General features: G+C 72.7%; 39 protein-coding genes and 1 pseudogene. 20 read left to right on the forward strand and 20 right to left on the reverse strand.

What is annotated here, in order from left to right; translation table 11 throughout:
* Together RIN80_RS08970 and RIN80_RS08975 are read left to right on the forward strand one after the other, a co-directional pair.
* Window positions 1–455, forward strand: a pseudogene (locus RIN80_RS08970) (hypothetical protein); the annotation flags it as partial.
* Between the two features lie 114 nt (window positions 456–569).
* The gene (locus RIN80_RS08975) at window positions 570–767 is read left to right on the forward strand and encodes a hypothetical protein (protein WP_309094990.1); all 198 of its coding nucleotides are present in this window, start codon (window positions 570–572) and stop codon (window positions 765–767) included.
* Window positions 768–804: 37 nt separating this feature from the next.
* Here the strand turns inward: RIN80_RS08975 and RIN80_RS08980 are convergent, their stop codons facing one another.
* From RIN80_RS08980 to RIN80_RS08990, 3 genes are all read right to left on the reverse strand, one after another.
* The gene (locus tag RIN80_RS08980; RefSeq protein ID WP_375141650.1) at window positions 805–2,202 is read right to left on the reverse strand and encodes a DUF2252 domain-containing protein; all 1,398 of its coding nucleotides are present in this window, start codon (window positions 2,200–2,202) and stop codon (window positions 805–807) included.
* Window positions 2,203–2,204: 2 nt separating this feature from the next.
* The gene (locus RIN80_RS08985) at window positions 2,205–2,672 is read right to left on the reverse strand and encodes a potassium channel family protein (RefSeq protein ID WP_309094992.1); all 468 of its coding nucleotides are present in this window, start codon (window positions 2,670–2,672) and stop codon (window positions 2,205–2,207) included.
* 468 nt (window positions 2,673–3,140) lie between these two features.
* The gene (locus tag RIN80_RS08990; protein ID WP_309094993.1) at window positions 3,141–5,186 is read right to left on the reverse strand and encodes a SpoIIE family protein phosphatase; all 2,046 of its coding nucleotides are present in this window, start codon (window positions 5,184–5,186) and stop codon (window positions 3,141–3,143) included.
* 144 nt (window positions 5,187–5,330) lie between these two features.
* On the opposite strand from RIN80_RS08990, the gene RIN80_RS08995 reads away from it, so the two are divergent.
* Together RIN80_RS08995 and RIN80_RS09000 are read left to right on the forward strand one after the other, a co-directional pair.
* Window positions 5,331–6,161, forward strand: coding sequence for an alpha/beta hydrolase (locus RIN80_RS08995; protein ID WP_309094994.1), 831 nt, complete (start codon window positions 5,331–5,333; stop codon window positions 6,159–6,161).
* Window positions 6,162–6,387: 226 nt separating this feature from the next.
* A complete protein-coding gene (locus RIN80_RS09000; protein WP_309094995.1) occupies window positions 6,388–10,296 on the forward strand; it encodes a glycoside hydrolase family 2 TIM barrel-domain containing protein in 3,909 nt (1,302 codons plus the stop codon).
* 27 nt (window positions 10,297–10,323) lie between these two features.
* Here RIN80_RS09000 and RIN80_RS09005 read toward each other — a convergent pair whose 3' ends face one another.
* Window positions 10,324–10,686, reverse strand: a complete 363-nt coding sequence (locus RIN80_RS09005) for a metalloregulator ArsR/SmtB family transcription factor (protein ID WP_309094996.1) — start codon at window positions 10,684–10,686, stop codon at window positions 10,324–10,326.
* 131 nt (window positions 10,687–10,817) lie between these two features.
* Here RIN80_RS09005 and RIN80_RS09010 point away from each other — a divergent pair, with 131 nt between their 5' ends.
* A complete protein-coding gene (locus RIN80_RS09010) occupies window positions 10,818–12,299 on the forward strand; it encodes an AlkA N-terminal domain-containing protein (RefSeq protein ID WP_309094997.1) in 1,482 nt (493 codons plus the stop codon).
* Window positions 12,300–12,307: 8 nt separating this feature from the next.
* Complete coding sequence (locus RIN80_RS09015) at window positions 12,308–12,790, forward strand: methylated-DNA--[protein]-cysteine S-methyltransferase (protein ID WP_309094998.1); 483 nt, start codon at window positions 12,308–12,310, stop codon at window positions 12,788–12,790.
* A gap of 162 nt (window positions 12,791–12,952) precedes the next feature.
* Here the strand turns inward: RIN80_RS09015 and RIN80_RS09020 are convergent, their stop codons facing one another.
* A complete protein-coding gene (locus RIN80_RS09020) occupies window positions 12,953–13,447 on the reverse strand; it encodes an NUDIX hydrolase (RefSeq protein WP_309094999.1) in 495 nt (164 codons plus the stop codon).
* 44 nt (window positions 13,448–13,491) lie between these two features.
* Window positions 13,492–14,565 (reverse strand): ADP-ribosylglycohydrolase family protein, encoded by a 1,074-nt coding sequence (locus RIN80_RS09025; protein ID WP_309095000.1) that lies wholly within the window; start codon window positions 14,563–14,565, stop codon window positions 13,492–13,494.
* A gap of 187 nt (window positions 14,566–14,752) precedes the next feature.
* On the opposite strand from RIN80_RS09025, the gene RIN80_RS09030 reads away from it, so the two are divergent.
* Window positions 14,753–15,871 carry a glycerate kinase gene (locus RIN80_RS09030; protein WP_309095023.1) on the forward strand — a complete coding sequence of 373 codons (1,119 nt, stop codon included), beginning with the start codon at window positions 14,753–14,755 and terminating at the stop codon, window positions 15,869–15,871.
* A 101-nt stretch (window positions 15,872–15,972) separates the two neighbouring features.
* Here the strand turns inward: RIN80_RS09030 and pssA are convergent, their stop codons facing one another.
* From pssA to RIN80_RS09075, 9 genes are all read right to left on the reverse strand, one after another.
* Window positions 15,973–16,755 carry a CDP-diacylglycerol--serine O-phosphatidyltransferase gene (gene pssA / locus RIN80_RS09035; RefSeq protein ID WP_050810223.1) on the reverse strand — a complete coding sequence of 261 codons (783 nt, stop codon included), beginning with the start codon at window positions 16,753–16,755 and terminating at the stop codon, window positions 15,973–15,975.
* A gap of 58 nt (window positions 16,756–16,813) precedes the next feature.
* Window positions 16,814–17,470: a phosphatidylserine decarboxylase gene (locus RIN80_RS09040; RefSeq protein WP_003994082.1), complete on the reverse strand. Its 657-nt coding sequence runs from the start codon at window positions 17,468–17,470 to the stop codon at window positions 16,814–16,816.
* Between the two features lie 170 nt (window positions 17,471–17,640).
* Window positions 17,641–18,846: an acyl-CoA dehydrogenase family protein gene (locus tag RIN80_RS09045; RefSeq protein WP_309095001.1), complete on the reverse strand. Its 1,206-nt coding sequence runs from the start codon at window positions 18,844–18,846 to the stop codon at window positions 17,641–17,643.
* 2 nt (window positions 18,847–18,848) lie between these two features.
* The gene (locus RIN80_RS09050; protein ID WP_309095002.1) at window positions 18,849–19,361 is read right to left on the reverse strand and encodes a MaoC family dehydratase; all 513 of its coding nucleotides are present in this window, start codon (window positions 19,359–19,361) and stop codon (window positions 18,849–18,851) included.
* Between the two features lie 5 nt (window positions 19,362–19,366).
* Window positions 19,367–20,329, reverse strand: coding sequence for a CoA ester lyase (locus RIN80_RS09055; protein WP_309095003.1), 963 nt, complete (start codon window positions 20,327–20,329; stop codon window positions 19,367–19,369).
* Entirely contained in the window at window positions 20,326–22,407 is a 2,082-nt protein-coding gene (locus RIN80_RS09060; RefSeq protein ID WP_309095004.1) for a protein meaA, read from the reverse strand. Before RIN80_RS09060 ends, RIN80_RS09055 begins: the two co-directional genes overlap by 4 nt.
* A gap of 17 nt (window positions 22,408–22,424) precedes the next feature.
* Complete coding sequence (gene ccrA, locus RIN80_RS09065; protein ID WP_309095005.1) at window positions 22,425–23,768, reverse strand: crotonyl-CoA carboxylase/reductase; 1,344 nt, start codon at window positions 23,766–23,768, stop codon at window positions 22,425–22,427.
* 393 nt (window positions 23,769–24,161) lie between these two features.
* Window positions 24,162–24,971, reverse strand: coding sequence for a TetR family transcriptional regulator (locus tag RIN80_RS09070; protein ID WP_309095006.1), 810 nt, complete (start codon window positions 24,969–24,971; stop codon window positions 24,162–24,164).
* Window positions 24,972–25,107: 136 nt separating this feature from the next.
* Window positions 25,108–26,913: a 3-hydroxybutyryl-CoA dehydrogenase gene (locus tag RIN80_RS09075; RefSeq protein ID WP_309095007.1), complete on the reverse strand. Its 1,806-nt coding sequence runs from the start codon at window positions 26,911–26,913 to the stop codon at window positions 25,108–25,110.
* A gap of 424 nt (window positions 26,914–27,337) precedes the next feature.
* On the opposite strand from RIN80_RS09075, the gene RIN80_RS09080 reads away from it, so the two are divergent.
* Complete coding sequence (locus RIN80_RS09080) at window positions 27,338–27,913, forward strand: adenylosuccinate lyase (RefSeq protein ID WP_309095008.1); 576 nt, start codon at window positions 27,338–27,340, stop codon at window positions 27,911–27,913.
* Between the two features lie 39 nt (window positions 27,914–27,952).
* Here RIN80_RS09080 and RIN80_RS09085 read toward each other — a convergent pair whose 3' ends face one another.
* From RIN80_RS09085 to RIN80_RS09100, 4 genes are all read right to left on the reverse strand, one after another.
* A complete protein-coding gene (locus RIN80_RS09085) occupies window positions 27,953–28,450 on the reverse strand; it encodes a GNAT family N-acetyltransferase (RefSeq protein ID WP_309095024.1) in 498 nt (165 codons plus the stop codon).
* Between the two features lie 20 nt (window positions 28,451–28,470).
* The gene (locus RIN80_RS09090; RefSeq protein WP_309095009.1) at window positions 28,471–28,869 is read right to left on the reverse strand and encodes a RidA family protein; all 399 of its coding nucleotides are present in this window, start codon (window positions 28,867–28,869) and stop codon (window positions 28,471–28,473) included.
* A 61-nt stretch (window positions 28,870–28,930) separates the two neighbouring features.
* The gene (locus RIN80_RS09095; protein WP_309095010.1) at window positions 28,931–30,523 is read right to left on the reverse strand and encodes an alpha/beta hydrolase; all 1,593 of its coding nucleotides are present in this window, start codon (window positions 30,521–30,523) and stop codon (window positions 28,931–28,933) included.
* 137 nt (window positions 30,524–30,660) lie between these two features.
* Complete coding sequence (locus RIN80_RS09100; protein WP_309095011.1) at window positions 30,661–31,701, reverse strand: Rv2578c family radical SAM protein; 1,041 nt, start codon at window positions 31,699–31,701, stop codon at window positions 30,661–30,663.
* Window positions 31,702–31,871: 170 nt separating this feature from the next.
* On the opposite strand from RIN80_RS09100, the gene RIN80_RS09105 reads away from it, so the two are divergent.
* The 11 genes from RIN80_RS09105 to RIN80_RS09155 all read left to right on the forward strand — a co-directional run bounded on the left by RIN80_RS09105 (window position 31,872) and on the right by RIN80_RS09155 (window position 47,198).
* Window positions 31,872–32,315 (forward strand): SRPBCC family protein, encoded by a 444-nt coding sequence (locus tag RIN80_RS09105; RefSeq protein ID WP_309095012.1) that lies wholly within the window; start codon window positions 31,872–31,874, stop codon window positions 32,313–32,315.
* A 162-nt stretch (window positions 32,316–32,477) separates the two neighbouring features.
* Window positions 32,478–34,862 carry an MFS transporter gene (locus RIN80_RS09110; protein ID WP_309095013.1) on the forward strand — a complete coding sequence of 795 codons (2,385 nt, stop codon included), beginning with the start codon at window positions 32,478–32,480 and terminating at the stop codon, window positions 34,860–34,862.
* Window positions 34,863–35,005: 143 nt separating this feature from the next.
* A complete protein-coding gene (locus RIN80_RS09115) occupies window positions 35,006–37,465 on the forward strand; it encodes a SpoIIE family protein phosphatase (RefSeq protein ID WP_309095014.1) in 2,460 nt (819 codons plus the stop codon).
* Window positions 37,466–37,577: 112 nt separating this feature from the next.
* Window positions 37,578–38,303 carry a methyltransferase domain-containing protein gene (locus tag RIN80_RS09120; protein ID WP_309095015.1) on the forward strand — a complete coding sequence of 242 codons (726 nt, stop codon included), beginning with the start codon at window positions 37,578–37,580 and terminating at the stop codon, window positions 38,301–38,303.
* Window positions 38,304–38,415: 112 nt separating this feature from the next.
* Complete coding sequence (locus RIN80_RS09125) at window positions 38,416–39,510, forward strand: SGNH/GDSL hydrolase family protein (protein ID WP_309095016.1); 1,095 nt, start codon at window positions 38,416–38,418, stop codon at window positions 39,508–39,510.
* A 74-nt stretch (window positions 39,511–39,584) separates the two neighbouring features.
* Window positions 39,585–40,418 carry a M55 family metallopeptidase gene (locus RIN80_RS09130; RefSeq protein ID WP_309095017.1) on the forward strand — a complete coding sequence of 278 codons (834 nt, stop codon included), beginning with the start codon at window positions 39,585–39,587 and terminating at the stop codon, window positions 40,416–40,418.
* The gene (locus tag RIN80_RS09135) at window positions 40,411–41,724 is read left to right on the forward strand and encodes a M20/M25/M40 family metallo-hydrolase (RefSeq protein WP_309095018.1); all 1,314 of its coding nucleotides are present in this window, start codon (window positions 40,411–40,413) and stop codon (window positions 41,722–41,724) included. The genes RIN80_RS09130 and RIN80_RS09135 overlap by 8 nt, the downstream gene beginning before the upstream one ends.
* A gap of 17 nt (window positions 41,725–41,741) precedes the next feature.
* On the forward strand, window positions 41,742–43,694 hold the full coding sequence (locus RIN80_RS09140) for a prolyl oligopeptidase family serine peptidase (protein WP_309095019.1): 1,953 nt from the start codon (window positions 41,742–41,744) through the stop codon (window positions 43,692–43,694).
* On the forward strand, window positions 43,691–44,623 hold the full coding sequence (locus tag RIN80_RS09145) for an LD-carboxypeptidase (protein ID WP_309095020.1): 933 nt from the start codon (window positions 43,691–43,693) through the stop codon (window positions 44,621–44,623). Before RIN80_RS09140 ends, RIN80_RS09145 begins: the two co-directional genes overlap by 4 nt.
* A 185-nt stretch (window positions 44,624–44,808) precedes the next feature.
* Window positions 44,809–46,593 (forward strand): CocE/NonD family hydrolase, encoded by a 1,785-nt coding sequence (locus tag RIN80_RS09150; protein ID WP_309095021.1) that lies wholly within the window; start codon window positions 44,809–44,811, stop codon window positions 46,591–46,593.
* A 44-nt stretch (window positions 46,594–46,637) separates the two neighbouring features.
* Window positions 46,638–47,198: a GNAT family N-acetyltransferase gene (locus RIN80_RS09155; RefSeq protein WP_309095022.1), complete on the forward strand. Its 561-nt coding sequence runs from the start codon at window positions 46,638–46,640 to the stop codon at window positions 47,196–47,198.
* An 18-nt stretch (window positions 47,199–47,216) separates the two neighbouring features.
* On the opposite strand, the gene RIN80_RS09160 is transcribed toward RIN80_RS09155, so the two are convergent.
* Window positions 47,217–47,564 carry a VOC family protein gene (locus RIN80_RS09160; protein WP_309095025.1) on the reverse strand — a complete coding sequence of 116 codons (348 nt, stop codon included), beginning with the start codon at window positions 47,562–47,564 and terminating at the stop codon, window positions 47,217–47,219.
* Between RIN80_RS09160 and RIN80_RS09165 the strand changes: the two genes are divergently transcribed.
* Window positions 47,448–47,902 (forward strand): phage holin family protein (locus RIN80_RS09165; RefSeq protein ID WP_309095026.1); only part of this gene is annotated, 455 nt, incomplete at its 3' end. The genes RIN80_RS09160 and RIN80_RS09165 overlap by 117 nt on opposite strands.

Consider the following 47,902-nt stretch of genomic DNA (forward strand, 5'->3'; position numbering starts at 1 on the left):
GCCCGCCACACCGGACACCGCGCCCGCGGTTCCGAGCGCCGCGCCCACGCCGACTACACCGGCGGCGTCTACGGCTCCATGCTCGCCGCCTCCGCGGTGGTCGGCGCCGGTCATCTCGGAGAACTGCCCCGCGTGGAGCCGGTGCTGCTGCTCCTGCTGACCGGGGCGGTGTTCTGGACGGCGCAGGTGCACGCCCGGCTGTTCGGGGCCCGCCTGGCGCAGCAGAGCGTGGACCGCGGGGTCCTGGTGCACGTCTGCCGTGACGAGTGGCCGATCCCGAGCCGATCCCGAAGGCCGCCGTGCCGCCCGCCGTCGCCGTGGCCGGACAGGTGGGCCGGCCGCCGGCCGCGGCGGTGCGCGCCGGGGCCTGCCGACGGCAGCCGGCCCTGTCCGCGGCGGTCAACCTGCCGCTGGGGGTGCTGGTCATCACGCTGAAGATGGTCCTGAGGACGTGACGCGGCCACCGGGGCCGCGTTCACCTGCCCCGGGTGAGGGCACCCCGTCCCCGGAGGCGGACGATCGCAGGACAGGGCGCACCGCACACCCCACACCGCCCGGGAGAGCAGCACATGCGCTACGAGATCCGCATCGACGGGCAGATGTCGGAGACCCTGGCCAAGGTCTTCCCGGAACTGGACCACGTCATGATGGCCGGACAGACCGTGCTGTTCGGGCCCGTCGTCGACGCGGCCCACCTGTACGGGCTGTTGAGCCGCTTCCAGTCGCTGGGGCTCAGGGTCGTGGAGATGCGCCAGCTGCCGGAGTGAGCGGCGGGCCGGAGGGAGCCGAAGGCCGGGCGGGCGGTCACAGGGCGGCGGTGGGGATCCTGCCGGAGCGGCCGGCGGCGCCGAGGGCTTCGAAGTCCCGGTCGTTGCGGTCGGCGTAGGCCTGGGCGAACAGCGTGAGGGCGCGGTCGAATCGGTCGCCGCCGCCCAGGTAGCCGGCGATGGCGATCGGGTCGCCTGAGCGGGCGTGGGCCCGGGCCAGACTCGCCCCGCACAGCCGCGCGAACAGCCGGAGCATGCCGGGATCCATGGTCTCCGGCCGGGCGATCCCCTTCCAGTCGCGCAACTGCCGCACATAGAAGTCCCGCTCCCGGCCGTCGAGGCCCACGGCGTGCGTCCAGCCCAGCAGGATGTCGCTGGTCGTCTGGATCAGCCGCTGCCCCGCCACGACACGGCGGCCCTCGTTGTCGTAGCGGACGCCCCCGGTATGGGCGGCGAGCACCGACTCCTGGGCCTCCTTGGCCTGGAGCAGCAGTGGATCGTCGTCGTCGCGGCCGAGCAGCAGCACGATCCAGCAGCGGGTGCCGACACTGCCGACGCCCACCACCTTGCGGGCGATGTCCACCAGCCGGAAGCGGCGCAGCAGGTGCCGCCGCTCGGACGACAGCGTGCGGACGTACCCCTCGAGGACCGTGCGCAGCTCCTGCTCCTGCGCGGCGGAACCGGTGGCCAGGTCGCGCAGCGGAGTGATCAACGGCGGATCCGCCGCGACCCGCCGCCCCTCGGGGGTGGCGACGGTGAGCCGTGCGAAGGCCTGCAGATGCGTGCGGGTGCGGGCCTTCGCCGTCGCCTCGTCGGTGCGGCGCCTGGCCCGCTTGGTCATCGAGGCGGCCGTCAGCTCCCGCAGGCGGTCGGCGTCGTCCTGCGCGTACCAGATGTCCAGGGTGCGCATGCCGGCGAAGTCCCGCATCCGCCGCCGGTAGGCCGCCACGCACGCCCGTACCGCGCCGTCCTGCTCTTCGGCCTCGAACCCGTTGGCCCGGGCCGCGATGGCGAAGCTGGCCGCGAGACGCTTGACGTCCCACTCGAAGGGGCCGGCCAGGGTCTCGTCGAAGTCGTTGATGTCGAAGACCAGATGGCGCTCCGGTGTGGCGAGCAAACGGAAGTTCAGCAGATGGGCGTCGCCGCACAGCTGCACCCGCAGCCCGGTGTCGGCGGTGGACCCGAGGTCCGCGGCCATGATCGCCGCGGCGCCGCGGTAGAAGCGGAACGGTGATTCGAGCATGCGGCCGTAGCGGACCGGAACCAACTCCGGTACACGTGTGGCGGACTGGCGCTCCACCACCTCCACCGGGTCGAACCGTCCGGGGTCCCTGGCGAACCGGCCGTGCGACGAACGCGGCGAGCGGCGCCGCGCGGCGCGGCCCTGGGCGGCCCGCTCCGCGGGTGACAGGAAGGCGGCAGTGGTGCCGGGCATGGTCATCGCTGGTTCCTCCGGCCGTGCGGGAAGTCGTCCCCCAAATCCCGGTCCCGCCGGCGCAGCCCCGCCTGCACCGCGCCCGCGAGGATCTTCGCGGCCACCCCCACCAGCAGCAGACCGCCCAGCATCTGGCACATCGCCAGGACCCGTCCGGGCTGGGAACGAGCCGTGATGTCGCCGTAGCCGACGGTCGTGAACGTGGTGAGCGTGAAGTACAGGGAGTCCGTCTTGGTGAGCGGCTCGCTGAACGAGCCGGGTGCGGTGTGCTCCAGCAGGAAGTAGGCGCCCGCGAAGAGCAGCAGGAACAACGCCAGCGTGGTGGCCAGGGCCTCCAGCGCCTTCAGCCGCGGCCAGGGCGAGTCCACGATGGCCCGCACCTCCCACCAGAAGACCACCACGACCAGCGCCAGTCCGCAGACGAGCACCGCCGAGGCACCGGCCGTCAGACGGCCGTCCAGGGGGAGCACGTAGTAGACGGTGACCAGCCCCGTCGCGATGAGGACCGCGCGCCCGAGCGCCGCGCCGGACGCCCGCCGCCGACGCGACGTCCGTCCCCGCGGCTCCTGTGCCGGTGGCTCCCGTCCCTGCGTGTCGCGAGTCCGCGGCTCCCGTCCGCGCGGCTCCCGCTCGGGCGGAGGCCGGACGGCACCGGTCCGGGCGGTCGGTCGGTCCTTCATCGCTGTCTCCCGCTCCTGTGCCCGGCACCGCGGGCGGCCGGTCCGCCATCCCCCAAGCCTCACCACAGGTACGGCGCGGACGGGTCACCCGCCGGGGGTGACCCGGTGCCGTGGCGGCGCGCACCCGCCGGCCGCCGGGGCGTTCCGGGTCCGTCGAGACGGTCCAGACGTTCGCCCCGCCGCCGCACGATCACCCTCCCCGGGTGAGGCACCCGGGCATCCGCGCCCACACGCCGGAACGGCTATGGGCCCGCGCGCTCAGCCGCGCCGGCGCACCAGCAGCAGCGCCACGTCGTCGTCCGGCTCCGGGCGCAGCGCCCCGAGCAGGTGGTCGCCGGTCCGCTGCAGGTTCGGCGTCGCGCTTTCCAGCAGACGGGTCAGCGTCTGAAGGCCGGTGTCGATCGACTCACCGCGGGTCTCCACCAGCCCGTCGGTGTACAGCGCGAGCAGGGCGCCCGGGGCGAGCTCCACCTCCACCGTGCCGAACTCCACGCCGCCCACCCCGAGCGGCACCCCACCGGGCACCTCGACGAGGCGGGCGGTTCCGTCCGGGCCTGCGAGCACGGGCGGCAGGTGGCCGGCGCTGGACAGCTCGCAGACGCCGCGCTCCAGGTCGCAGACGGCGTACACGCAGGTGGCGATCGTGTCGCCGAGCGAGCCCGTGATGTCGTCGAGGTGCCGCAGCAGCTCGGCGGGCGGCAGGTCGAGCCGGGCCAGAGCCCGGGTCGCCGTGCTCAGCTGACCCATGATCGCCGCGGCCTGGACGCCCTTGCCCATCACGTCCCCGACGACCAGCCCGGTGCGCCCCGGCCCCAGCCGCAGCACGTCGTACCAGTCACCGCCCACCTCACTGAGGGCCGGACGGTAGCGGGCGGCGATGTCGAGCCCCTCCTGCGCCGCGGGCGCCGCCGGGAGCAGACTGCGCTGGAGGGTCAGCGCGGTGCCGCGCTCCCGTCCGTAGAGGCGGGCGTTGTCGATGCAGATGGCCGCGCGGGCGGCGAGTTCGGAGGCGAGCAGCTGGTCCCGGGCGTCGAAGGGGCGCTCGTTGACCGTGCGGTACAAAGAGAGCGTGCCGAGCACCTTGCCCCGGGCCACCAGCGGCAGCGCCAGGTAGGAGTGGGCGCCGGCCTCCTGCAGGGCCTGGGCGGCGTGCGCGTCCCGGGCGAGGCGCCGCAGCATCCGGGAGTCCACGTGCTCGACCAGCACCGGGCGGGCGCTGCGCACGCACCGCGTGATCATCCGCGACGAGCCGTAGGTGGCCACCTCGCCCACCGGGTCGGCCGCGTGGATGGCGTCGGTGCGGTACGCGGCCGCGACGGCCAGCGCCCGGAACTCGGCCGGAGCGCCGCCTGTCACGGGCACGATGGTGCCGTGGGCGACCACCGACTCCAGCACGTCCACGGCGGCCAGGTCCGCGAGCTGCGGCACGACCACGTCGGCCAGCTCCCGGGCGGTCTGCCGCAGGTCCAGCGTGGTGCCGATCCGCATCCCCGCATCGGCGATCACCGACAGGTGCTGGCGTGCCTGCGCGACCTCGGCCGCGGCCTGCTGGCGCTCGGTGACGTCCAGCACGGCCATGGCGAGGCCCAGCACCCGCCCGTCGATGTCCTCGATGCGGTGGTACGACTCCGAGTAGGCCCGGTACCGCGCGTCCCCGGCCGTGCGGCCGACGGTCTGCTGGTCCAGCAGCGGGCTGCCGGTCCGCAGCACGTGCCGCATCCGGGTCTCGATGGCCGCCGTGTCCAGGCCGGTCAGCACCTCGCCGATCCGGCGCCCCAGCACGGCCTCCTCGGGCACGCCGTTGATCCGCTCCAGCGCCGGGTTGATCCCCACCCAGCGCAGGTCGTTGTCGAAGACGGCGATGCCGAGCGGGGTCTGGTTGACGAGGCTGTGCGAGAGGGCGAGGTCCCGCTCCACCTTCCGTACCGTCGTCGCGTCCGTGGCGAGTCCCAGCAGATGGGGCTGTCCCTCGGGGTCGAGGAGGCGCATCGTGCGGAACTCCACGGCGCGTGCCGTACCGTCGCGGTGGCGCAGCGGGAAGACACCGGCCCAGCGCCCGCCCGCACTGACCTGGGCGAACAGTTCCCGCCCCCGGGCCCGGTCCGCGGGCGCGACCAGCAGGGTGTCGGCGCGCTGCCGCAGCGCCTCCTCGGCGCTCCAGCCCAGCAGCTGCTCGATCTCGGGGCTCCACAGGGCGATGTGCCCGGACGCGTCCAGGACGACGGCGGCGACCTTCAGCAGGTCCAGCAGCGCGCCGGGGGCGCCCGCGACGGCGTCGGGGTCCGAGGTCGCATAGCCGCTCATGCGAGCCGCTCCTTCCGGCGCGGCAAGAGGTACCGCCGAGATCCGTTTCAGGCCGTCCGATGAGGTCACAGTACGGTCGGCGGAGCGACACTGTCGCGCCGAAATGACAAAAAACCGTCGTCATGAGAGCGAGAGGACGCCGTCTTGAGGGACTGGACGTTACGCGAGGAGCTGGCCACCGCTTCGGGCACCGTCCGCTGGGACCGGTTCGGGGACCCCGGTGGCGAACCGGTCGTGCTGCTGCACGGCACGCCCTTCTCCTCGTACGTGTGGCACGAGGTCGCTCCCGCGCTCGCCGCCGCCGGGCACCTGGTGCACGTGTGGGACATGCCGGGCTACGGCAGCTCCGAGATGCGGTCCGGCCAGGACGTCTCACTGGCCGTCCAGGGCCGGATCCTCACCGAGCTGCTCGCCCACTGGGGCCTGGAGGAGCCGTCCGTCGTGGCGCACGACTTCGGCGGCTGCGTGGCGCTGCGCGCCCACCTGCTGCACGGCGCCCGCTACCGGCGGCTCGCGCTGGTCGACGCGGTGGCCCTCAGGCCCTGGGGCACCGCCTTCTTCCGGCTCGTCGGGGGGCACGGCCACGTCTTCGAGCAGCTCCCGGCGGCGCTGCACCGGGCCCTGGTGCGGGAGTACGTCGCCTCCGCGAGCCACCTCGGTCTGCGCCCCGCCACGCTGGACGCGCTGGTGTGGCCGTGGACGGGGGAGAGGGGCCAGGCCGCCTTCTACCGCCAGATCGCGCAGGCCGACCAGCGCCACACCGACGAGATCCAGCCGCTGTATCCGACGCTCGACCTGCCCGTCACGGTCTGCTGGGGCGCCGAGGACACCTGGGTCCCCCTCGCCAAGGGGGAGGAGCTGGCCGGCCTGATCCCCGGTGCCCGGCTGGTGCGCGTCCCGCAGGCCGGGCACCTCGTGCCCTTGGACGCGCCCGCCCGGCTCACGAGTGAGCTGCTCGCCTTCCTCCGGAGCTGAACCGCAGGCGCACAGGGCGCAATCATCAGGACCGCACAAAGTCCGACGCGGTCATTGCTTCGGTTGTGTTCGGGTCCTAGGGTGTGCCTGCTCAGCAGTTGCTCCGTCACCGTCAGTTACCCACGCCCCGACAGAAACACCCATCGCGGGTGCGCTGTTGAGGAACGCGTCTGACGTGCCCTCAGTCCGTGCAGCACCACCCTGTCGAACCGAGGAAGGCCACGGTATGCCGCACCCGCACCCGTCTCCCGCCGACCGGCCCGCCCACCCCGAGCGGCCGGTCGTCAGCCGTCGCCGTCTGCTGGAGGGAGGAGCCGCCGTGCTGGGGGCGCTGGCGCTGTCCGCGTCGCCCGTCGCGGCCCACGCGGCCGGCCGGCGCCCGGCGGCGGACGGCTCCCCGGAGTGGAACGACGGCCTGTCGGTGTACCGCGTGGGCACCGAGCCGCCGCACACCACGCTCATGCCCTACGCCGACCTCGGCCAGGCGCTGAGGGCCGACCGCGAGCGCTCGCCGTACCGGCTGAGCCTGGACGGCACCTGGAGGTTCGCCTACGCGGACCGCCCCGACGACCGGGACCCCGACTTCCACCGCACCGACGTCGACGACTCCGGCTGGGACACCATCCCGGTGCCCTCCGCCTGGCAGCTGCACGGCTACGACTTCCCGATCTACGTCAACATCACCTACCCCTGGTGGGGCCCCAACGGCGGTGGCGAGAACGCCCAGCCGCCGGCCGCCCCCACCCGCTACAACCCCGTCGGCCAGTACCGCCGCACCTTCACCGTCCCGCGCGGCTGGCAGGGCCGGCGCACCTTCCTGCACTTCGAGGGCGTCAAGTCCGCCCACTACGTGTGGATCAACGGTGAACTGGTGGGCTACCACGAGGACTCCTACACCTCCGCCGAGTACGACATCACCCGCCACCTCAAGCCGGGCACCAACCAGATCGCCGTCGAGGTGTACCGCTACTCCGACGCGGAGTGGCTGGAGGACCAGGACATGATCCGGCTGAGCGGCATCTTCCGCTCGGTCCACCTCTACTCCACGCCGAACGTGCACCTGCGCGACTTCAAGCTGGACACCCCGCTCGGCGACGGCTACACCTCCGCCGAGCTCGAGGTCACCGCGCACGTGCGTGACTACGGCGGCGAGGGCGCGGGCCGCTACACCGTCGAGACCCAGCTGTACGACGCCCGCGGCCACGCGGTCTGGTCCCGGCCCCTGAGCCGCCCCGTCGACGTCCCCGACGGCGAGGAGGCCATCGCCGAGGCGTCCCGGTCCGTCCCCTCACCGAAGCTCTGGTCTGCCGAGCACCCGAACCTCTACACCGCCGTGCTGCGCCTGCGCGACCCCTCCGGCGACGTGATCGAGACCCTCTCCCACCGGGTCGGCTTCCGCGAGTTCGCGCTCAAGGACGGCCTGATGCGCATCAACGGCAAGCCCGTCTCCTTCCGCGGCACCAACCGGCACGAGATGCACCCCGCCACCGGCTCGGCGCTGACCCGCGCGCAGATGGTCGAGGACATCGGCATCATCAAGCGGCTCAACATCAACAGCGTCCGCACCTCGCACTACCCCAACAGCCCGCTGTGGCTCGAACTCGCCGACGAGTACGGCCTCTACCTCGTCGACGAGACCAACCTCGAAACCCACGGCATCCGTGACAGGTACCCCGGCAGCGGTCACCCCGAGTGGACCGAGGCGTGCGTGGTGCGCGCCCGGAACATGGTCCACCGGGACAAGAACCACGCCTCGGTGGTCATCTGGTCCCTCGGCAACGAGGCGGGCGGCGGCACCACCTTCAACGCCATGTACGACTGGATCCGCTCCTACGACCCCACCCGCGTCATCCAGTACGAGGGCGACGACCGCCCGGGCATCAGCGACATCCGCTCCGAGATGTACGACAGCCCGCAGCGGGTCGAGCAGCGTGCGAAGGACACGTCCGACACCCGCCCGTACGTGATGATCGAGTACTCCCACGGCATGGGGAACTCCAACGGCAACTTCAAGAAGTACTGGGACGTCGTCCGCCGCCACGACGTCCTCCAGGGCGGCTGGATCTGGGACTTCGCCGACCAGGCCCTCAGCTGGCCCACCCCTTCCCGCAAGCTGCTGACCGAGTCGGGCCCGGGTGCGCTGCGCGGCGAGATCATGGCGCCCGCAGGCACCTTCGACCGCGCCAACGGCGTCTTCGGCGGCACCGTCTTCGCGCGCGACCCCCGCCTCGACATCACCGGCTCCCTCACCCTGGAGGCCTGGGTCACCCCGCACGTCACCGGCGGCCACCAGCCCCTCCTCGCCAAGGGCGACACGCAGTACGCCCTCAAGCAGACCGAGCGGACCCTGGAGTTCTTCATCCACGGCGGCGGCCAGTGGGTCACCGCGAGCTGGGCCCTGCCCGAGGACTGGACCGGCAGGGAGCACCACATCGCGGGCGTCTACGACGCGGACGCGGGCACGCTCACCCTCCACGTCGACGGCCAGGTGCGCGGCACCCGCACCACCACCCGGCGCCCCGGCGTGAACACGGCGTCCCTGTCGCTCGCCACCGACATCGACAACCCGACCCGGGAGTTCAGCGGCACCATCCGCCGGGCCCGTGTCTACGCCCGCGCCCTCGGCGCCGCCGAGCTCGCCTCCGGCACCCGCGGCCCGGACGACGAGGGCGTGCGCTTCTGGTTCGACGCGGCCACCGCCGGCTTCACCGAGAAGCGCCCGCGCGACAGGACGTTCCACGCCTACGGCGGCGACTGGGGCGACAACCCCAACGACGGCGCCTTCTCCGGCGACGGCATCGTCACCGCCGACCGCGGCCTCACCGGCAAGTCCGCCGAGGTCAAGCAGATCTACCAGGCGATCAACGCCGCCCCGGCCTCCGGCGGCCCCGGCGCCGTGACCCTCACCAACGAGTACCTCTTCACCAACCTCCGCCAGTTCGACGGCCGTTGGTCCCTGGTCGCCGACGGCAAGGTCGTCCAGCGCGGCCGGCTGACCCGCGAGCAGCTGGACGTCGCGCCGCTCTCGAGCAAGGACATCAAGGTGCCGGTGCGCCTGCCGGCCCAGCCCGCGCCCGGCACCGAGTGCTTCCTCCAGCTGTCCTTCACCACCAAGGAGCCCGCACCCTGGGCGAAGGCGGGTTTCGAGGTGGCCAAGCAGCAGCTCGCCCTCGACGCGGGCGCCCCGGCCGTCAAGCCGGCCCCGCTGCGCAGCGTCCCCGCCCTGCGTCACACCGACGGGGCGAAGACCGTCACGGTGGAGGGCGAGGGCTTCGCGCTCACCGTCGACAAGGCGACCGGAACCCTCACCTCCTTCGAGGCGGGCGGCGAGCGGCTCGTCACCTCCGGCCCCGTCCCGAACTTCTGGCGGGCGCCCACCGACAACGACCGGGGCAACGGCCACCACACCCGCAACCAGGTCTGGCGCGACGCCGGGGCGCGGCGGACCGTGGCGGACGTCCGGGTCCGGCCGCTGGACGACCGGGCGGTGGAGATCACGTTCACCGGCACCCTGCCGACCGGCACGGCGTCGACGTTCAGCACGACGTACACGGTCTTCGGCAACGGCGAGATCAAGGTCGACCACACCCTGCGCCCCGGCGCGGCCGGCCTGCCGTACATCCCCGAGGTCGGCACCCTGCTGTTCCTGCCGCGCCGCCTGGACCGGCTGCACTACTACGGCCGCGGCCCCGAGGAGAACATGTGGGACCGCAACAACGCCACCGATGTGGGCCTGTACTCCGGGAAGGTCTCCGAGCAGTGGACCCCCTATCTGCGCCCCCAGGAGAACGGCAACAAGACCGACGTCCGCTGGGCCGCGCTGACCGACGGGCGGGGGCGCGGACTGCTCGTCTGCGGTGAGCCCCTGCTGGAGGTCAACGCCTCGCACTTCACCCCGGAGGACCTGTCGGTGGGAGCCCGCCACGACTACCAGCTGACCCCCCGGGACGCGGTCGTGCTGCGCCTCAACCACCGTCAGATGGGCGTGGGCGGCGACAACAGCTGGGGCGCCCACACGCACGACGAGTTCAAGCTGTTCGCCGACCGCGACTACGCCTACACCTACCGGCTGCGCCCGCTGACGCGCGTGAGCGAGGCGATGCGGGTCTCGCGACGGCCGACCGCCACCGAATAGCGCGGGCGAGGGGACGGCGGCGCCGCGTCAGTCGGCGGCGTCGCTGATCCCCAGGCGCAGGTGCTCCACGTGGTACACCGCCTGGTCGAGCAACGCGGCGACATGGTGGTCGTGCAGCGCGTAGACGACCGAACGGCCCCGGCGCTCGCCCACCACCAGGCCCAGATTGCGCAGCAGCCGCAGCTGGTGCGAGCAGGCCGACTGCTCCATGCCCACCTCGGCCGCCAGCTCCGTGGCGGGCAGCGGCCCCTCGCGCAGGCGCGCCAGGATCAGCAGCCGGGAGGGTGTGGACAGGGCCTGGAGCGTGGTGGCCACCTTCGCGGCGTTCTCCGCGTCCAGGCGTACGCGCCGCGCGGCGTCCTGCGCGGGGATGACGGCTCCATGACCCATGGCGTCATCGTACCGGGCGGGGACGAACATATGAATGAATCTTCATCTGTCCCGGTGCGCGGTGTCCTGCCGTGAGGTCCATGTCGGATTCTCGCCAGACCCCGGCCGTCCCCGTGCCCGATGCTGGAGGCATGCAGATGGGGATGCACACCGACACCGAGCGCTGCGTGCGTGCCGTGAGGTCCAAGGACGCGCGGTTCGACGGATGGTTCTTCACGGCCGTCCTGACCACCGGCATCTACTGCCGTCCCAGTTGCCCGGTGGTGCCTCCCAAGCCGGAGAACATGGTCTTCCACCCCAGCGCGGCGGCCTGCCAGCAGGCCGGGTTCCGGGCCTGCAAGCGCTGCCGGCCCGACACCAGCCCCGGCTCCCCGGAGTGGAACCAGCGCGCCGACCTGGTGGCCCGGGCCATGCGGCTGATCGCCGACGGCGTCGTGGACCGCGAGGGCGTCCCCGGGCTCGCCGCCCGGCTCGGCTACAGCACCCGGCAGGTCGAACGCCAGCTCCTCGCCGAGCTGGGCGCCGGCCCCCTCGCGCTCGCCCGCGCCCAGCGCGCCCAGACGGCCCGGCTGCTCATCGAGACGACGGCCCTGCCGATGGCGCAGATCGCCTTCGCCGCGGGCTTCGCCTCGATCCGCACCTTCAACGACACGGTCCGCGAGGTCTTCGCCCTCTCCCCGGGCGAGCTGCGCACCCGCGCCCCGAAACGGCAGGGCCCGAGCACCCCCGGAGCGCTCTCCCTGCGGCTGCCGTTCCGCGCCCCGCTCAACCCCGACAACCTCTTCGGCCACCTCGCCGCGACGGCCGTACCCGGCGTGGAGGAGTGGCGGGAGGGCTCCTACCGGCGCACCCTGCGCCTGCCGTACGGCCACGGCATCGTCTCCCTCACCCCCCGCCCCGACCACATCGCCTGCCGCCTCACCCTCGGCGACCTGCGCGACCTGACCGTCGCCATCAGCCGCTGCCGGCGCCTGCTCGACCTGGACGCCGACCCCGTCGCCATCGACGACCAGCTGCGCACCGACCCCGTCCTCGCGCCGCTGGTGGACAAGGCGCCCGGGCGGCGCGTCCCGCGCACGGTGGACGAGGCGGAGTTCGCCGTGCGGGCCGTGCTCGGCCAGCAGGTCTCCACCGCCGCCGCCCGCACCCACGCGGCCCGCCTGGTCACCGCGCACGGCGAACCGGCCGACGACCCCGAGGGCGGCCTCACCCACCTCTTCCCGGCCCCCGAGGCGCTCGCGGCGCTCGACCCGGACACCCTGGCGCTGCCCCGCACCCGCCGCACCACCTTCACCACCCTGGTCCGCCGGCTCGCCGACGGCGACCTCCAGCTCGGTGTGGAGAGCGACTGGCCGCGCACCCGCGCCCAGCTCCTCGGCCTGCCCGGCTTCGGCCCCTGGACGGCCGACGTCATCGCCATGCGGGCCCTCGGCGACCCCGACGCCTTCCTCCCCACCGACCTCGGCATCCGCCGCGCCGCCCGGGACCTGGGCCTGCCCTCCACGCCCGCGGCGCTCACGGCACGCGCGGCGGCCTGGCGCCCCTGGCGGGCCTACGCGGTCCAGTACCTGTGGGCGACCGACAGCCACCCCATCAACTTCCTTCCGGCATAGGGACATCGATGAAGCAGCACACCGTGACCGACAGCCCCTACGGCCCCCTCACCCTCGTCGCCGACGACGGTGTCCTGTGCGGCCTGTACATGGAAGGCCAGCGCCACCGCCCGCCGGAGGAGACCTTCGGCCCCCGCGACGACACCCTCTTCGCGGCAGTGGAGGAGCAGCTGAAGGCGTACTTCGCGGGCGAGCTGCGGGAGTTCACCGTCCCGCTGCGCCTGACCGGCACCCCGTTCCAGCGCCTGGTCTGGGAGGAACTGCGCCGCATCCCCTACGGCGAGACCCTCACCTACGGCCGGCTCGCCGACGCCCTCGGCAGCCCCACCGCCTCCCGCGCGGTCGGCCTCGCCAACGGGCGCAACCCGATCGGCGTCATCGTCCCCTGCCACCGCGTCATCGGAGCCAACGGCAGCCTCACCGGCTACGGCGGCGGCCTGGAACGCAAGCAGCGCCTCCTGGACTTCGAGCGCGGAGCGGCCCTCTTCTGAGGGACCCCCAGCCCGGGGTCCGGTACGGCGGTTCCTGGTGACCGAGCCGGGCGGCAACTGCCTTTCTCCGTCCGGGCCCTGCACCACGCGTCCCTGCCTGGCGGACGCCCAGGGGGACCGGGCGGCGGCCGTGAAGGCCGTGGACCGGGTCCAGGCGGGTGGTCAGCCGGCCCGGTGGCCGTTTTCCAGCTCCGCCGTGCCCGAGCCGTCCGCCAGGACGTCCAGGCCCGCCAGGACGCGGCGGCCGAGGGCGCCCGGCAGGTACTGGGTCAGCTCCTCGCGCGGGACCAGCCGCCAGGACAGCAGTTCCTCCTCCTGCAGGCGGATCGCCTTCAGGTCGTCCTCGCCGAGCACCCCGCCGTCGTACAGGTACGCCACCAGCGGCGGGCGGCCCGTGCCGTGCACCCAGTCCACCGCCAGCAGCCGGCCGAGCTCACGGTCCAGGCCGATCTCCTCGGCCGTCTCGCGCCGCGCGCCCTGCCGCGGGGTCTCCCCGTCGTCGGACTCGACGGTGCCGCCCGGCAGCGCCCAGCCCTCCCGGTAGCTGGGCTCCACGAGCAGGACCCGCCCCTCACCGTCCCGGAACAGCGCGGCGGCGCCGGCCAGGACGCGGGGCAGGGAGGCGATGTAGGCGGCGTAGTCGGCAGAAGCGCTCATGAGGGGGAGAGTAGCCACCGGCCGCCCGCCCCAAGCCTCCCGGCTCAGATCTCCGGCTCCGCCAGCCGCGCCGTCCGCTCCGCCAGCTCGCTGATCCGTACGCCGTCGAAGCCGAACACCGCGCTGCGGACCGTGTCCTGAAGCGGGACCTTCCACTGGTCCGGGATGGCCGCGGCCCCGCCGAACACGCCCGCCACCGAGCCGGCCGTCGCGCCGTTGGAGTCGGTGTCCAGGCCGCCGCGGACGGTCAGCGTGATGGTGCGGGTGAAGTCGCCGTCGCCGTACAGCAGGCCCGCCGTGATGACGGCGGCGTTCGGGACGGTGTGGATCCAGCCCATCCCCACGGTCTCCTCGGAGACCGTGGTGAGCGTGTCCTCCCAGGACATCCGCGTGTCGTGCAGGGAGGCCACGCGGCGCACCGTGCGGGCGAGCCGGCTGCTCGCCGGGATCACGGTCAGGGCCTCGTCGACGGCGTGCCGCACGGTGGGCGCCGTGAACGCCGACGAGATCAGCGCCGCCGCCCACATCGCGCCGTACACGCCGTTGCCGGTGTGCGAGAGCACGGCGTCCCGCCGGGCCAGCGAGGCGGCGCGGCGCGGCAGGCCCGGAGAGGTCCAGCCGTAGACGTCGGCGCGGATGAGGGCGCCGATCCACTCCTGGTACGGGTTGTCGTACGTCGCCGTCAGCGGTGGCTTGAGCCCGTTGGCGAGGTTGCGGTAGGCGGCCCGCTCGGCCGTGAAGGTCTGCAGGTACGGCAGCCGCAGCAGCCACAGGTCGCCGACCTGCTCGGTGCTGAAGCCGAAGCCGTGCGTCTCCAGCAGGTGCAGGCCGAGGATCGCGTAGTCGACGTCGTCGTCGCGGCAGCTGCCGTGGATGCGGCCGCGGACGCACTGGCGCCATTCCGGGCGCAGCTCGAAGCCGTCGTGCTCGCTGACCGGCTCGGGCAGGTAGTCGGTGAGGGGGAGGGCGGCGGCCTGCCGGAGGTAGCGGTCGATGCGGTCGCGGGTCCACACCGCGCCCTGCTCGACCGGCTTGCCGAGCATGTTGCCCGCGATGCGGCCCTGCCAGCCGCCGAGGATGCGGTTCGCCAGGTCTGTCTCGGTGCGTGCGGGGGTCATGGTTACGGTCTACCCGTTTCGGCGCGCGGTCCGAGGGCTGGGCAGAAGCTGACGGCCGGGTCGTCCTCCGGTTAAGGTCGCAGCGGCGCGACTGGCCCTGACGTGCGTGAGGGCCCGGAGAGCAAGGGGAGTGCAAGTGGCGGACGCTGCAGTGAGCGGCACCCGAAGGACACAGCGGACACAGCGGGTGCTCGTCGCCGCGGACAAGTTCAAGGGGTCCCTGACGGCCGTGGAGGTCGCCGAGCGGGTGACGGCCGGGCTGCGCCGGGCGGTGCCGGGCCTTGAGGTCGAGGCGCTGCCCGTGGCCGACGGCGGCGACGGGACCGTGGCCGCGGCGGTGGCGGCCGGGTTCGAGCGCCGGGAGGTACGCGTCGCCGGTCCCCTCGGCGACGAGGTGACGGCGGCGTTCGCGCTGCGCGAGGGCACCGCCGTCGTGGAGATGGCCGAGGCCAGCGGGCTGCAGCGGCTGCCGGCCGGGGTGTTCGCCCCGCTGACGGCGTCGACGTACGGCTCCGGCGAGGTGCTCCGGGCCGCCCTGGACGCGGGGGCCCGCACGATCGTCTTCGGGGTCGGCGGCAGCGCCACCACCGACGGCGGCGCCGGGATGCTGTCGGCGCTGGGCGCCCGGTTCCTGGACGCGGACGGAGAGCCGGTGCCCCCGGGCGGCGGTGGCCTCACCGAGCTGGCCACGGCGGACCTGTCGGGCCTCGACCCGCGCCTCGCCGAGGTCGAACTGGTCCTCGCCAGCGACGTCGACAACCCGCTGACCGGCCCGGAGGGCGCGCCCGCGGTCTACGGGCCGCAGAAGGGCGCCTCACCGGACGACGTCGAGGCCCTGGACGCGGCCCTCGCCCACTTCGCGAAGGTCCTGGAGGGCCCGGCCGGCCCCAGGGCCGCCGAGTACGCCGCCGCGCCGGGCGCGGGAGCCGCCGGTGGTATCGGCTACGGCGCGCTGCTGCTCGGCGCCCGCTTCCGTCCCGGCATCGAGGTCATGCTCGACGTGCTGGGTTTCGCCCCCGCGCTGGACCGCGCCGATCTGGTGATCACCGGCGAGGGCTCGCTCGACGAGCAGACCCTGCACGGCAAGGCCCCGGCGGGCGTGGCCGCCGCGGCCCGGGCGGCGGGCAAGGACGTCGTGGCGGTCTGCGGCCGCCTGGCCCTGCCCCCGGAGGTCCTGGGCCGCTCCGGCTTCCGCCGCGCCTACCCCCTGACGGACGCCGAGCCGGACGTGGCCACGTGCATCGCGCAGGCCGGCCCGATCCTGGAACGCGTCGCGGAACGCATCGGCCGGGACTTCCTGACCTGACCGGTGGTTCCCAGTCCGGCCGGGCCGCGGGGCGGACCGGCCGAGCACGCGGCGAGGGCCCCGAGCAGCATGCTCGGGGCCCTCGCCGTGGTCGCCTCGCGTCAGGGCAGCTGCGCCGCCCGTGCCTCACGTCGGTTGTCGCGGAAGTTGTTCACCCGCCGGGCCGTCGCGAACAGCGGGATCACCGCGCCCATGACCAGCTGCAGCGCGCAGCCCGTCTGCAGCAGCAGCTGTCCGCTCGGCGCGTCGAACGCCCACGCCGCCAGCAGCCCCATGCTGAGCACGATCCAGGACAGCATCGCCACCGCGAGCCGGCCCCGGGGTTTGGGGTATTCCACCCGGGACACCATCAACCAGGCGGTCCCCAGAATCGCCAGCAGCGTCGCCACGAAGGGCAGCTCCAGCAGCACGATGGACACGACGGTCAGCGCGCCGAACGGCGACGGCATGCCCTGGAAGGTGCCGTCCTTGACCGTGACGCACGAGAAGCGCGCAAGCCGGAGCACCACCGCCAGCAGGACCACGATCGCCCCGACCGCCGCCACCCGCTGGTGCGCGTCGTCCGCGACCATGCCGTACACCAGCACGAAGTACGCCGGCGCCAGCCCGAAGCTGATCAGGTCGGAGAGGTTGTCCAGCTCCGCGCCCATCGGCGAGGAGCGCAGCTTGCGCGCCACCAGGCCGTCGAAGAGGTCGAAGACCGCCGCGCAGAGCATCAGGATGACCGCCGTGGCCGCGCTGTGGCGGGCCATGCCGGTCTCCTGGCTGCCCGTGAGGTGCGGGATCAGGATTCCGGTGGTGGTGAAGTACACCGCCATGAAGCCGCACGTGGCGTTGCCGAGTGTCAGGGTGTCCGCTATCGACAGGCGCAGGGAGAGGGGCATTTCCTCCTCTTCGTCGACCTCGTCGGCCTCCGGGACCCAGCCGGCCTTGGTGTCAGGATCAATCACGGTCAATGCGAGTCACCCCAGCCACGGTCTTCTGCCCCACCTCGACCGCGACCTCCACGCCCTCGGGCAGGTAGAGGTCGACACGCGAGCCGAAGCGGATCAGGCCGATCCGCTCGCCCTGCTCGACCTTGGTGCCCTGGGGCACGTAGGGGACGATGCGGCGGGCGACCGCGCCGGCGATCTGGATCATCTCGATGTCGCCGAGCTCGGTGTCGAAGTGCCAGACGACGCGCTCGTTGTTCTCGCTCTCCTTGTTGAAGGCGGGAACGAAGCCACCGGGGATGTGCTCGACGGACGTCACCGTGCCGGCCAGCGGGGCGCGGTTCACGTGGACGTTCAGCGGGCTCATGAAGATCGCGACGCGGGTGCGGCCGTCCTTCCACGGCATGATGCTCTGCACCACACCGTCGGCGGGCGAGATGACCCGGCCCTGGGTGATCTCGCGCTCGGGGTCGCGGAAGAACCACAGCATCCCCGCCGCGAGCGCGGTGGCGGGAACGGCGACGGCCTTGGCCGCGCCGGAGCGGCGGGCGCGGGCCAGGCTGAGGGCTGCGGTGGCGACGGTCGGAAGGAGCCACGGCGATGCTCCGCGCGCGAGGCGTACGCCGGCCCGGCTGTCGCGAGGTGCAGAGGTTTGGCTGTGGGGCATGGATGACCTTCGTAGCGGATGATGCCGCACTCTGACGGGGGACGGCGGCTTTCCGGCGATCGTAGCGGCTCGGGGCCGTAACTGGGTAAGCCAGGCAGCCGAGTCGGCGGCCGAAGAGTGCGGACGGGGTGTGATCTTCTTCTCCAAGAAAACACCCCGTATCCGGGCATTCAGCCCTGGAATCGATACTCCTCGAGCAGGCGCCTGCCGATGATCATTTTCTGGATCTCGGCGGTGCCTTCACCGATCAGCAGCATCGGCGCCTCGCGGTAGAGACGTTCGATCTCGTACTCCTTGGAGAAGCCGTAGCCGCCGTGGATCCGGAAGGCGTCTTCCACGACCTCCTTGCAGTATTCGGAAGCGAGATACTTCGCCATACCGGCTTCAAGGTCGTTTCGTTCCCCGGAGTCCTTTTTGCGTGCAGCGTTCACCATCATCGCATGGGCGGCCTCAACCTTGGTAGCCATCTCCGCCAGCTTGAACTGGATCGCCTGGTGCTGGGCGATCGGCTTCCCGAAGGTGTGGCGCTGCTGCGCGTACCGCACGCCCAGTTCGAACGCACGCTGAGCGACGCCACAGCCACGCGCCGCGACGTTCACGCGGCCCACCTCGACGCCGTCCATCATCTGGTAGAAACCACGGCCGGTGACCCCGCCGAGCACGCGATCCGCAGGAATCCGCAGGCCATCCATGATGAGTTCGGTGGTGTCCACCCCCTTGTAGCCCATCTTGTCGATCTTGCCGGGGATGGTGAGGCCGGGCCGCACCTCGCCGAAGCCGGGCTCCTTCTCGATGAGGAAGGTGGTCATCGACTTGTGGGGCGCGGTGCCCTCGGGGTGACCTTCGTCACTTCGCACCAGAACGGCCACCAGAGACGACGTACCGCCGTTCGTGAGCCACATCTTCTGGCCGTTCAGGACGTACTCGTCACCGTCCCGCACCGCCTTCGACGTGATCGCCGACACGTCCGAGCCGAGGCCCGGCTCCGACATCGAGAAGGCACCCCGGATGTCGCCGGCCGCCATCCGCGGCAGGAAGTGGTCCTTCTGCTCCTGCGTGCCGTGCTGCTTGAGCATGTACGCCACGATGAAGTGGGTGTTGATGATGCCGGACACCGACATCCACCCGCGGGCGATCTCCTCCACGCACAGCGCGTAGGTCAGGAGCGACTCGCCCAGCCCCCCGTACTCCTCGGGGATCATCAGGCCGAACAGGCCCAACTCCTTCAGCCCGTCGACGATCGCCTGCGGGTACTCGTCGCGGTGCTCCAGCTCCGTGGCGACCGGAAGGATCTCCTTGTCCACGAAGTCCCGGACGGTGGACAGGATCTCCTGCTGGACGTCCGTCAGACCGGCGGTCTGGGCGAGTCGCGCCATGACTACTTCTCCTGCTCCCTGAGCTCGGGGCGGCCGGGCTGCTCGCCGCCGCGCTCCTTGATGTACGTCTCGGTCGGCACCATCACCTTGCGGCGGAACACGCAGACCAGCGTGCCGTCCTGCTTGTAGCCCCTGGTCTCGACGTAGACGATGCCGCGGTCGTCCTTCGACTTCGACGGCCACTTGTCGAGCACCGTCGTCTGGCCGTAGACCGTGTCGCCGTGGAAGGTCGGCGCCACGTGCTTCAGCGACTCGATCTCCAGGTTGGCGATGGCCTTGCCGGAGACGTCCGGCACGGACATGCCGAGCAGCAGCGAGTAGATGTAGTTGCCCACGACGACGTTCTTGCCGAAGTCGGTCGTCTTCTCCGCATAGTTCGCGTCCATGTGGAGCGGGTGGTGGTTCATGGTGAGGAGACAGAACAGGTGGTCGTCGTACTCCGTGACCGTCTTGCCCGGCCAGTGCTTGTACGTCGCGCCGACCTCGAACTCCTCGTAGGTGCGTCCGAACTGCATGGCCGTCACGCCTCCGGGATCTCGAACGTGCTGGTGCGCCGCATGCCGGCGGCGCGTCCCTTGCCGGCGATGACCAGGGCCATCTTGCGGCTGGCCTCGTCGATCATCTCGTCGCCGAGCATCGCCGAGCCCTTCTTGCCGCCCGCCTCGGACGTGTAGTACTCGTACGCGTCCAGGATCAGCTCGGCGTGGTCGTAGTCCTCCTGGGAGGGCGAGAAGATCTCGTTGGACGCCTCGACCTGACCCGGGTGCAGCACCCACTTGCCGTCGAAGCCGAGCGCGGCGGCGCGCCGGGCGACCTCGCGGTAGCCGTCGACGTTGCGGATCTGCAGGTAGGGGCCGTCGATCGCCTGGAGGTTGTTGGCGCGGGCGGCCATCAGGATCTTCATCAGGATGTAGTGGTAGGCGTCCGCCGGGTAGCCGGGCGGCTGCTCGCCCACGACCAGCGACTTCATGTTGATGGAGGCCATGAAGTCGGCCGGGCCGAAGATGATCGTCTCCACGCGCGGGGAGGCCTGCGCGATCTCGTTGACGTTGTTCAGGCCCCGGGCGTTCTCGATCTGCGCCTCGATGCCGATGCGGCCGACCTCGAAGCCCATGGTCTTCTCGATCTGCGTCAGGAGCAGGTCGAGGGCGACGATCTGCTGGGCGTCCTGGACCTTCGGCAGCATGATGCAGTCGAGGTTGGGGCCGGCGCCCTCGACGACCGTGACGACGTCGCGGTACGTCCACTCGGTCGTCCAGTCGTTGACCCGGACCACGCGTGTCTTGCCCGTCCAGTCGCCCTCGTTGAGGAACTTCACGATGGTGTGCCGCGCCTCGGGCTTGGCCAGCGGGGCGCAGGCGTCCTCCAGGTCGAGGAAGACCTGGTCCGCCGGGAGGCCCTGGGCCTTCTCCAGGAAGCGCGGGTTCGAGCCCGGCACCGCCAGGCAGGAACGCCGCGGGCGAAGGCGGTTGACGGTCGTCATGCGGGGACCTCCAGGGGGTCGAGCTTGTTCGCTTTCCGGATCTCGTCGACGATGCGGCCGATGATTCCGGTGATGTCGAAGTCCTTCGGGGTGAAGACCGCGGCCACTCCGGCTGCCCTGAGCTGCTCGGCATCACCGCTCGGGATGATGCCACCGGCGATCACCGGTATATCTGTGGCACCGGCCACACGCAGCCGTTCGAGGACGTCCGGCACCAGCTGGGCGTGCGATCCGGACAGGATGGACAGGCCGACCGCGTGCACGTCCTCGGCCACGGCCGCGTCCACGATCTGCTCGGGCGTGAGCCGGATGCCCTGGTAGACCACCTCGAATCCGGCGTCCCGGGCGCGGACCGCGATCTGCTCGGCGCCGTTGGAGTGCCCGTCCAGGCCCGGCTTGCCGACCAGGAAGCGCAGCTTGCCCACACCCAGGTCCTTGGCCGTCAGCTCCACCTTGCGGCGCACCAGGGCCAGGGCGCTGCCCTCCTCCACGGGCACGGCCACCGGCGCCGAGGAGACGCCCGTGGGCGCCCGGAACTCGCCGAACACCTCGCGCAGGGCCCCGGCCCACTCGCCGGTCGTCGCGCCGGCGCGGGCGCACTCCAGCGTGGCCTCCATGAGGTTCTCCGTGCCGCGGGCCGCCTCCTTCAGCCGCTCCAGGGCCTTGCAGGGCCGCGGGTGGTTGAAGGGCGGCTGGTACCGGGTGTCGCGCCACTGCTGGAGCGCGGCGATGACCCGGGCCTCGACGGCCGGGTCCACCGTCTGGATCGCGGTGTCCAGGTCGGCGGTGAGCGGGTTGGGCTCGGTGCCCTCGAAGACGTTGACGCCGACGATCTTCTCCTGGCCGGACTCGATCCGGCCCCGGCGCTCGGCGTGCGAGGCGACCAGCTGCGACTTGAGGTAGCCGGACTCGACGGCCGCCATCGCGCCGCCCATCGCCTCGATGCGGTCCATCTCGGCGAGCGCCGCCTCGACCAGGCCCGTGACCTTCTCCTCGATCACCTTCGAGCCCTCGAAGATGTCGTCGTACTCCAGCAGGTCGCTCTCGTAGGCCAGCACCTGCTGGATGCGCAGCGACCACTGCTGGTCCCAGGGGCGCGGCAGGCCGAGGGCCTCGTTCCAGGCGGGCAGCTGCACGGCACGCGCGCGGGCGTCCTTGGAGAGGGTGACGGCCAGCATCTCCAGCACGATCCGCTGGACGTTGTTCTCCGGCTGCGCCTCGGTCAGACCGAGCGAGTTGACCTGGACGCCGTAGCGGAAGCGGCGGTGCTTGGGGTTCTCGATGCCGTACCGCTCACGGGTGATCTTGTCCCAGATACGGCCGAACGCGCGCATCTTGCACATCTCCTCGATGAAGCGGACGCCCGCGTTCACGAAGAACGAGATGCGGCCGACGACATCGCCCATGCGCTCCCGCGGCACCTGGCCGGAGTCGCGCACGGCGTCGAGGACGGCGATCGCGGTGGACATCGCGTACGCGATCTCCTGGACCGGCGTGGCGCCCGCCTCCTGCAGGTGGTAGCTGCAGATGTTGATCGGGTTCCACTTCGGCAGGTGGGAGACCGTGTACGCGATCATGTCCGTCGTCAGACGGAGGGAGGGCCCCGGGGGGAAGACGTGCGTCCCCCGGGACAGGTACTCCTTGACGATGTCGTTCTGGGTCGTGCCCTGGAGCTTGGTGATGTCGGCGCCCTGCTCCTCGGCGACGACCTGGTAGAGCGCCAGCAGCCACATGGCCGTGGCGTTGATGGTCATCGAGGTGTTCATCTGCTCCAGGGGGATGTCCTGGAACAGCCGGCGCATGTCACCGACGTGCGCGATCGGCACGCCGACCCGGCCCACCTCGCCGCGGGCGAGGACGTGGTCGGAGTCGTAGCCGGTCTGCGTCGGCAGGTCGAACGCCACCGACAGACCCGTCTGGCCCTTGGCGAGGTTGCGCCGGTACAGCTCGTTGGACGCCTCGGCCGTGGAGTGACCGGCGTAGGTCCGCATGAGCCACGGCCGGTCCCTTTCCTTTCGCGCCTGTGCCCGAGGGCGCTCTGTGCCCGTGGGCACAGGCGCGGTCTGACGCTCAGTCATCTATGACCCCGGGTGTCTCAGATGTTGCGGAAGCGGTTGATGGCGTCGATGTGCTGGGCGCGCTTGGCGTGGTCGCGCACGCCCAGGCCCTCCTCGGGGGCCATGCACAGCACGCCGACCTTGCCCTGGTGCAGGTTGCGGTGCACGTCGTAGGCCGCCTGGCCGGTGTCCTCCAGGGAGTACACCTTGGACAGGGTCGGGTGGATCTTGCCCTTCGCGATGAGCCGGTTGGCCTCCCAGGCCTCGCGGTAGTTGGCGAAGTGCGAGCCGATGATCCGCTTCAGCGACATCCACAGGTAGCGGTTGTCGTACTCGTGCATGTAGCCCGAGGTCGAGGCGCAGGTGGTGATGGTGCCGCCCTTGCGGGTGACGAAGACGGACGCGCCGAAGGTCTCGCGGCCGGGGTGCTCGAAGACGATGTCGATGTCCTCGCCGCCGGTGAGCTCGCGGATGCGCTTGCCGAAGCGCTTCCACTCCTTGGGGTCCTGGGTGTTCTCGTCCTTCCAGAACCTGTAGCCCTCGGCGTTGCGGTCGATGATCGCCTCGGCGCCCATCGCCCGGCAGATCTCCGCCTTCTGCGGCGAGGAGACCACGCAGATCGGGTTGGCGCCGCCGGCCAGCGCGAACTGGGTGGCGTAACTGCCGAGTCCGCCGCTCGCGCCCCAGATGAGCACGTTGTCGCCCTGCTTCATGGCGGCGCCGTTGCGGGAGACCAGCTGCCGGTAGGCGGTGGAGTTGACCAGGCCGGGGGCGGCGGCCTCCTCCCAGCTGAGGTGGTCCGGCTTGGGCATCAGCTGGTTGGACTTCACCAGCGCGATCTCGGCAAGGCCGCCGAAGTTGGTCTCGAAGCCCCAGATGCGCTGCTCCGGGTCGAGCATCGTGTCGTTGTGGCCGTCGCTGGACTCCAGCTCGACGGACAGGCAGTGCGCGACGACCTCGTCGCCGGGGCGCCAGGCGTTGACGCCCGGGCCGGTGCGCAGCACGACGCCGGCGAGGTCGGAGCCGATGATGTGGTACGGCAGGTCGTGGCGCTTGGCCAGCTCGCTGGTGCGGCCGTAGCGCTCCAGGAAGCCGAAGGTGGACAGCGGCTCGAAGATCGACGTCCACACCGAGTTGTAGTTGACCGAGGAGGCCATGACGGCCACCAGGGCCTCGCCCGGGCCCAGCTCGGGCAGCGGCACCTCGTCCAGGTGGATCGACTTGCGGGGGTCCTTGTCGCGCGTGGCGAGTCCGGCGAACATCTCCGTCTCGTCCTTGTGCACGGTGATCGCGCGGTACGACTCGGGCAGCGGGAGGGCGGCGAAGTCCTCCGACGTGGAGTCGGTCGACTGGATCGCGGCCAGGATGTCCTTCACGGTCACGGTGTTGCCTCCGGCGGTGAGCGCCCTGAGGGAGGGGCGCCGATGGTTACGTCGGTGCTGCTGAGGGTTCGAGGGTGTGCCGTCGGTTCGGCGGTGGTGCTGTTCGGCAGCGCTGGTGGCGCGGGAGGTTGCCTGTGACGCAGGCGCCCGGGGCGGACGGGCACGAGGCCCGCTGGGACGCCGCCCGGACCTCTTCAACGTATGACACCGCGTGTCACCCCGCAAGGCACTGAGTGCCAGAAATTGCTCTCAGATGAAATCTTTGCGTAACACATGAGCGATGATCGATCGAACGGCCGCGCCGAAGGCCTGCAAAACGGGCCCTGACATGCCAAAACGGCCACCCCGGCGGGGTGGCCGTCATCACAGCGGCGAGAGCGTGGCGGGAGCCGCTCAGCGCTCCTTGAGTGCCTGCTCGATCGTCCGCATGACCTCGTCGAGCGGGGCGTCGGTGCGGGCGACCGTGACCAGCACCTCGCCCTGCGCCGAGGCCGTCGCCGCGGCCGGCTGCGGCTGCGCCGAGCGCCCGGCGCCGATCCCGGTGCCGAACGTCCGGCGCACGATCGCGAAGGCGTGGTCCAGCTGCGCCTCCACGTCCCCCTGCCCGCCGGCCCTCAGCCAGCGCCGCAGCACGTGGTTGTGGGCGGTGACGACCGCGGACGCGGCGACCTCCGCCAGCAGCGGGTCGTCGTTGGCGTCGTCGGCGTGCGCGCGCTCGTCGAAGTGGCCGAGGAGATAGCGGGTGAACAGGCGCTCGTAGCGGGCCACCGACGCGATCTCCGCCTCGCGCAGGGTGGGCACCTCGCGCGTCAGCTTGTAGCGGGCGACCGAGATCTCCGGCCGGGCCGCGTACATCCGCATGACTTCCTTGATGCCGCGGCACACCGTGTCGAGCGGATGCTCGTGCGCGGGCGCGGCGTTGAGCACCGCCTCGGCGCGGATCAGGGTGTCGTCGTGGTCGGGGAAGATCGCTTCTTCCTTGGAGCGGAAGTGGCGGAAGAAGGTGCGGCGGGCGACCCCGGCCTGGGCCGCGATCTCGTCGACGGTGGTCGCCTCGTACCCCTTGGTCGCGAACAGCTCCATCGCGGCGGCCGCCAGTTCCCGGCGCATCTTGAGCCGCTGGGCGGCGGCACGGGAGCCTGCGGCGGTTTCCGGCGCGTCGGCCGTAGCTGGTGTACGTGCGGACTTGGCGGGCTGGGACATGCCCTGAACGTACTGCATGTGCGCAGCTCGGTGCGCATGAGCCGGTCCTCCGCCCCCGCCGCGGGGAGGCGGGAACCGGTCCGGGCCGAGCAGGCCGCCCCACTCGGAACCGGACCGGAACCAGTCGCCGGGACGCTCAGCGCTTGGCATATTCGCGGAAGCCACGGCCGGTCTTGCGGCCGAGGCAGCCCGCGGCCACCAGGTGCTCCAGCAGCGGCGCCGGGGCGAGGCCCGGGTCGCGGAACTCGCGGTGCAGGACCTTCTCGATGGCGAGCGAGACGTCGAGCCCGACGACGTCCAGCAGTTCGAACGGGCCCATCGGGTAGCCGCCGCCCAGCTTCATCGCCGCGTCGATGTCGTCGAGCGAGGCGTAGTGCTCCTGGACCATCTTGATCGCGTTGTTGAGGTACGGGAACAGCAGCGCGTTCACGATGAAACCGGCGCGGTCCCCGCAGTCGACGGCGTGCTTCCCGATCCTGCCGCAGACCTCGCGGACCGTGGCGTGGACGTCGTCGGCGGTCAGCACCGTGCGGACGACCTCGACCAGCTTCATGGCCGGTGCCGGGTTGAAGAAGTGCATGCCGATCACGTCCTGCGGGCGCGAGGTGGCCCGGGCACAGGCGACGACCGGCAGGGACGAGGTGGTGGTGGCCAGGACCGCGCCGGGCTTGCAGACCTTGTCCAGCGCGGCGAACAGCTGCCGCTTGACCTCCAGGTCCTCGGCGACCGCCTCGACGGCCAGGTCGACACCGGCGAAGTCGTCGTACGTGCCCGTGGCCGTGATGCGGTCCAGGGTCTCGGCGGCGGCCTCGGCGGTCATCCGGCCCTTGTCGACCGAGCGGGCCAGGGACTTGCCGATCCGGGCCTTGGCGGTCTGCGCCTTCTCCTCGCTGCGGGCCGCCAGCACGACGTCGTACCCGGCCTTGGCGAAGACCTCCGCGATACCGGAGGCCATGGTGCCGGAACCGGCGACGCCGACCGAGGAGACGCTCCGGCCGGGGACGCTCTGGCCGCCCTCCGCCGGGGTCAGCGCGTCCCGCACGACCGTGCCGCTGCCCGGCGCCTCGTAGGTGTAGAAGCCGCGCCCGGCCTTGCGCCCGGTCAGGCCGGCCTCGCTGAGCTGCTTGAGGAGGGGCGCGGGGGCGTGCAGCCGGTCGCGGGACTCCGCGTACATGGCCTCCAGCACCGTGCGGGCGGTGTCCACACCGATCAGGTCCAGCAGCGCCAGCGGACCCATGGGCAGACCGCAGCCGAGCCGCATCGCGGCGTCGATGTCCTCGCGGGAGGCGTACTTCGCCTCGTACATCGCGGCGGCCTGGTTGAGGTAGCCGAACAGCAGGCCGTCGGCGACGAAGCCGGGCCGGTCGCCGACCGCGACGGGCTCCTTGCCCAGGTCGAGCGCGAGGTCGGTGACCGCCGTGACCGCCGCGGGCGCGGTCAGCACCGAGGAGACGACCTCGACCAGGCGCATCGCCGGGGCCGGGTTGAAGAAGTGCAGGCCCAGCACCCGCTCGGGACGCGCCGAGTCGGCGGCCAGCCGCGTGACGGACAGCGCGTTGGTGCCGGTCGCCAGGATGGTCCCGGGCCGCACGATCCCGTCGAGCTCCCGGAAGATCTGCTGCTTGATCTCGTACGACTCCGGCGCGACCTCGATGACCAGGTCGGCGTCGGCCGCGGCCCGCAGGTCGGCGGAGGTGCGCACGCGGCCCAGGATCTCGGCGCGCTCCTGCTCGGTGAGGCGCCCGCGCTCGACGCCGCGGGCCGTGGAGGCCTCCAGGGCGGCGACGCACTTCGCGGCCTGGACCTCGCTGATGTCGATGCCGACGACCTCGCGGCCGGCTTTGGCGAGGACCTCGGCGATGCCGGTGCCCATCGTGCCGAGGCCGACGACGGCGACGGTGCGCAGCGGGGACTGGGACGGGTCGGAAAGGGGAGTGGCCATCGCGGGACTCCAGGATGAGGGTGACGACGGGGAACGCGGCCCGGGTGCGCCGGGGACGCCCGGCGGGGGCCGGGTTCCCGGGCGCACCGGGTGCGTGAGAGATGCGGGTGTGGGCCGGGCTGCGATGCGCACACGCCCGGTGCCGTCGTCGCGGGCGCGCACACGCCCGGGGCGAACGGCCGTTCCGACCGGCCCTGTCCCGGGGCCGGGCCGTACTGCGGTACCTGAGGCACCGAACCGACTTCCCCCACTGCCTTGCGGGCGTGGGAGGTACCCACCGCGGTGGCCGCGTCACCAGACCGCCGCGAGGAAGGCGAGTGGGTAACTCGCTCGTCTGAGCCTAACTGGCGGGTAACGAGCGCGCCAGCCCTCGTCTTTGTGATGTACGTCCCGAGCGGCGGACCGGCGTCCTAACCTCGGTGTCATGGACGAAGAGTTGCGATCACTCACGGAGCGCTTACGGCTGGAGTCGGGGGCGTCGCCCGCGTTCGAGCGGCTCGTGGCGACCGACGACCTCGACGCCCTGGCGGGGGTGCTGACCGAACCGGGGCAGCCGCTGTGGGCCCGGGAGCTGGCCGCGTTCCGGCTCGGTCTGGTGGGGGACCGGCGGGCCTTCGAGGCCCTGGTGCTGCTGCTCAACCACCGTGATCCGCCGCGCTGCGCCTCCGCCGCGTACGCGCTGGCCCGCCTGGGCGATCCGCGCACCGCCCGCGCGGCCGCCGCCCTCGCCACCAACGAACTGCGGGTCGCCTACGCCCTGCACCCGGTCCGCCTGCTGGTCGAGCTGCGCGCCCCGGAGGCCGTGCCCGCGCTGATCACCACGCTGCGGCGCCGGCTGCGCCCGCACGATCCGTACCGCCGCGTGGCCCTCGCCTGCGTGGACGGGCTGGGCGCGCTGGGGGACGGCCGGGCCGCACCCGTGCTGAACGAGGCCCTGGCCCACCCGGCGCTGGCCGAGGCGGCGGTCCGGGCGCTGGGGCGGATCCCGAAACAGAGGTGAGTCGGAGCCGCGCGGGCGTGCCAGAGCAACAGAGGCGGGTCAAAGTCCCCTGGCGTAGCGCACCTCCGGCACCGCGACGCCCTCCACCTCGAAGGGCTCCTCGGCGCCGTCCGGCCGGAACCCGGCCCGTTCGTAGAAGCGGCGGGCCCGGACGTTCTCCTTGAGCACCCACAGCAGGAGACGGCCGTGGCCCGCGGCGGCGCAGCGCGTGAGCGACTCCGCGAGCAGGGCCCGCCCCGCACCCTGGCCGAGATGGTCCGGGTGGACGTAGACGGCGTACAACTCGGCGTCGGCGGTGAGGACTTCGCCCTCCCGGTACGGGCCGTGGCAGGCCCAGCCGACGATCTCGCCGCCCGCGTCCTCGGCGACCAGGTTCACCATTGCACCGTCGGCCCGCGCGAGGTACTCCCGGCGCCGCTCGGCGTCCCGCGCGACATCGAGCCCGTCGAGGTACGACTGCGGCATCATGCCCCGGTACGCGTGCTGCCAGCCGCGGACGCGGATCTCCGCGACGCGGTCGCAGTCGGCGAGGGTCATCTCCCGGACGCGCAGGCCCGTCACCGCGGTACCACCGCGAAGGCCTCGATCTCCATCAGGCAGTCGGGGCGGACCAGCCCCGCGACCCGCACCGCCGACGCGGCCGGCAGCCGGTCGTCGGGTATGTGCGCGGCCCGGGCGGCGCGGATCGCGGGCAGGTGGGCCATGTCCGTGACGAAGCAGGTGAGTTTCACCACGTCGTCGAAGGTCGCCCCGGCGGCGGCCAGGCACCGCCGCAGGTTCTCGAAGACCTGGCGGGCCTGGGCCGCCGGGTCGCCCGCGCCGACCGCCCGGCCCTCCTCGTCCAGCGGGAGTTGACCGGCGACCGCCACGAGACGGCCCGTGCCCGTCACCACATGGCTGTACTGCGCCGCGGGGGCGACTCCGTCGGGGGCGGGGATCCTCGTCAGCTCACTCATGGGTCCATGGTGGATCACGGGTGTGACAGCGCCCGCCCCCGGTGGACGGGCCGTGCGCGGCTCAGCCGCGGAAGCCGAGCAGGCCGTGCAGCGTCGAACCCTTCGAGGCGCCAGGCCCCGCCTTCTTCGGCGCCCCCTCGGCCGCCGCCGGCTTCGGGTCCGGCAGCGCCTCGCACACGGCGTCCGCGGTGCCGTACCCGCGCGGCACGGTGCCGTCGGTCAGATAGGCCGCCAAGTGCTCGTCCAGGCAGGCGTTCCCGCTGAGCGTGATGCCGTGGTTGCCGCCGCCCTCCTCGACGACCAGGCTGGAGCGGGCCAGCAGACGGTGGGCCGTGACGGCCCCCTCGTACGGAGTGGCCGCGTCGCCGGTCGCCTGGAAGAGCAGCACCGGCGGCAGCTTGCCGTTGGCGACGTTCACCGGGCGCAGCGACGCGGTCGGCCAGAACGCGCAGGGCGCGTTGTACCAGGCGTTGTTCCAGGTCATGAACGGCGCCTTCTCGTACACCGCCCAGTTGTCCTCGCGCCACCGCCGCCGGTCGCGCGGCCAGTCGGCGTCCCGGCACTGCACGGAGGTGTAGACGCTGTAGCCGTTGTCACCGGAGGCGTCGACCGCGCCGAAGTCCTCGTACGCCCGCACCAGCGGCTCGGGGTTCTTGTCGTTGACGTACGCCGCGAACGCCTCGGCGAGGGACGGCCAGTAGCCGTTGTAGTAGCCGCCCGGGATGAAGGTGTCCTCCAGCTCCGAGGCGCCGACCGTGCCGCCCGCCGGCCTCTTCGCCAGCGCGGACCGCATCGCGTACCACTTGGCCTCGACCCTCTCCGGGTCGGTGCCCAGCCGGTATGCCGTGTCGTACCGGGCGACCCAGGCCAGGAAGGCGCGGTGGCGGTCGTTGAAGGCCAGGTCCTGGTTGAGATTGGCCTCGTACCAGACGTCGGTCGGGTCGACCACGGAGTCCAGGACCAGCCGCCGCACCCGCTCGGGGAAGAACCTGGCGTACACCGCGCCCAGGTAGGTGCCGTACGAGTAGCCGAAGTAGTTGATCCTCTCGGCGCCCAGGGCCCGGCGGATGGCGTCCATGTCGCGTACGGCGCTGGTGGTGCTGATGTAGGGCAGCAGATCCCCGTACTTCTTGCCGCAGGCGGCGGCGAAGGACCTGGCGCGGTCGAGGTTGGCCTTCTCGACCGCGGGCGAGGCGGGCGGGGAGTTGGGGCGGACCGGGTCGAAGTGGCCCGGCCGGCAGTCCAGTGCCGGCTTGCTCGCGCCCACGCCGCGCGGGTCGAAGCCGATGACGTCGTACTGGGCCGCGACCTCCTTCGGCAGGGCCGAGGCGACGAATCCGGCGAGCGTCAGACCGCTGCCGCCGGGACCGCCCGGGTTGACCAGGAGCGGCCCCTGGTGGGTCTTGGCGGTGTGCGGCACGCGGGACAGGGCGAGGGTGATCTGCCGCCCCTGTGGCCTGCGATGGTCCAGGGGCACCTTCAGGGACGCGCACTGCAGCGTCGGGTAGGTCTCGGTGGCGCAGTCCTTCCAGGTGAGCTTCGCGGAGTGCACGGAGTCCGTGGTGCCCGGTGCGCTCGCCTCGGCGGGAACGGCCGTGAAGGTCCCGGCCATGACGACGGCGGCGCCGCACAGCGCGGCTGCGCGTTTTCTCATGGAGTCCTCCCAGGACGGCGGGATCGAGGCCCGCGAGGGTCACCGTCCTCGCCGCATCGTCCCGGAAAGCGATCCCGGAAGAACTCATTCCGTCACACGCATGACCCAATTGGATCTTCGGATGCGCTCGTATGCTCCTAAAGAAGCGAAAGTTGGGTGGGTCCGGACACGGGCGGTTCCTCCACCGGCTCGGCAGGCCGGATCCGCCGGGGCGTTCCGGCGCGCGTGGGCCCGATGCCGTACTCCTCGGCCAGCTCGTGCACCTGACGGGTGATCCGGCGCTGGTACCACTTCGGCGCGTAGGAGCCGTCCGCGTACAGCCGCTCGTAGCGCGGCACCAGGTACGGGTGGTGCCGCTCCAGCCAGGTCATGAACCACTCGCGGGCGCCGGGCCGCAGGTGCAGCACCAGCGGGGTGACGGACGTCGCCCCGGAGGCGGCTATCGCCCGCACGGTCGCCCGGAGGTGGTCCGGCCGGTCGCTCAGGAACGGGATGACCGGCGCCATCAGCACACCGCAGCCGATGCCGTGCTCGCCGAAGGCCCGCACCACCTCCAGGCGCCGCTCCGGCGCGGGCGTGCCCGGCTCGACGGTGCGCCACAGCTCCTGGTCGGTGAAGCCGACCGAGACGGAGATGCCGACGTCGGTCACCTGTGCCGCCTGCCGGATCAGGTCCAGGTCGCGCAGGATCAGCGTGCCCTTGGTCAGGATGGAGAAGGGGTTCGCGCGGTCGCGCAGGGCCGCGACGATGCCCGGCATCAGCCGGTAGCGGCCCTCGGCGCGCTGGTAGCAGTCGACGTTCGTGCCCATGGCGATGTGCTCGCCCCGCCAGCGGGGCGAGGCCAGCTGCCGGCGCAGCAGCTCCGGCGCGTTGGTCTTGACGACGATCTGGCTGTCGAAGCCGAGCCCGGTGTCGAGGTCGAGATAGCTGTGCGTCTTGCGGGCGAAGCAGTACACGCACGCGTGGGAGCAGCCCCGGTAGGGGTTCACCGTCCACTGGAACGACATCCGGGAGACCGCCGGCACCCGGTTGATGATCGACCGGGCCCGGATCTCGTGGAACGTGATGCCGGCGAACTCCGGCGTGTCGAAGGTGCGGGTCGTCACCGCGTCCGCGCCGAACAGCGCGGCGTCGGCCCGGCCGTGTTCGGAGTCCGCTGTGAGGTTCTCCCAGCGCATGGTGCCTCCTCGGTAGCTCGGACCACAGAATAGAACACATGTTCCCTTGATCGTGCGAGGGTGTTTTCCGAACGTGTTCGACCGGGTGGGACGCCCCCGATTTGGGGGCCCGGGCGGCGGGGTGGTTGGCTTGCCCCGACCCCCGAGCAACCAGGTCCTGGAGGAAAGCGATGGCGCAGGTCGAGGCCACTACGGAGCGGATCGTCGCGGCGGACGCGGAGACGGTGTTCGACGCCCTCGCCGATTACAGCGGCACGCGCGCGAAGCTGATGCCCGAGCAGTTCAGCGAGTACGAGGTCCGCGAGGGCGGCGACGGCGAGGGCACGCTCGTCCACTGGAAGCTCCAGGCCACCAGCAAGCGCGTGCGCGACTGCCTGCTGGAGGTCACCGAGCCCACCGACGGGGAGCTGGTCGAGAAGGACCGCAACTCCTCCATGGTCACCACCTGGCGCGTCACCCCCGCCGGCGAGGGCAGGGCCCGCGTCGTGGTGACCACCACCTGGGCCGGCGCCGGCGGCATCGGCGGCTTCTTCGAGAGGACCTTCGCGCCCAAGGGCCTCGCCCGGATCTACGACGCGCTGCTCGCCAGGCTCGCGGCCGAGGTCGAGAAGTAGCCGTTCACGGGTCCAAGCCCCAAGTGGGGCGCGGGTGTTGGGCCCCTCACCGGTTCGGGTGATCTCCGTACCGATCGGCTCTGTGCCGTAACTCGTCGCGCTTGCTCATAGTTGTCGCTTTTACGCGGGAATGGTGTGGCGGCGCGACGAGGGGAGCGGTGAGTGGGCGGGATCACTCTGGCGCAGGACGAACCGGCGGTGGCACCTCCCGACACCCCCGCCCCACCACCGCCCCCGGCCGCCGGACTCAGCCCCCGCCGGGTGCGGTTGATCTTCTTCGCGCTCATGCTGGCCCTGCTCCTGGCCGCCCTGGAGCAGATGATCGTCGCCACGGCCCTGCCGAAGATCGTCGGCGAACTGCACGGCCTGGACCGGATGTCCTGGGCGATCACCGCCTATCTGCTCACGGCGACGGTCGGCCTGCCGATCTACGGCAAGCTCGGCGATCTGCTCGGCCGCAAGGGCGTCTTCCAGTTCGCCATCGTCGTCTTCGTCGTCGGCTCCGCGCTCGCGGGCCGGGCGCGGACCATGGACCAGCTGATCGCCTTCCGCGCGCTGCAGGGCGTCGGCGCGGGCGGCCTCATGATCGGCGTCCAGGCGATCATCGCCGACATCGTGCCGCCCCGGCAGCGCGCCCGCTACATGGGCCTGATCGGCGCCGCCTTCGGTCTCGCCTCGGTGGCCGGGCCCCTGCTCGGCGGCTACTTCACGGACCACCTCACCTGGCGCTGGTGCTTCTACGTCAACGTCCCCTTCGGCCTGCTCACGCTCGCCGTCGTCGCCGTCGCGCTCAAGCTGCCCAAGCCCGCCGTCAGGGCCCGGCTGGATCTCCTCGGCGCGCTGCTGCTCACCACCGCCTCCACCTGCCTGGTCCTGCTGACCAGCTGGGGCGGCACCGAGTACGCCTGGGACTCGCGCGTGATCCTCGGCCTCGGGGCCGGCGTCGCCGTGTCCACCGTCCTCTTCCTCGTCGCCGAGCGCTTCGCCGCCGAACCCCTCATCCCGCTGCGGCTGTTCCGGGACTCCGTCTTCAACGTCACCGGCCTGATCGGCCTGGTCGTCGGCGCCGGGCTGTTCGGCGCCGCCAGCTACCTGCCGACGTACCTGCAGATGGTCGACGGGGCCTCCGCCACCGAGTCGGGCCTGCTCATGCTGCCGATGATGGGCGGCATCGTCGGCGCCTCGATCATCGCGGGGCAGCTCATCAGCCGCACCGGCCGCTACAAGGCCTACCCGATCCTCGGCGGCGCCCTCTCCGTCACCGGCATGTGGCTGCTGTCCCGCCTGGAGACCGGCACGCCCCGGCTGCACTACAGCGTCTGGATGGCCGTCCTCGGCGCCGGCATCGGCTTGGTGATGCCGGTGCTGATCCTCGCCGTGCAGAACTCGGTGCGCCCCGCCGACCTCGGCACCGCCACCAGCGCCAACAACTACTTCCGGCAGATCGGCGGCAGCGTCGGAGCCGCCGTCTTCGGCACCCTCTTCGCCGACCGGCTCGCCGGCGCCCTGGCCGACCGCCTGCCCCCGCGCGCGGGCGGCGGCCTGCCGGACCCCGAGTCCATCACGCCGCAGCTGGTGCACACCCTGCCCCCGGCCCTGCGCGACGGCTACATCCGGGCGTACGCCGACGCCATGCCGCGGATCTTCCTCTACCTGGTGCCGGTGCTGGTCCTCGGACTGGTCCTCGCCCTCTTCCTCAAGGAGAAACCCCTGGTGTCCCACAACGCCTCCGTCACCGACCCGGACACGGGGACCACCCCGATCCCCCAGGCACGCGGCGCGTACGCCGCCGGAGTCCCCGTGTGCGGCTCGGTGCAGCACCACGACGGGACCGTCGTGCCCCGCGCGGCTCTCACGCTCATCGACGTCACCGGCCGGCAGACCGGACGCGGCGCCAGCGGCGAGGACGGCCGCTACGCCCTGGCCACGCCGGGTCCCGGCTCGTACGTCCTGATCGCCGCGGCCGGCGGGCACCAGCCGCAGGCGGTCTCCGTGACCGTCGGCGAACGGCCCGTCGAACTCGACATCGTCCTCGGCGGCGCCGGGAACCTCGTCGGCAGCGTCGTCACCGCCGACGGCACGCCCGTGCGGGACGCCACCGTCACGCTCACCAACGTCCACGGCGAGGTCGTCGCCACCACCCGCAGCGGCCGGGAGGGCGGCTACGTCATCACCGACCTGGTCGCCGGCGAGTACACCCTCGCCGCCAGCGCCCCCGCCTTCCGCCCGGCCGCGCTCCCCGTCACCGTCCAGGCCGCCCGCGAGACCCGCCGGGACATCGAACTGGCCGGCGGCGCCGTCCTGCGCGGCACCGTCCGGGCCGGGGGCGGCCGGCCCGTGGAGGACGCCCGCGTGACCCTGCTGGACGTGGCGGGCAACGTCGTCGACACCCTCACCACCGGCCCCGACGGCATCTTCCGCTTCGTCGACCTGTCCTCCGGCGAGTACACCGTCATCGCCGCCGGATACCCGCCCGTCGCCACCGTCCTCCAGGTCGCCGGGGGCGGGCGGACCGAACGGGACCTGCAGCTGGGGCACGAGGACTGAACCCCACCGGCGCGCGGGGTCGCACGCCGGTGCGCACCCCGCGCGAGCAATTCCCGCGTTGCCGCACATCGCCGGTGGCCCTCGCCGTACGGTGGTGACGCCGGCACAGATCTTGCGGATCCGTGGGAGAGAGGGCCTGGGCCATGGACCGTGGCAGCGAGCGGGAGACGCCTCCCGGCCCGGAAGCCGGGCAGGTGGCGGAGCCCGCCGAGCCCGGACGCGTCCCCCTGGCCGTGGTCGTCGTCGACCGCGAAGGCCTCGTATCGCACTGGAGCCGGGGCGCACGCCGCCTGTTCGGCGTCCCCAGGGAAGAGGCCATCGGCCGCCCCGCCCTCGATCTGCTCCCCGTCTCCGGCGCCCTGGCCGAAGGGCGTGGACCGGCCCCGCACACCGACGACGGCCTCGGACCCGACCTCGAATCCTCCCTGGACGGCGGGCTCTCCTACCCCGCGGCGGGCCGCGCCCGCCTCGCCGCGCCCGGCCGGGCGCGGGCCGACGTCCTGTGGTGGGCCTATCCGCTGGTCGGCCCCGGACCCGAGCGGCTGCTCGTGCTCGCCGCGGACGCGGAGGGCTTGCGCCCCGGCGACGGGACCTTCGAGCGGATCGCGCCCGGCTTCGCGCTGCACACCGACTTCCCCGGCGCGGAGGAACTCGCCCGCCGGCTGCCCGAGATCCTGCCCAGCATGAGCGTCGGCGAGAGCGCCCGCATCGTCGGGCAGATCCTCGAACTGGGCTACCCCGTCCTGGAGTTCAGCCAGAACGACCGGGTGCCCGTCACCCCCGACTGGGGCGTGGCCCGGCGCGCCGAACGCAAGGCGCGCCGCGAGCGGGCCGCGCGGGCCCGGGCCGCGGGCGAGCCCGTACCGGAGGAACTGCCCGACGAGGCCGAGGACCTGGAGTACGCCGCCGTCCGCGAACGCCTGGAGTTCCTCAACGAGGTCAGCGGACGCATCGGCACCTCCCTCGACCTGTCGCGCACCATCGTCGAGGTCAGCAGGGCCGTCGTGCCGCGCTTCACGGACGTCGCGGGCACTTATCTGCGCGAACAGGTCGTCGCGGGCGAGGGGTTCCCCGACGGCGTGCCCGACACGACGACCCTGTGGCACCGGGTCGCCGTCGAGCACACCGACGAACCCGGCCGCTGGGACGACGTCGTACCGGTCGGCGAGGCCATGCCCTTCCCGGCGCACACGCCGTTCTTCCAGTGCATGACCACCGGCGAGCCGGTGCTCGTGCCGCGCGTCAGCGAGGAGATGGGCCACGCCATCGCCGCGCAGTTCGAAAAGCGCGACATCCGGCCGCTCATCACGGGCCGCTCGATGCTGGTGGTGCCGCTGAAGGCACGCGATGTCGTCCTCGGTTTCATGATCCTGCTGCGCCACCCCGAGCGGCCCGTCTTCAACGACATGGACCGGGTCACCGGCGCCGAACTCGCCGCCCGCGCGGGCCTGGTGCTGGACAACGCGCGCATGTACACGTTCCAGGAGAACGTCGCCGAGACGCTCCAGGACAGCATGCTGCCGCACATCCCGCCGCGCATGGCGGGCTGCGACATCGCCACCCGCTATCTGCCGGGCACCCTGCTCGGACGGGTCGGCGGCGACTGGTTCGACGCGGTGGAACTGCACGGCGGACGCACCGCGTTCGTCGTCGGCGACGTCATGGGCCACGGCCTGAACTCGGCCGCCATGATGGGCCAGTTGCGCACGGCCGTGCAGACCATGGCCGGACTCGACCTGCCGCCCGCCCAGTTGCTGCGCAACCTCGACGACCTCGCCCAGCGCCTCGGCGACACCTACCTGGCGACCTGCCTGTACGCCGTGTACGACCCGATCGCGAGCGAACTGCACCTCGCCAACGCCGGGCACATCCCGCCCGTCCTGGTCCGGGCCGAGGACGGCCGCAGCGAGCTGCTCGACCTGCCCACGGGCGCGCCCATCGGCGTCGGCGGCGTGCCCTTCGAGGCGGTCCGGGTGCGCGTCGAACCCGGCGACCGGCTGGTGATGTGCACCGACGGACTGGTCGAGGTGCGCGGCGAGGACATCGGCGTGGGCCTGGCGACCCTGTGCGAGTCCGCCGCCCACCCGGCCGCGTCCATGGACGACGCCTGCGACACGATCATCCGCTCCCTCAACACGCGCGGCGGCCGCAAGGACGACGTGGCCCTGCTGATGGCCCGGCTCAACGGCATCGCGCCGGACGACGTGGCCGAATGGCGCCTGGCCCTCGGCCCGGCCGAGGCCGGCCGGGCCCGCGCGGTGGTCCGCGAGCAACTGCACGACTGGGGCCTGGCCGAGCTGTCCGCGCCCGCCGAACTGCTGGTCAGCGAACTCGTCACCAACGCCGTGCGGCACTCCCACGCCCGCCCGGTCGCTCTGCGCCTGGTGCGCGGGGACACCCTGCTGTGCGAGGTGGACGACGACGACCACGAGCTGCCGACCCTGCTCGGCGCCGACCCCCTGGACGACCGGGGGCGCGGTCTCAGGATCGTCAGCACGCTGGCCCGTCAGTGGGGGACCAGCCGCACCGCGGCCGGCAAGACGGTCTGGTTCGAGCTGACCCCGCCGCGCCGCCGCACACCGTCCGCGTCGAACGCGAAGTGAAGGAACGCGAAGTGAAGGAACGCGCCACGTCCTTGTGGCCGTGACCGGGGCGCGGTACACCGTACTCGCCCGTCACTGAGGGCGGGATCCGTTCGCACCCCGGGGAGTGGGCATGAGTGTGACGAGTCGGTACCGCGAGTCCTGGGAGGGGTTCTGGCGTGAGGCGTCCGACGCGCCCGGGGCGGTGCTCTGGGACGCGGAGCCGGCGCTGACCGTCGGGCCGCACCTGGCCCTGTTCGAGCCGCACCTGTCCGATCCCGCCCTGCCGTTGGTGGATCTCGGCTGCGGCAACGGCACCCAGACCCGGTACCTGGCCGGCCGCTTCCCGCGGGTCGTGGGCGCCGACCTGTCCACCGCCGCCCTGGAGCACGCCCGCCGGGCCGACCCGGCGGGGCAGGCGGTGTACCGGCAGCTCGACGCGGCCGAGAAGGGCGAGGTGCAGGCCCTGCACGCGGAACTCGGCGACAGCAACGTCTATGTGCGGGGCGTCCTGCACCAGTGCGAGCCGGACGACCGGCAGCCGCTCGCGGACGGGATCGCCACGCTGGTCGGCGACCGCGGCCGGGCCCTCCTCGTGGAACTCTCCGGCGCCGCCAAGGCGGTGCTGAGGGGCCTGGCGGGCGGCCCGGACGGGCCGCCGCCCAAGCTCGCGCCGGTGTTCCGGCACGGCCTCGCACCCGGTGAGGTCCCCGACGAGGCCGTGCCCGCGTATCTGCGCTCGGCCGGGCTCACCGTCCTCGCGAGCGGTGAACTGCCCCTGATGACCACGGAGTACCGCCCCGACGGCACGCGCATCGAGCTGCCGTCCACCTGGCTGGTGGCGGGGCGCACCGGCTGAGGCGGCCGGCCGGGCGCCCGGTGCCGCACCCTGGCGACCTTGACTTTTGTCGGTGTACGGTCACTGCTCGCGGTTCTGTGCGCCCCTCACCCGTCCCGCCCGGAGGTCAGCCATGTCGTCGCCCTGGTTACGGATGCTGCTCGCCCCGGCGGCGTCGCTGGCGCTGCTCGGCCCGTCGGCCACCGCCACCGCCGCGCCGGACGGAAGCGGGGTCGCGGCGAGCGTGCACACCGCCGGGCGCGTCCAGGACGCCGGTGACGTGCTCCGCTACAGCTGGCCCGGCGTGTACTTCGAAGGCCGCGTCCGGGGCACCGCGGTGGGCGTCGTGCTCGACGACCCGGCCGCCGACTACGACGTCCAGGTCGACGGGGCCACCGTCGCCACCCTCGTCACGCCGGGCAGTACCACCCACTGGGTCAGGGGCCTGCGCGACGGCGTGCACACCGTCCGGCTCGTCAAGCGGAACGACACGCCCTGGAGCACCAGCTCCTTCGGCGGCTTCGTCGCCGCGCCGGGCGGCGCCGTCCTGGCCCGGCCGGCCGCGCGCAGCCGCCAGATCGAGTTCATCGGCGACTCCCTCACGGCCGGCTACGGCAACCTCTCCACCTCCCGCGACTGCACCGGCGAGCAGGTCGCCCGCACCACCAACGCCGACGTCGGCTACGGCGCCCTGACCGCCCGGCGACTGCGGGCCGACCACCAGCTCAACGCCTACTCGGGCCTGGGCATGGTGCGCAACTACAACGGCGGATCCCCGGAGGTGACCTACCGCAGCTTCTACGACCGCGCGCTGCTGAACGTGCCCGGCGACGTCTGGCACGCCCCGGGCACCTGGCGCCCCGGGCTCGTGGTCGTCCACCTGGGCACCAACGACTTCTCGACCCCCCTCAACCCGGGCGAGCCCTGGACGGACGACACCCTGGCGGCGGCGTACCGCGCTGCCTACGCCGGTTTCCTGGAGAAGCTGCGCACCCGCCACGGCCCCGGCGCCACGCTCCTGGCCGTCGGCGCGGGGCCGTTCGCCGGGCACGTCGAGCAGGTCGTCGAGGAACGCGCCGCAGCCGGGGACCGCCGGGTCCGCTTCTGGCGCCTGGACGACACCGGCCTGGATCACGGCGGCTGCCACTGGCACTACTCGGCGCGCGACCACCGCCTCCTCGCGGACCGGCTCACCTCCCACCTGGCCGACCTGCCGATCCGCTGGTGACCACGTCGTAGCCGGTTGGGCCCGCAGCGCGTAACGTGACGAACCATGAAGATCTCCACCCTGGACGGCTCGTCATGAGAATCCTCATCAGCGCCGACATGGAGGGCGCCACCGGCGTCACGTGGCCGGACGACGTGATGCCCGGCGCGTCCCAGTGGGAGCGCTGCCGGTCGCTGTTCACCTCGGACGTCAACGCCGCCGTGCGCGGCTTCCTCGACGGCGGCGCCGACGAGGTGCTCATCAACGAGGCACACTCGACGATGCGCAACCTGCTGCTGGAACAGCTCGACGAGCGGGCCCAGATGCTCACCGGGCGGCACAAGGCGCTGTCCATGGTGGAGGGCGTGCAGTACGGCGACGTCGACGGCGTGGCGTTCGTCGGCTACCACGCCGGCGCCGGGATGGAGGGCGTCCTGGCCCACACCTACCTGGCCAACTCCATCACGGGCGTGTGGCTGAACGACGTGCGGGCCAGCGAAGGGCTGCTCAACGCCCACGTCGCCGCCGAGTTCGGGGTGCCGGTGGTGCTGGTCACCGGGGACGACGTGGCCTGCGAGGACGCGCTCGGGTACGCGCCTCAGGCGCTGAAGGTCGCCGTGAAGGACCACGTCTCCCGCTACGCCGCCGTGTGCCGCACGCCCGCGCGCACCGCCGCCGACATCCGGGCCGCCGCCAAGGAGGCCGCCGCCCTGGCGGTACGCCACGAGCCGGTCAACGGGGGGCCGTTCACGGTCGCCGTCGAGTTCGACGCGGAGCACCTGGCGATGGCCGCCACCGTCGTGCCGGGTGTGGACCGGATCGCGGAGCGGAAGGTGGCCTGCACGAGCGGGACCATGTACGAGGGCATCCGGGCCTTCAAGGCGGTCACCACGATCGTCGCGGCCGCGGTGGAGGAGCAGTATGGCTGAGCAGGTGGACGAGCAGGCCCTGGCAGAGGTCGTGACGTACACGTCCGACCTCATCCGGATCGACACCACCAACCGGGGCGGTGGCGACTGCCGGGAGCGGCCCGCCGCCGAGTACGCCGCCGCACGGCTCGCCGAGGCCGGGATCGAACCGGCCCTGCTGGAGCGCACCGAGGGGCGCACCAACGTCGTCGCCCGCGTCGAGGGAACCGACCCCGCGGCCGGCGCGCTGCTCCTGCACGGGCACCTCGACGTCGTGCCCGCGGCGGCCGGCGACTGGACCGTGCACCCGTTCTCCGGGGAGATCCGCGACGGCATCGTGTGGGGGCGCGGCGCCGTCGACATGAAGAACATGGACGCGATGATCCTGGCCGTGGTGCGCGGCTGGGCCCGGCGGGGCGTCCGGCCCCGCCGGGACATCGTCATCGCGTTCACCGCCGACGAGGAGGCCAGTGCCGTGGACGGCGCCGGGTTCCTCGCCGACCGGCACGCCGCCCTCTTCGAGGGCTGCACCGAGGCCGTCGGCGAGTCGGGCGCGTTCACCTTCCACGACGGCGGCGGACGGCAGATCTACCCCATCGCCGCCGGGGAACGCGGCACCGCCTGGCTCAAGCTCACCGCGCGCGGACGCGCGGGGCACGGCTCCAAGGTCAACCAGGACAACGCCGTCACCCGCCTCGCCGGCGCCGTCGCCCGGATCGGCGCGCACGAGTGGCCGCTGCGCCTGACCCCGACCGTGCGCGCCGCCCTCACCGAACTCGCCGCCGTGTACGGCATCGAGACCGACCTGGCCGACGTGGACGCCCTGCTGGACAAGCTCGGCCCCGCGGCCGGGCTCGTCGAGCCGACCCTGCGCAACAGCGCCAACCCGACCATGCTCGACGCCGGTTACAAGGTCAACGTGATCCCGGGGGAGGCCGTGGCCTACGTGGACGGCCGGTTCCTGCCCGGCGGCGAGGACGAGTTCCGCGCCACGCTCGACCGGCTCACCGGCCCGGACGTGGAGTGGGAGTTCCACCACCGCGAGGTGGCCCTTCAGGCGCCGGTGGACTCGCCGATCTTCGCGCGGATGCGGGCAGCCGTCGAGGAGTTCGCGCCGGAGGGCCACGTCGTGCCGTTCTCCATGTCCGGCGGCACCGACGCCAAGCAGTTCTCCCGCCTCGGCATCACCGGTTACGGCTTCACCCCGCTGAGGCTCCCGGACGGCTACGACTACGCTGCCATGTTCCACGGCGTCGACGAACGGGTACCGGTCGAGGCGCTGCACTTCGGCGTCCGCGTCCTCGACCGGTTCCTGCGGACCGCCTGAACGAGTGGGGGAGAAAGGTGCGGACGCTGGCGTACGGGGCCTGGCCCTCGCCCATCGACGCGGCCCTGGCCGCCGCGCACGACGGGCACCCGGAGTACGTGGGCTTCGTCGGTGACGAGGTGTGGTGGACCGAGCCGCGCCCCGCCGAGGCCGGCCGGCGCACCCTGGTACGGCGCCACCCCGACGGCCGGGAGGAGCCGCTGCTGCCCCCGCCGTGGAACGTGCGCAGCCGGGTCATCGAGTACGGCGGGCACCCCTGGGCGGCCCTCCCGGGCGACGACGGCCCGCTGGTGGTGTTCGTGAACTTCGCCGACCAGCGGCTCTACCGCTGCCGGCCGGGCGGCGAACCCAGTCCGCTCACCCCCGTGTCCCCGGTGGGCGCCGGCCTGCGGTGGGCCGAGCCGCTGCTGCGGCCGGAACACGGCGAGGTGTGGTGCGTGCTGGAGGAGTTCACCGGCGCCGGGCCCACCGACGTGCGCCGCGTCCTGGCCGCCGTACCGCTGGACGGATCCGCCGCCCGCGACCGGGGCGCCGTGCGCGAACTCACCGACGACCGGCACCGGTTCGTGACCGGGCCGAAGCTCTCGCCCGACGGGCGGCGGGCGGCCTGGCTCGCCTGGGACCACCCGCGCATGCCCTGGGACGGCACCGAACTGGTCCTCGCCGGCGTCGGCGACGACGGCACCCTGCGCGGCGCCCGCACCGTGGCCGGCGGGCCCGGGGAGGCGATCGCCCAGGCCGAATGGACGCACGACAACCGCCTGCTGCACGCGAGCGACCGCACCGGCTGGTGGAACCTCTACCTCGACGGGCACCCGGTGTGCCCGCGCGAGGAGGAGTTCGCCGACGCCCTGTGGAAGCTGGGGTCGAGATGGTTCACGCCCCTCGCGAGCGGTCTCGTCGCCGTGGTCCACGGCCGGGGCGCCACCGCCCTCGGCGTCCTCGACCCCGAGACGGGCGAGGTCGTCGACGCGGCCGGCCCCTGGACCGAGTTCGCGCCCACCCTCGCGGCCCACGGCGAACGGGTCGTCGCCGTGGGCGCAAGCCCGCGCAGCGCCTACGAGGTCGTGGAACTGGACACCCGCACCGGCCACGCCCGTGTCATCGGCGCCGAGCACGACGACGCCGTGGACCCCGCCTTCTACCCCGAGCCGCAGATCCGCACCTTCGCCGGCCCGGACGGCCGCGACATCCACGCCCACGTCTACCCGCCGCACCACCCCGCCTGCGTCGCTCCCGGCGACGAACTGCCGCCGTACGTCGTCTGGGCCCACGGCGGGCCCACAGGCCGGGCACCCCTCGTGCTCGACCTGGAGATCGCCTACTTCACCTCGCGCGGCATCGGCGTCGCCGAGGTGAACTACGGCGGCTCCACCGGCTACGGCCGCGCCTACCGGGAGCGGCTGCGCGAGCAGTGGGGCGTGGTCGACGTCGAGGACTGCGCCGCCGTCGCCCTGGCCCTCGCCGACGAGGGCACCGCCGACCGCGGCCGGCTCGCCGTGCGGGGCGGCAGCGCGGGCGGCTGGACCGCCGCCGCCTCGCTCACCACGACCGACGTGTACGCCTGCGGCACCATCAAGTACCCGATCCTCGACCTGGCCGGCTGGGGCGCGGGGGAGACCCACGACTTCGAGTCGCTGTACCTGGAGAGCCTGATCGGCCCGCTCGCCGAGGTGCCCGCCCGGTACGTGGAGCGCTCGCCCGCCGCCCACGCCGACCGGCTGCGCGTGCCGTTCCTGCTGCTCCAGGGCCTGGACGACGTGATCTGCCCGCCCGTCCAGTGCGAGCGGTTCCTGGCCCGGCTGGCGGGCCGGAAGGTACCGCACGCCTACCTCGCCTTCGAGGGGGAGGGGCACGGCTTCCGCAGGGCGGAGACCATGGTGTCCGCCCTGGAGGCCGAACTGTCCCTGTACGCCCAGGTGTTCCGGCTGGACCCGCCCGGCGTGCCCACCCTGGAGCTCACCCGGTGAAACCGCTCGTCCGGCCGCCCCGGCTCGCCCCCGGCGCCCGCGTGGCCGTCGTCGCGCCCAGCGGCCCGGTGCCCGAGGACCGGCTGCAGGCCGGGCTCGACATCCTGCGCGGCTGGGACCTCGATGCCGTGGTGGCGCCGCACGCACTCGGCCGTCACGGGGAACTGGCCTACCTCGCGGGCACGGACGAACAGCGGGCCGCCGATCTGCAGGACGCCTGGTGCGACCCGGCGGTCTCCGCGGTGCTGTGCGCCCGGGGCGGTTACGGCGCGCAGCGCATGGTGGACCTGCTCGACTGGGACGCGATGCGGGCGGCGGGCCCGAAGGTGTTCGCCGGGTTCAGCGACATCACCGTCCTGCACCAGGCCTTCGCCACCCGTCTGGGCCTGGTCACCCTGTACGGGCCCGCGGCGGCCGGCGTCGACTTCCTCGAGCAGGCCCGGGCCCAGGACCTGTTGCGGGCCACCCTCTTCGAGCCCGAGTCCGTGCGAACCCTCACGGCCGTGCCCCCGGGCGGCCCCGCGCTGGTGCCCGGCCGGGCCCGGGGCGTCACCCTGGGCGGCTGCCTCAGCCTGCTCGCGAGCGACCTCGGCACCCCGCACGCCCACCCCGGTGCCCGGGGCGGACTGCTGCTGATGGAGGACGTCGGCGAGAGCGCGTACCGACTGGACCGGTGTCTGACCCAACTCCTGCGCGCCGGCTGGCTGGAGGGAGTCGCCGGGATCCTGCTGGGGTCCTGGGCCGCCTGCGGCCCGTACGAGGAGCTGCGCGCGGTCTTCGCCGACCGGCTGGGCGGCCTCGGTGTGCCGGTCGTGGAGGAGTTCGGGTTCGGGCACGGCGACGGCGCGCTGACCATGCCCTTCGGCGTCATGGCCGAACTCGACGCCGACGCGGGTACGTTGACGCTCGACGAGCCGGCCCTGAGCTGAGCGGGTCCGGCCGCTGACGTCCTGTCGAAAAACCCTCGTTGGGGTGATTGACGCCTCCTGACACGTGTCACACCATGACTACCGGCCGGTACCTACTGGTCGGTATCCATGTTCGCCGGGCTGTCCGGGTCTTCCAGGGCATCCGGGGCCGTCCGGGTGCCGTCGCCCTCACCGTGGAGGTCCGTGTGTCCCGACGCGTGCCCAGATTCCGCGCACCCCTCGCTCTCGCCCTGGGCGCCGCCCTGGCCGCCCCGCTCGCCCTCCCCCCACCCGCGACGGCGGCCGGCTCCTACACCGTCACCCCGCTGAGGTTCACGGTCCAGGCGGGCGGGCGGGCCTGCACGGTCGACGCCGACCTGTACCGGCCGCAGGGCGTGGACCGGGACCACCCGGCGCCCGCCGTGCTCGGCACCAACGGCTTCGGTGGCAGCAAGTCGGACGGCTCGACCGACACCATCGGCAAAGCCTTCGCCCAGCGCGGATACGTCTCGCTCGTCTACTCGGGGCTCGGCTTCGGCCGCAGCGGCTGCCTGATCTCCCTCGACGACCCGGACATCGACGGCGCCGCCGCCTCACAGCTCGTCGACTTCCTGGGCGGTGAACGCGCCGCCGACGACGGCACCACCGCCGACTTCGTCACGCGCGACGCGCCCGGCGACCCCCGGGTCGGCATGATCGGCGGCTCCTACGGCGGCGCCGTGCAACTGGCGACGGCCGCCGTCGACCACCGCCTCGACGCGCTCGTCCCGATGATCACCTGGCACGACCTGGCGTACGCGCTCGACCCGAACAACGCCGTCGGCGCCACCGGCGTCCCCGGCGCCTTCAAATGGCAGTGGACCAACGGCTTCTACCTCATCGGCGAGGGGCAGCCGCTGCTCCAGCCCGGCCTCGACCCGTCCCGCATCAACTCCCTGGCCTGCCTGCACTTCGTCACCGAGGCCTGCCGCACCGTGCACACCCTCAACTCCGGCCGCTACCCGGCCGACCGCACCGCCGAGCTGCTCGCCTTCGCGCGCCGGGTGTCACCGGTGTCGTACCTGCGCCGCGTCGAGGCGCCCACTCTCCTGGTGCAGGGGCAGGCCGACACCCTGTTCAACCTCAACGAGGCGACAGCGACGTACCGGACGCTCAAGGCGCAGGGCACGCCCGTGAAGATGATCTGGCAGTCCTGGGGGCACAGCGGCGGCATCACCGGCCCCGCGGCCGCCGGCGAGCTCGACCTGTCGAAGGGCAACCTGGAGACCAGCTACGTCGGCCGGCGCGTCCTCGCCTGGTTCGACCACCATCTGCGCGAGCAGGCGAACACCGACACCGGGCCGGCCTTCGCCTACTACCGCGACTGGGTCGCCGACCCGGAGCGCGCCTACGCGACCGCCGACCGCCTGCCCGCCCTCGGCCGCACCCTGTACCTCTCCGGCGACGGCAGACTCGTCGACCACCGCCGCCAGGTGACACCGGGCCGTCGCACCTACACCAACCGGGCCGTCCCCACCAGCCACTCGGAAAGCTCCCTGGCCGGGCTCCTCGGAGTGCCGGACTCGCCGCCGCGCGACACCAGGGGCACCCACCTCGCCTGGACCAGCGCCCCGCTGAAGCGGCCCCTCGACGTCGTCGGCGCGCCCCGGGCCACGCTCCAGGTCGTCTCCCCGAACGCCGAACGCACCCAGCACTCCGGCGACGCGGCCGACAAGCTCGTCCTGTTCGCCAAGGTCTACGACGTCGCCCCCGACGGCACCAGCACCCTGGTGCGCCGCCTGGTCGCACCGGTCCGGGTGCCGGACGTGACCAAGCCCTTCACGGTCACCCTGCCCGGCATCGTGCACCGCTACGAGACCGGGCACCGGCTGCGGTTCGTGATCGCGGCGAGCGACGACGCCTACTTCGGCAACCGCGGGACCAAGCCGGTGACCGTCGTCAGCGGGCCCGGCCGCACCGGGACGCTCCGGCTGCCCGTGGCCGACTCCTGAGCCACCGAGCCGGGGGAGGTCACCGGGCGGGTTACTGTGGCGGGGTGCCCCACAACGCATCCCGCTACCTCGCCGAAGGCCCTCGGGTGGGCGTACGGCACTTCACCCACGAGGACGGCGCCGAGTTCACCGCGCGGGCCCGGGAGAGCAAGGACCTGCACCACCCCTGGCTCTTCCCGCCCCTCACCGTCCAGGCCTACACCGCCTACGCGGGCCGGCTGATCGAGGACCCCACCAAGGCCGGCTTCCTGGTCTGCGAGAAGCACGACGGCGCCATCGCCGGGTTCATCAACATCAACAACATCGTCGAGGGCGGCTTCCAGTCCGGGGCCCTCGGCTACGGCGCCTTCGCGCACGCCGCCGGACGCGGGCTGATGCGCGAAGGGCTGAACCTGGTCGTGGGGTACGCGTTCGGCCCGCTGCGGCTGCACCGGCTGGAGATCAACGTCCAGCCCCGCAACACCGCGTCGATCGCCCTGGCCCGCGCCTGCGGTTTCCGCCTGGAGGGCTTCTCGCCGAACATGCTCTTCGTCGACGGGGCCTGGCGCGACCACGAACGCTGGGCGCTCACCACCGAGATGGTCAGCGGTCCCCGGCGGCGCTGAGCCGCGACCCGGCCGGCATCACGTCCGGCGGTCCACGTACTCGTAGACCGAACCGTCCGGATGCAGGGCGATCAGGTTGCGGCCCGCCGGTGAGGCGATCGGGCCCGCGACGACGTGGGCCCCCAGCTCCGTCAGCACCTTGTGGGTCTCCTCGACGTCCGTCACGGCGATCGTCGCCGCCACCTTGCGCAGCAGCTCCAGTTCGGCCGGCGGACCGCTCATCAGCAGGAAGCAGCCGATCGCGGCCACCTGGACACCGCCCCGTTCGAAGCGCTGGGCCGTGCCGCCGGCCAGCCGCTCGTAGAAGGGGATCGCCGTCTCGAGGTCGTCGACGCAGACGCGCAGTGTCGCACCCAGAATCTCCATGGCCACGAGCCTAGTTACCGGCCGGGGGGCGAGGGTACCCGGCCGCGCATGAAGCCGCTGGATCACCTGGAGCACCTGGACAGGCACCTGGTCGACGAACTGGCGCAGGTGGCACGGGAGACCGTACGGGACGAGCTGCGCGAGCAGACGCGCAAGCAGCGGCGCAAGGCCGCGCTGTACGCCGCGTCCGGCGCCCTCGCCCTGTACGCGGGCGCGGCCGTCGCGCTCGCCGTGGGACTGGCCCTGGCGCTCGTCCTGCCCGACTGGGCCGCCGCGCTGATCACCGCCGCGATCCTGGGCGCCCTGGCCTACCTGCTGCGCGGCATGGCCAAGCCCTC

Source organism: Streptomyces sp. (assembly GCF_031181705.1).
Classification (GTDB): Bacteria; Actinomycetota; Actinomycetes; order Streptomycetales; family Streptomycetaceae; genus Streptomyces.

Excerpts from the sequence above, each read along its gene's own strand:
- RIN80_RS08975 (WP_309094990.1), top strand. The coding sequence starts at position 570 with ATGCGCTACGAGATCCGCATCGACGGGCAGATGTCGGAGACCCTGGCC.
- RIN80_RS08980 (WP_375141650.1), bottom strand. The coding sequence starts at position 2,202 with ATGCCCGGCACCACTGCCGCCTTCCTGTCACCCGCGGAGCGGGCCGCC.
- RIN80_RS08990 (WP_309094993.1), bottom strand. The coding sequence starts at position 5,186 with ATGAGCGGCTATGCGACCTCGGACCCCGACGCCGTCGCGGGCGCCCCC.
- RIN80_RS09000 (WP_309094995.1), top strand. The coding sequence starts at position 6,388 with ATGCCGCACCCGCACCCGTCTCCCGCCGACCGGCCCGCCCACCCCGAG.
- RIN80_RS09005 (WP_309094996.1), bottom strand. The coding sequence starts at position 10,686 with ATGGGTCATGGAGCCGTCATCCCCGCGCAGGACGCCGCGCGGCGCGTA.
- RIN80_RS09010 (WP_309094997.1), top strand. The coding sequence starts at position 10,818 with ATGCAGATGGGGATGCACACCGACACCGAGCGCTGCGTGCGTGCCGTG.
- RIN80_RS09015 (WP_309094998.1), top strand. The coding sequence starts at position 12,308 with ATGAAGCAGCACACCGTGACCGACAGCCCCTACGGCCCCCTCACCCTC.
- RIN80_RS09020 (WP_309094999.1), bottom strand. The coding sequence starts at position 13,447 with ATGAGCGCTTCTGCCGACTACGCCGCCTACATCGCCTCCCTGCCCCGC.
- RIN80_RS09025 (WP_309095000.1), bottom strand. The coding sequence starts at position 14,565 with ATGACCCCCGCACGCACCGAGACAGACCTGGCGAACCGCATCCTCGGC.
- pssA (WP_050810223.1), bottom strand. The coding sequence starts at position 16,755 with ATGCCCCTCTCCCTGCGCCTGTCGATAGCGGACACCCTGACACTCGGC.
- RIN80_RS09040 (WP_003994082.1), bottom strand. The coding sequence starts at position 17,470 with ATGCCCCACAGCCAAACCTCTGCACCTCGCGACAGCCGGGCCGGCGTA.
- RIN80_RS09045 (WP_309095001.1), bottom strand. The coding sequence starts at position 18,846 with ATGGCGCGACTCGCCCAGACCGCCGGTCTGACGGACGTCCAGCAGGAG.
- RIN80_RS09050 (WP_309095002.1), bottom strand. The coding sequence starts at position 19,361 with ATGCAGTTCGGACGCACCTACGAGGAGTTCGAGGTCGGCGCGACGTAC.
- RIN80_RS09055 (WP_309095003.1), bottom strand. The coding sequence starts at position 20,329 with ATGACGACCGTCAACCGCCTTCGCCCGCGGCGTTCCTGCCTGGCGGTG.
- RIN80_RS09060 (WP_309095004.1), bottom strand. The coding sequence starts at position 22,407 with ATGACTGAGCGTCAGACCGCGCCTGTGCCCACGGGCACAGAGCGCCCT.
- RIN80_RS09070 (WP_309095006.1), bottom strand. The coding sequence starts at position 24,971 with ATGTCCCAGCCCGCCAAGTCCGCACGTACACCAGCTACGGCCGACGCG.
- RIN80_RS09075 (WP_309095007.1), bottom strand. The coding sequence starts at position 26,913 with ATGGCCACTCCCCTTTCCGACCCGTCCCAGTCCCCGCTGCGCACCGTC.
- RIN80_RS09080 (WP_309095008.1), top strand. The coding sequence starts at position 27,338 with ATGGACGAAGAGTTGCGATCACTCACGGAGCGCTTACGGCTGGAGTCG.
- RIN80_RS09085 (WP_309095024.1), bottom strand. The coding sequence starts at position 28,450 with ATGACCCTCGCCGACTGCGACCGCGTCGCGGAGATCCGCGTCCGCGGC.
- RIN80_RS09090 (WP_309095009.1), bottom strand. The coding sequence starts at position 28,869 with ATGAGTGAGCTGACGAGGATCCCCGCCCCCGACGGAGTCGCCCCCGCG.
- RIN80_RS09095 (WP_309095010.1), bottom strand. The coding sequence starts at position 30,523 with ATGAGAAAACGCGCAGCCGCGCTGTGCGGCGCCGCCGTCGTCATGGCC.
- RIN80_RS09100 (WP_309095011.1), bottom strand. The coding sequence starts at position 31,701 with ATGCGCTGGGAGAACCTCACAGCGGACTCCGAACACGGCCGGGCCGAC.
- RIN80_RS09105 (WP_309095012.1), top strand. The coding sequence starts at position 31,872 with ATGGCGCAGGTCGAGGCCACTACGGAGCGGATCGTCGCGGCGGACGCG.
- RIN80_RS09115 (WP_309095014.1), top strand. The coding sequence starts at position 35,006 with ATGGACCGTGGCAGCGAGCGGGAGACGCCTCCCGGCCCGGAAGCCGGG.
- RIN80_RS09120 (WP_309095015.1), top strand. The coding sequence starts at position 37,578 with ATGAGTGTGACGAGTCGGTACCGCGAGTCCTGGGAGGGGTTCTGGCGT.
- RIN80_RS09125 (WP_309095016.1), top strand. The coding sequence starts at position 38,416 with ATGTCGTCGCCCTGGTTACGGATGCTGCTCGCCCCGGCGGCGTCGCTG.
- RIN80_RS09130 (WP_309095017.1), top strand. The coding sequence starts at position 39,585 with ATGAGAATCCTCATCAGCGCCGACATGGAGGGCGCCACCGGCGTCACG.
- RIN80_RS09135 (WP_309095018.1), top strand. The coding sequence starts at position 40,411 with ATGGCTGAGCAGGTGGACGAGCAGGCCCTGGCAGAGGTCGTGACGTAC.
- RIN80_RS09160 (WP_309095025.1), bottom strand. The coding sequence starts at position 47,564 with ATGGAGATTCTGGGTGCGACACTGCGCGTCTGCGTCGACGACCTCGAG.